The sequence below is a fragment of the Sphingomonas sp. R-74633 genome, assembly GCF_013416555.1.
In the GTDB taxonomy this organism is placed as follows: domain Bacteria; phylum Pseudomonadota; class Alphaproteobacteria; order Sphingomonadales; family Sphingomonadaceae; genus Sphingomonas.
Map to the genome: position 1 here is coordinate 671701 of NZ_JACCFG010000002.1, position 55453 is coordinate 727153.

General features: G+C 66.1%; 59 protein-coding genes and 1 pseudogene (2 of these 60 running past the window's edge). 40 read left to right on the forward strand and 20 right to left on the reverse strand.

Going from position 1 to position 55453, the window contains the following annotated elements:
• The 5 genes from HZY97_RS09370 to copC all read right to left on the reverse strand — a co-directional run.
• Positions 1-149: the start of a hypothetical protein gene (locus tag HZY97_RS09370; protein WP_180142834.1), read on the reverse strand. It extends 277 nt beyond the left edge of the window; only the first 149 of its 426 coding nucleotides appear in the window; its start codon is at positions 147-149; its stop codon lies beyond the left edge, outside the window.
• A 2-nt stretch (positions 150-151) separates the two neighbouring features.
• Positions 152-541: a Cu(I)-responsive transcriptional regulator gene (gene cueR, locus HZY97_RS09375; protein WP_180142836.1), complete on the reverse strand. Its 390-nt coding sequence runs from the start codon at positions 539-541 to the stop codon at positions 152-154.
• A complete protein-coding gene (locus HZY97_RS09380) occupies positions 538-2883 on the reverse strand; it encodes a heavy metal translocating P-type ATPase (protein WP_180142838.1) in 2346 nt (781 codons plus the stop codon). Before HZY97_RS09380 ends, cueR begins: the two co-directional genes overlap by 4 nt.
• A gap of 81 nt (positions 2884-2964) precedes the next feature.
• Positions 2965-3891 carry a copper homeostasis membrane protein CopD gene (gene copD, locus HZY97_RS09385; RefSeq protein WP_180142839.1) on the reverse strand — a complete coding sequence of 309 codons (927 nt, stop codon included), beginning with the start codon at positions 3889-3891 and terminating at the stop codon, positions 2965-2967.
• 3 nt (positions 3892-3894) lie between these two features.
• On the reverse strand, positions 3895-4281 hold the full coding sequence (gene copC / locus HZY97_RS09390; RefSeq protein WP_180142841.1) for a copper homeostasis periplasmic binding protein CopC: 387 nt from the start codon (positions 4279-4281) through the stop codon (positions 3895-3897).
• 133 nt (positions 4282-4414) lie between these two features.
• Here copC and HZY97_RS09395 point away from each other — a divergent pair, with 133 nt between their 5' ends.
• Genes HZY97_RS09395 through HZY97_RS09425 form a run of 7 tightly spaced genes read left to right on the forward strand, consistent with a single transcriptional unit; the run spans position 4415 to position 9825 of the window.
• On the forward strand, positions 4415-4690 hold the full coding sequence (locus tag HZY97_RS09395; RefSeq protein ID WP_180142843.1) for a hypothetical protein: 276 nt from the start codon (positions 4415-4417) through the stop codon (positions 4688-4690).
• Complete coding sequence (locus HZY97_RS09400) at positions 4687-5127, forward strand: periplasmic heavy metal sensor (RefSeq protein ID WP_180142845.1); 441 nt, start codon at positions 4687-4689, stop codon at positions 5125-5127. Before HZY97_RS09395 ends, HZY97_RS09400 begins: the two co-directional genes overlap by 4 nt.
• On the forward strand, positions 5124-5687 hold the full coding sequence (locus HZY97_RS09405; protein ID WP_180142847.1) for a sigma-70 family RNA polymerase sigma factor: 564 nt from the start codon (positions 5124-5126) through the stop codon (positions 5685-5687). Before HZY97_RS09400 ends, HZY97_RS09405 begins: the two co-directional genes overlap by 4 nt.
• Before the next feature lie 52 nt (positions 5688-5739).
• Positions 5740-7599, forward strand: a complete 1860-nt coding sequence (locus HZY97_RS09410) for a copper resistance system multicopper oxidase (RefSeq protein WP_180142849.1) — start codon at positions 5740-5742, stop codon at positions 7597-7599.
• Entirely contained in the window at positions 7596-8615 is a 1020-nt protein-coding gene (locus HZY97_RS09415; RefSeq protein ID WP_180142851.1) for a copper resistance protein B, read from the forward strand. Before HZY97_RS09410 ends, HZY97_RS09415 begins: the two co-directional genes overlap by 4 nt.
• 5 nt (positions 8616-8620) lie before the next feature.
• Positions 8621-9349: a PepSY domain-containing protein gene (locus tag HZY97_RS09420; RefSeq protein ID WP_373684327.1), complete on the forward strand. Its 729-nt coding sequence runs from the start codon at positions 8621-8623 to the stop codon at positions 9347-9349.
• Between the two features lie 29 nt (positions 9350-9378).
• Entirely contained in the window at positions 9379-9825 is a 447-nt protein-coding gene (locus tag HZY97_RS09425) for a DUF305 domain-containing protein (protein WP_180142853.1), read from the forward strand.
• 281 nt (positions 9826-10106) lie between these two features.
• Here HZY97_RS09425 and HZY97_RS21075 read toward each other — a convergent pair whose 3' ends face one another.
• Entirely contained in the window at positions 10107-10334 is a 228-nt protein-coding gene (locus HZY97_RS21075; protein WP_306670052.1) for a GDCCVxC domain-containing (seleno)protein, read from the reverse strand.
• Positions 10327-10689: a mercuric reductase gene (locus tag HZY97_RS09430; protein ID WP_180142855.1), complete on the reverse strand. Its 363-nt coding sequence runs from the start codon at positions 10687-10689 to the stop codon at positions 10327-10329. Before HZY97_RS09430 ends, HZY97_RS21075 begins: the two co-directional genes overlap by 8 nt.
• A gap of 74 nt (positions 10690-10763) precedes the next feature.
• Between HZY97_RS09430 and HZY97_RS09435 the strand changes: the two genes are divergently transcribed.
• Entirely contained in the window at positions 10764-11171 is a 408-nt protein-coding gene (locus tag HZY97_RS09435) for a helix-turn-helix domain-containing protein (protein ID WP_180143193.1), read from the forward strand.
• Between the two features lie 15 nt (positions 11172-11186).
• On the opposite strand, the gene arsB is transcribed toward HZY97_RS09435, so the two are convergent.
• The 6 genes from arsB to HZY97_RS09465 form a co-directional block, all read right to left on the reverse strand.
• Positions 11187-12248 carry an ACR3 family arsenite efflux transporter gene (gene arsB, locus HZY97_RS09440; protein WP_180142857.1) on the reverse strand — a complete coding sequence of 354 codons (1062 nt, stop codon included), beginning with the start codon at positions 12246-12248 and terminating at the stop codon, positions 11187-11189.
• Positions 12245-12700 carry an arsenate reductase (glutaredoxin) gene (gene arsC, locus HZY97_RS09445; protein ID WP_180142859.1) on the reverse strand — a complete coding sequence of 152 codons (456 nt, stop codon included), beginning with the start codon at positions 12698-12700 and terminating at the stop codon, positions 12245-12247. The genes arsB and arsC overlap by 4 nt, the downstream gene beginning before the upstream one ends.
• Complete coding sequence (locus tag HZY97_RS09450) at positions 12670-13038, reverse strand: helix-turn-helix transcriptional regulator (RefSeq protein WP_306670053.1); 369 nt, start codon at positions 13036-13038, stop codon at positions 12670-12672. The genes arsC and HZY97_RS09450 overlap by 31 nt, the downstream gene beginning before the upstream one ends.
• Positions 13029-13484 (reverse strand): ArsI/CadI family heavy metal resistance metalloenzyme, encoded by a 456-nt coding sequence (locus HZY97_RS09455; protein WP_180142861.1) that lies wholly within the window; start codon positions 13482-13484, stop codon positions 13029-13031. Before HZY97_RS09455 ends, HZY97_RS09450 begins: the two co-directional genes overlap by 10 nt.
• Positions 13485-13795: 311 nt before the next feature.
• Positions 13796-14200: a hypothetical protein gene (locus HZY97_RS09460; protein WP_180142863.1), complete on the reverse strand. Its 405-nt coding sequence runs from the start codon at positions 14198-14200 to the stop codon at positions 13796-13798.
• Positions 14201-14211: 11 nt separating this feature from the next.
• Positions 14212-14736 (reverse strand): SOS response-associated peptidase family protein, encoded by a 525-nt coding sequence (locus HZY97_RS09465; RefSeq protein ID WP_180142865.1) that lies wholly within the window; start codon positions 14734-14736, stop codon positions 14212-14214.
• Positions 14737-14785: 49 nt separating this feature from the next.
• On the opposite strand from HZY97_RS09465, the gene HZY97_RS09470 reads away from it, so the two are divergent.
• From HZY97_RS09470 to HZY97_RS09490, 5 genes are all read left to right on the forward strand, one after another.
• Positions 14786-15403: an SOS response-associated peptidase gene (locus HZY97_RS09470; RefSeq protein ID WP_180142867.1), complete on the forward strand. Its 618-nt coding sequence runs from the start codon at positions 14786-14788 to the stop codon at positions 15401-15403.
• Entirely contained in the window at positions 15400-15825 is a 426-nt protein-coding gene (locus HZY97_RS09475) for a DUF1810 domain-containing protein (protein WP_180142869.1), read from the forward strand. The genes HZY97_RS09470 and HZY97_RS09475 overlap by 4 nt, the downstream gene beginning before the upstream one ends.
• Before the next feature lie 248 nt (positions 15826-16073).
• Entirely contained in the window at positions 16074-16307 is a 234-nt protein-coding gene (locus HZY97_RS09480) for a hypothetical protein (protein ID WP_180142871.1), read from the forward strand.
• 98 nt (positions 16308-16405) lie between these two features.
• Positions 16406-17182, forward strand: coding sequence for an ImuA family protein (locus tag HZY97_RS09485; RefSeq protein WP_180142873.1), 777 nt, complete (start codon positions 16406-16408; stop codon positions 17180-17182).
• On the forward strand, positions 17100-18917 hold the full coding sequence (locus HZY97_RS09490) for a DUF6504 family protein (protein ID WP_306670054.1): 1818 nt from the start codon (positions 17100-17102) through the stop codon (positions 18915-18917). Before HZY97_RS09485 ends, HZY97_RS09490 begins: the two co-directional genes overlap by 83 nt.
• 25 nt (positions 18918-18942) lie before the next feature.
• On the opposite strand, the gene HZY97_RS09495 is transcribed toward HZY97_RS09490, so the two are convergent.
• A complete protein-coding gene (locus tag HZY97_RS09495) occupies positions 18943-19110 on the reverse strand; it encodes a hypothetical protein (RefSeq protein ID WP_180142875.1) in 168 nt (55 codons plus the stop codon).
• A gap of 87 nt (positions 19111-19197) precedes the next feature.
• On the opposite strand from HZY97_RS09495, the gene HZY97_RS09500 reads away from it, so the two are divergent.
• The 10 genes from HZY97_RS09500 to HZY97_RS09545 all read left to right on the forward strand — a co-directional run bounded on the left by HZY97_RS09500 (position 19198) and on the right by HZY97_RS09545 (position 35851).
• Positions 19198-22488 carry an error-prone DNA polymerase gene (locus tag HZY97_RS09500; protein WP_180142877.1) on the forward strand — a complete coding sequence of 1097 codons (3291 nt, stop codon included), beginning with the start codon at positions 19198-19200 and terminating at the stop codon, positions 22486-22488.
• A gap of 96 nt (positions 22489-22584) precedes the next feature.
• Positions 22585-22773: a hypothetical protein gene (locus HZY97_RS09505; protein WP_180142879.1), complete on the forward strand. Its 189-nt coding sequence runs from the start codon at positions 22585-22587 to the stop codon at positions 22771-22773.
• A gap of 204 nt (positions 22774-22977) precedes the next feature.
• A complete protein-coding gene (locus tag HZY97_RS09510; RefSeq protein WP_180142881.1) occupies positions 22978-24177 on the forward strand; it encodes a DUF932 domain-containing protein in 1200 nt (399 codons plus the stop codon).
• A 121-nt stretch (positions 24178-24298) separates the two neighbouring features.
• Positions 24299-26410: a ParB/RepB/Spo0J family partition protein gene (locus tag HZY97_RS09515; protein WP_180142883.1), complete on the forward strand. Its 2112-nt coding sequence runs from the start codon at positions 24299-24301 to the stop codon at positions 26408-26410.
• Between the two features lie 64 nt (positions 26411-26474).
• The gene (locus HZY97_RS09520; protein WP_180142885.1) at positions 26475-30821 is read left to right on the forward strand and encodes a strawberry notch-like NTP hydrolase domain-containing protein; all 4347 of its coding nucleotides are present in this window, start codon (positions 26475-26477) and stop codon (positions 30819-30821) included.
• Positions 30822-30835: 14 nt separating this feature from the next.
• Entirely contained in the window at positions 30836-31867 is a 1032-nt protein-coding gene (locus HZY97_RS09525; protein WP_180142887.1) for a toprim domain-containing protein, read from the forward strand.
• Between the two features lie 302 nt (positions 31868-32169).
• The gene (locus HZY97_RS09530) at positions 32170-33093 is read left to right on the forward strand and encodes a DUF2493 domain-containing protein (RefSeq protein WP_180142889.1); all 924 of its coding nucleotides are present in this window, start codon (positions 32170-32172) and stop codon (positions 33091-33093) included.
• 183 nt (positions 33094-33276) lie between these two features.
• Positions 33277-33468: a sigma-70 family RNA polymerase sigma factor gene (locus tag HZY97_RS09535; protein WP_180142891.1), complete on the forward strand. Its 192-nt coding sequence runs from the start codon at positions 33277-33279 to the stop codon at positions 33466-33468.
• Between the two features lie 47 nt (positions 33469-33515).
• Positions 33516-34421, forward strand: coding sequence for a HEPN domain-containing protein (locus HZY97_RS09540; protein WP_180142893.1), 906 nt, complete (start codon positions 33516-33518; stop codon positions 34419-34421).
• 122 nt (positions 34422-34543) lie between these two features.
• Positions 34544-35851: a hypothetical protein gene (locus HZY97_RS09545; RefSeq protein ID WP_180142895.1), complete on the forward strand. Its 1308-nt coding sequence runs from the start codon at positions 34544-34546 to the stop codon at positions 35849-35851.
• Positions 35852-35855: 4 nt separating this feature from the next.
• On the opposite strand, the gene HZY97_RS09550 is transcribed toward HZY97_RS09545, so the two are convergent.
• Both HZY97_RS09550 and HZY97_RS09555 read right to left on the reverse strand, forming a co-directional pair.
• Entirely contained in the window at positions 35856-37394 is a 1539-nt protein-coding gene (locus HZY97_RS09550) for a hypothetical protein (RefSeq protein ID WP_180142897.1), read from the reverse strand.
• A gap of 14 nt (positions 37395-37408) precedes the next feature.
• The gene (locus tag HZY97_RS09555) at positions 37409-38233 is read right to left on the reverse strand and encodes a hypothetical protein (protein ID WP_180142899.1); all 825 of its coding nucleotides are present in this window, start codon (positions 38231-38233) and stop codon (positions 37409-37411) included.
• Between the two features lie 168 nt (positions 38234-38401).
• Between HZY97_RS09555 and HZY97_RS09560 the strand changes: the two genes are divergently transcribed.
• Complete coding sequence (locus tag HZY97_RS09560) at positions 38402-39040, forward strand: hypothetical protein (RefSeq protein ID WP_180142901.1); 639 nt, start codon at positions 38402-38404, stop codon at positions 39038-39040.
• A gap of 6 nt (positions 39041-39046) precedes the next feature.
• Here HZY97_RS09560 and HZY97_RS09565 read toward each other — a convergent pair whose 3' ends face one another.
• From HZY97_RS09565 to HZY97_RS09575, 3 genes are read right to left on the reverse strand one after another with little or no spacing between them, the layout of a single operon-like run.
• Positions 39047-39763 carry a hypothetical protein gene (locus HZY97_RS09565; protein WP_180142903.1) on the reverse strand — a complete coding sequence of 239 codons (717 nt, stop codon included), beginning with the start codon at positions 39761-39763 and terminating at the stop codon, positions 39047-39049.
• A 2-nt stretch (positions 39764-39765) separates the two neighbouring features.
• The gene (locus tag HZY97_RS09570; protein WP_180142905.1) at positions 39766-42639 is read right to left on the reverse strand and encodes a class I SAM-dependent DNA methyltransferase; all 2874 of its coding nucleotides are present in this window, start codon (positions 42637-42639) and stop codon (positions 39766-39768) included.
• A gap of 49 nt (positions 42640-42688) precedes the next feature.
• Positions 42689-42877, reverse strand: coding sequence for a hypothetical protein (locus HZY97_RS09575; RefSeq protein WP_180142907.1), 189 nt, complete (start codon positions 42875-42877; stop codon positions 42689-42691).
• A 40-nt stretch (positions 42878-42917) separates the two neighbouring features.
• Between HZY97_RS09575 and HZY97_RS09580 the strand changes: the two genes are divergently transcribed.
• From HZY97_RS09580 to HZY97_RS09590, 3 genes are all read left to right on the forward strand, one after another.
• Entirely contained in the window at positions 42918-43163 is a 246-nt protein-coding gene (locus HZY97_RS09580) for a hypothetical protein (protein WP_180142909.1), read from the forward strand.
• 492 nt (positions 43164-43655) lie between these two features.
• Positions 43656-44240, forward strand: a complete 585-nt coding sequence (locus HZY97_RS09585) for a DUF6088 family protein (RefSeq protein ID WP_180142911.1) — start codon at positions 43656-43658, stop codon at positions 44238-44240.
• Complete coding sequence (locus HZY97_RS09590) at positions 44233-45285, forward strand: nucleotidyl transferase AbiEii/AbiGii toxin family protein (RefSeq protein ID WP_180142912.1); 1053 nt, start codon at positions 44233-44235, stop codon at positions 45283-45285. Before HZY97_RS09585 ends, HZY97_RS09590 begins: the two co-directional genes overlap by 8 nt.
• On the opposite strand, the gene HZY97_RS09595 is transcribed toward HZY97_RS09590, so the two are convergent.
• Positions 45269-45715, reverse strand: a complete 447-nt coding sequence (locus HZY97_RS09595) for a hypothetical protein (RefSeq protein WP_180142914.1) — start codon at positions 45713-45715, stop codon at positions 45269-45271. The two genes, HZY97_RS09590 and HZY97_RS09595, sit on opposite strands and share 17 nt — an antisense overlap.
• 516 nt (positions 45716-46231) lie before the next feature.
• Between HZY97_RS09595 and HZY97_RS09600 the strand changes: the two genes are divergently transcribed.
• The 13 genes and pseudogenes from HZY97_RS09600 to HZY97_RS09655 form a co-directional block, all read left to right on the forward strand.
• Positions 46232-46399, forward strand: coding sequence for a hypothetical protein (locus HZY97_RS09600; protein WP_180142916.1), 168 nt, complete (start codon positions 46232-46234; stop codon positions 46397-46399).
• A 73-nt stretch (positions 46400-46472) separates the two neighbouring features.
• Positions 46473-46934: a hypothetical protein gene (locus HZY97_RS09605; RefSeq protein ID WP_218942976.1), complete on the forward strand. Its 462-nt coding sequence runs from the start codon at positions 46473-46475 to the stop codon at positions 46932-46934.
• Between the two features lie 571 nt (positions 46935-47505).
• Positions 47506-47829 carry a DUF736 domain-containing protein gene (locus tag HZY97_RS09610; protein WP_180142918.1) on the forward strand — a complete coding sequence of 108 codons (324 nt, stop codon included), beginning with the start codon at positions 47506-47508 and terminating at the stop codon, positions 47827-47829.
• A 191-nt stretch (positions 47830-48020) separates the two neighbouring features.
• A pseudogene (locus tag HZY97_RS20940) lies at positions 48021-48182 on the forward strand (transcriptional regulator domain-containing protein); the annotation flags it as partial.
• Between the two features lie 12 nt (positions 48183-48194).
• A complete protein-coding gene (locus tag HZY97_RS09615) occupies positions 48195-48770 on the forward strand; it encodes a DNA -binding domain-containing protein (RefSeq protein WP_180142920.1) in 576 nt (191 codons plus the stop codon).
• Positions 48771-48890: 120 nt separating this feature from the next.
• Positions 48891-49166: an AlpA family transcriptional regulator gene (locus HZY97_RS09620; RefSeq protein ID WP_180142922.1), complete on the forward strand. Its 276-nt coding sequence runs from the start codon at positions 48891-48893 to the stop codon at positions 49164-49166.
• On the forward strand, positions 49163-49693 hold the full coding sequence (locus tag HZY97_RS09625) for a DUF2840 domain-containing protein (RefSeq protein ID WP_180142924.1): 531 nt from the start codon (positions 49163-49165) through the stop codon (positions 49691-49693). The genes HZY97_RS09620 and HZY97_RS09625 overlap by 4 nt, the downstream gene beginning before the upstream one ends.
• Positions 49690-50286, forward strand: coding sequence for a S26 family signal peptidase (locus tag HZY97_RS09630; RefSeq protein ID WP_180142926.1), 597 nt, complete (start codon positions 49690-49692; stop codon positions 50284-50286). Before HZY97_RS09625 ends, HZY97_RS09630 begins: the two co-directional genes overlap by 4 nt.
• Positions 50270-50614, forward strand: coding sequence for a DUF736 domain-containing protein (locus tag HZY97_RS09635; RefSeq protein ID WP_180142928.1), 345 nt, complete (start codon positions 50270-50272; stop codon positions 50612-50614). Before HZY97_RS09630 ends, HZY97_RS09635 begins: the two co-directional genes overlap by 17 nt.
• On the forward strand, positions 50614-51318 hold the full coding sequence (locus HZY97_RS09640) for a lytic transglycosylase domain-containing protein (RefSeq protein ID WP_180142930.1): 705 nt from the start codon (positions 50614-50616) through the stop codon (positions 51316-51318). Before HZY97_RS09635 ends, HZY97_RS09640 begins: the two co-directional genes overlap by 1 nt.
• A gap of 244 nt (positions 51319-51562) precedes the next feature.
• Positions 51563-53305 (forward strand): VirD2 family relaxase/mobilization nuclease, encoded by a 1743-nt coding sequence (locus HZY97_RS09645; RefSeq protein WP_180143201.1) that lies wholly within the window; start codon positions 51563-51565, stop codon positions 53303-53305.
• A gap of 11 nt (positions 53306-53316) precedes the next feature.
• The gene (locus HZY97_RS09650; protein ID WP_180142932.1) at positions 53317-55290 is read left to right on the forward strand and encodes a conjugal transfer protein TraG; all 1974 of its coding nucleotides are present in this window, start codon (positions 53317-53319) and stop codon (positions 55288-55290) included.
• On the forward strand, positions 55287-55453 hold the 5' portion of the coding sequence (locus tag HZY97_RS09655; RefSeq protein ID WP_180142934.1) for a CopG family transcriptional regulator. The gene runs 265 nt beyond the window's last position; only the first 167 of its 432 coding nucleotides appear in the window; its start codon is at positions 55287-55289; its stop codon lies off the right edge, out of view. Before HZY97_RS09650 ends, HZY97_RS09655 begins: the two co-directional genes overlap by 4 nt.

The following is a 55453-nucleotide window of genomic DNA, read 5'->3' on the forward strand; positions in this document are numbered from 1 at the left end:
TTGGCCATGAAGAGGCACGGCGCTGCCATCGCAACGCCGTTTCCGGCGAGGCCGAACAGAATGCCCAGGCAGAGAAGGTAGCGAAGCAGCTTCAGCACGCGCATGGGGATGCGTGATGGCATGGCTTGAGTCAATTGATCGCGCGCCATCGCTATTCGCGCGCCAGGCCGTCCAGGATCGGGCAATCGGGACGCGCGTCGCCGTGGCAGCGCTCGGCGAGATCGACCAGCGTCCGGCGCATCGCATCGAGTGCCGCGGCTTTGCGCCTGAGTTCTTCCGCGCGCGCGGTCGCCAATGCCTTCACCTCTGCGCTTGATCGGTCACGGTCGGTCCACAGCTCGAGCAGCAGCCGGATCTCCTCGATGGGAAAGCCGAGGTCCCGCGCGTTGGCGATGAAATGCAGGCGATGCACGTCGGCAGGCGAATAGTCGCGGTAGCCGCTGTCGCGGCGCGGCGCGTGCGGAATCAGGCCGATCTTCTCATAGTGGCGGATCATCCGCTGCGAGACGCCGCTCGCCTCCGTGGCCTGGCCGATATTCATAGCTTCACTGTATTCAGGCGGAGCGCGTTGAGCACCACCGTGAAGCTCGAGAGCGCCATCGCGGCGCCCGCGAACATCGGCGACATGAGAATGCCGGTCACGGGATAGAGGACGCCAGCCGCAATCGGGATGCCGATGCCGTTGAACAGGAATGAGAAGAACAGGTTCTGGCGGATATTCGCCATCGTCGCGTGCGCGAGCCGTCGTGCCCGGACCATCGCCGAGAGGTCACCGCGCGTCAGCGTCAGTCCGGCACTTTCGATCGCAACGTCGGTCCCCGTGCCCATTGCAACGCCGACATCGGCGGCAGCGAGGGCCGGTGCGTCGTTGATGCCGTCTCCTGCCATCGCGACCGTCGCGCCACGCGCTTTCAGTTCGCCGACGATCCTCGCCTTGTCCTCCGGCTTCAAGTCGGCATGGACTTCGTCAATCCCGCCGATCTGGCGCGCGACTGCTTCCGCCGTACCGCGGCTGTCGCCTGTCAGCATGACGATTCTGAGACCACTGCGGTGCAGCTCGGCGATCGCGTCGCGCGCCGATTCCTTGAGCGGATCGGCAACCGCGAGCAGGCCGGCGAGACGCCCGTCGATCGCCACGAGCATGACGCCGGCACCGGCGCTCCGGTGACGCTCCGCCGCCGCGTCGAGCGGGCCTGGATCGACGCCAACGCGTTGCATCTGCGCGGCGTTGCCGACGACGACATCGCGTCCGTCGACTCGGCCGCTGATGCCCAGGCCCGTCTGCGATTCGAAATTCTCGACTGGCGCCGGCTTGTGCCCCGCGGCTTCGGCCGCCTCGACAATGGCGCGCGCAAGCGGGTGCTCCGACCGGCTTTCGACTGCCGCCGCCGCGGCAAGGAGTGCGCCTTCGGCTACTCCGTCGAGCGGCTCGGCGGAGATCAGCTTGGGCCGTCCTTCGGTCAGTGTGCCGGTCTTGTCGATGACGAGCGTATCGACCTTCTCAAGCGCCTGCAGCGCCTCGGCGTTCTTGACGAGCACGCCGGCAAGCGCTCCCCGTCCGGTGCCAACCATGATCGACATGGGTGTCGCCAGCCCGAGCGCGCAAGGGCAGGCGATGATCAGCACCGCGATCGCGTTCAGGAGCGCGTGGCCGAAGCGGGGTTCGGGTCCGGCGAGATTCCAGACCACGAATGTCGCGATTGCGATCAACACCACCAAGGGCACGAACCATCCCGAGATGCGGTCCGCCACGCCCTGGATAGGGGCCCGGCTCCGCTGCGCCTCGGCAACCATCTTGACGATTCGCGCCAGCATAGTGTCGGAGCCGACCGCGCGCGCCTCGATGACCAGGCTCCCGATGCCGTTGACCGTACCGCCCGTGACCGCCGCTTGCGCTTCCTTGAGCACCGGTTCCGGCTCGCCGGTGAGCATCGCTTCATCGACCGACGATCGCCCGTCGATCACGATTCCGTCTACGGGGATGGCCTCGCCCGGCCGCACGCGCAACTGGTCGCCGACGACGATGTCGGCCAGCGGCACTTCACTTTCCGCGCCGTCAGGTGCGAGGCGACGTGCCGTCTTGGGCGCGAGATTGAGCAGCGCGCGAATGGCCCGCCCGGTGGCGGCGCGGGCGCGCAGCTCGAGCACCTGCCCGAGGAGAACGAGCGTCACCACCACGCCTGCAGCCTCGTAATAGACCGGCACCATCGCGTCATGTTCGCGAAAGCTGACGGGGAACAGGCCGGGTGCGACCGTCGCGACCAGACTGTAGAGGAATGCCGCGCCCACGCCGATCGCGATCAGCGTGAACATATTGTAGCGGCGGGTCCTGAGCGACGCCCAGCCGCGCTCGAAGAAGGGAAGCCCGCCCCACAAGACGATCGGCGCCGTCAGCAGCAGCTGGATCCAGGACGAGTGCATCGGATCGACGATGTGGATACCTAGCATCTCCGCGCCCATCGATATCGCCAGCAGCGGCACCGTGAGCACGCCAGACACCCACAGGCGGCGCGTGAAATCGACCAGCTCTGGATTGGGGGCATCGTCGAGCGACGGCTGCTCGGGTTCGAGCGCCATCCCGCAGATCGGGCAGGTGCCGGGCCCCGCTTGCCGGACTTCGGGATGCATCGGGCAGGTCCAGATTGCTCCGGGTGCCCCCTTCGGCTCCGGTCGCTCGCGGCCGAGATAGGCTTTCGGGTCCGCGATGAACTTGGTCCGGCAGCCGGCGCTGCAGAAATGATAGTCTTTGCCATCATATGAAGCGTGATGCGGCGAGGTTTCAGGATCGACGGACATGCCGCAGACCGGGTCCGTCAGTTTCCCCTTCGCTTGGCCAGCGCAGCAATCGCTGCCGGAATTCGCATGGTGGTCGGCATGATTCATCTGACGGTCCTCCGATGCTGCCTCATGTGGGGTTTGACATCATGTCAGGGTCAAGGCCCAAATTGATTCGTCTGCATTTGCTCACGTTGCCGACATGGGTGGCTCGAGCGTTCCCAGCCACGCGACCAGTGCCAGAACGGCGATGGCGCAGCCGGTTTCGAACGCCAGGCTGCGCCGGAGCGCGCGCAACGCCACGACTGGTTCGGCCGCGTCTAGCGATCGTTCCAGATCGGGCGCCAGCCTGAAGCGATTGGACGCAGCCAGCGCGACCATTGCGCTAAACAGGAGCAACTTCGCGATCATCAACTGGCCGTAGAGCGATGACCCGAGGGACCCGAGGTTCTCCAAGCCGATCAGGAACAGGCCGTTCACTACGCCCGTGAGCACGATCAGGCCGACAAAGATGGATCCGACCGTGGCGAAACCCGCCAAGGCGCGATGGACGATGCGGACATGCTCGATTTGCGCCGCGCGTCCGGGCAGCAGCATCAGCCCCAACATCGCAAGCGCTCCGAGCCAGGCGGAAGCGGCAAGAAGGTGCGCTATGTCGCTGGTGAGATGGAAAATGCCGAGGCCACCTTCGCTTGCTGCACCGTGGCCAGCCCAGGCGAGTGTCGCGACTGCGATTGCGCCCAACACCGATGCCAGAATGAATAAGGTCGGACCCCGCCGCCGCAGCAAGATCGCGACCGCGAGAGCGAGGACCAGCGCCACCTCGCGTGCGATGAACGCCCAGCCAACCGACGTCTCGCCAAGCAGCATCGTCAGCGTTGCGCTTTCGATGCCCGTGAGATCGGTTCCGGACATGGCCGCGGCGAGCAGAGCAAAGCCGAACAGGCTCGATACGATGCCGAAGCCCGCGAGGACGGCGACGAGCCGCCGGAACGGAACAACGTCCGACCTCTCGTCCCCTTTCAGCGCGTACAGGCCGAAGAGCGGCACCCCGAAGAGCAGGCCGAGGTCAATATATAGCGCCAGCCTGATCGCGATGAGGAGCGCGTCGCCCACCTGCTATTTGACGGTAAAGGAGATCGTTCCGGTGACCCGATGCGTATCCGCCGACACAGCGTGCCAGGTCAGGAGATAGGCCCCAGCCGGCAGCTTGCGGGGAAGCGATGCCACCAGGGTTTTTCCGTCTGCGCCCACTGATATCGCGAAGCCTGTCACCTTCATCGGATTGTGGTTCGCCATGCCCGGCATGCCGGTCATCACAAGATCGATGCCGGACAATGTGGGGATGAGACGCTCGCTGAACGTCAACGCCACCTGCCGGACGTTACTGACCACCGACTTCGCTGCCGGCGTCGAGGACACGAGCTTGGGGTGCGCAAAGGCTGGGGTTGCGATGGCGACGATCGCAACAGCGGCGGCGACGCCGAGCGTACGGGTGAAATTCATGTCCAGCTCCGATTGTGGGTTCACCGGTAATACGCGGGCCGAAACCCAACCCCTCACCCGGGAGCCCTGACGCTGCTATGAGGGATCACGGACGCCGACGCGTACTGCTCTTGGAAGGCGTGGAGACGAATGAATGACCGACATTGATTCAGCAATTGCCCGCGTTCGCGCGCTGTCCGTCGATCCGCGGCTAGCCTCGATCGATGCAGCCGTCCTCGACGAGGTGGCCCGGGCTGCACAATCGCATCCGCTTTCCGCCTCGGTGTTCGGTTTCGCTGCAGTAGCCGCCCTCGTCACGGGCATCGCCAGCACGGCTCTGCCCAGCACCGTTGCCAGCGCGGCCCCGGTGGCACCGTTCGGGACGTCGTCGACGCTCGCGCCTTCGGCCTTGCTGAGCGCCGGCGAATGACCGACCGCCGTCGCCTCCTGATGGTCGCGCTGATCGCCTTTGCCGCTGCGCTGGCGGGGGTATTCATTGGACGCGCCTATGTCGCACAGCAGGGGCCGGTCGAAACCGAACTCCACGTCCTCCTTCACCATCAGCTAGATCTGGACGATGCGCAAAAGTCCAGGATCGAGGCGATCGAAGCCCGTTTCGCGGTTCGCAAGCAAGCGCTCGAGCTCGAGCTTCGCGCGGACAATATCCGGCTCGCGGAGGCCATCGAGGCCGAGCATGGCTACGGGCCCCGTGTGGCAGCGGCGGTCGATCGCTCGCATCAGGCGATGGGACAGCTCCAGAAGGAAACGCTCGAACATATCTTCGCCATGCGCAGCGTACTGCGTCCCGATCAGGCTGCCAGATTCGACGCAGCGGTAGTGAAAGCGCTGACGGCCAAAGGGCAGTGACGCTCGATCTTGCGGACTGCTCGGACGGCGAGCTGGCCGCGCTGGCGCAGGCGGGGCGCCAGACTGCCTATCGCGAACTCATGAATCGCCATCGCGAGGCGGTGTATCGCGTCGCCCGCAGTCACACCGGAGATGCCGAAGCCGCGCTCGACATCACACAGCAGAGTTTCGTCGCCGCCTTTGCGGCGCTCGCGCGTTACGACGGTGCCCGACCGTTCAAGTTCTGGATCTCTCGCATCGCGATCAACAAGTGCCGGGATTGGGCCCGCCGCCGCGCGGTTCGCCGCCTCCTGTCCTTTTCGCTTCCGATCGACGAGGCACATGATCTCGCCGATGAGGCACCCTCTCCGGAGACGATCCTTTCAGATCGCGAGGAGCTTCGCAGAACCATGGCGGCGATTGCCGCGCTGCCTGCTTCGCTCAAGGACACGCTTATCCTGCGGACGGTCGAAGGGATGTCGCAAGCCGAAACCGCAGGGGTGCTCGGCATCAGCGAGAAGGCTGTCGAGACGCGCCTCTATCGGGCGCGCTCGAAACTTGAGGAGAAACTGAGGGATTGAGGCGATCGGCGCGTATTCCCTGCAAAAGCTTGGTGACAGGGGCCTCTAGTCAATGCGCGTATCGAATCTCGACCGTCGGACGCTTTTGCGTGGCGCGGCCATCGGCGGCGGAGGCGCCGCACTCGCGAGCTGGTTTCCGGCCTGGGCGCAACCTGTGTCGCGCGGCATCGTCCGGCCCCTGCCGACCGTAAGCGGCACCGATATCGCGCTTCGCATCGCGCATCAGATGATGATGGTCGATGGCCGCGAAAGCCACGCGATCGGCATCAACGGCACGGTGCCTGCACCGTTGATCCGCTTGCGGCAGGGTCAGACGGTACGGTTGTCGGTCACGAACGACCTTCATGACGAAGACAGCTCGATCCATTGGCACGGCCTGCTCGTGCCCTTTCAGTTCGACGGCGTTCCTGGAATCAGCTTTCCGGGCGTCAAGCCGAAATCAACCTTCGTCTATGAGTTCCCGATCGTCCAGTCGGGCACCTATTGGTATCACAGCCATTCGGGCCTGCAGGAGCAGATGGGGCATTACGGCCCGATCGTGATCGATCCGGAAGGGGAAGATCCGATCCGGTCGGAGCGCGAGCACGTCATCGTGCTCTCGGATCATAGCCAGATGCATCCGCATGCGATCTTCCGGAAGCTGAAGCAGCAGGCGGGCTATTTCAACTACCAGAAGCAGACGCTTGCGAGCCTGCTCGCCGGAAAGGACCAGCCTCAAAAGGACAGGCTCGAATGGGGCCGGATGCGCATGGACCCCAGCGACGTCTCCGACGTGACGGGGGCTACGTACACCTATCTCGTCAACGGCCACGGGCCGAAGGACAATTGGACGGCGCTGTTCCGGCCGGGCGAGCGGGTGCGGCTGCGCATCATCAATGCGTCGGCGATGACCAACTTCAATGTGCGCATCCCCGGCTTGCCGATGACCGTCGTCCAGGCCGATGGCCAGCATGTCCGGCCCGTGACCGTCGATGAGTTTCAGATCGCGGTGGCGGAGACCTATGACGTCATCGTCACGCCCCCCGACGAGCGCGCCTACACCTTTGTCGGCGAGGCGGTCGACCGCTCCGGGCTTGCCCGCGCCACGCTCGCGCCGCGTGAAGGAATGTCGGCACAAGTACCACCGCTGCGAGAGCGCCCGCTCGCGACGATGAAGGACATGGGAATGGATATGGCGGGCATGGACATGCCCGGCATGGACATGAGCGGTTCAACCGGCGGGACCATAGACCTCAGCAAGCCCGAAGGCGCTGTTCCCGCCGGGGGGGCGAGCGAACCAAGTGGCGGCACGATCGACCTCAGCAAACCCGACAGCGCCATGCCCGGGATGGATCATTCAGCGATGGGCGGGATGAGCATGAACATGCGGGCCCCGAGCAATGCGCCCCAGGTGAAGATGGGTCCCGGCGTCCAGACCATATCGCCGATGCCGGCGGATCGCACCGGCGAGCCGGGCCAGGGCCTCGAGAATGCCGGGCACAAGGTGCTCGTCTATCGCGACCTGATGGCGCTGACACGAAACCCCGACGTCCGCGCGCCAGATCGCGCCATGGAGATCCACCTGACCGGGAACATGGAACGGTTCATGTGGTCGTTCGACGGGCAGAAGTTCAACGAAGTGACGGCGCCGATCCCGTTCGTCGAGAATGAACGAGTCCGCGTCACGCTCGTCAACGACTCGATGATGTCGCACCCGATTCACCTGCACGGGCATTTCTTCGAGCTGGTGACCGGGCACGGTGAATACGCGCCGCGCAAGCACACGGTGAACGTGCCGCCTGGCGGCAAGGTGAGCTTCGACGTGACCGCGGACGCGATCGGCGACTGGGCGTTCCACTGCCACATGCTCTACCATATGCACGCCGGAATGATGCGGGTCGTCTCGGTGCGCCCACGCGGAGAAGCGGCATGAGAGCGCTTCCCGTGATCGCGGTTTTCGCGCCCATGATGTTCGCCATGCCCGCTGCGGCACAGCAAGGCGGCTCCCCCCAGCAGCAGACGCCCGCTAGCGATCCACATGCCGGACACGACATGTCGACGATGGAAGGCATGAGACCGCCCCCCGAGCAACCGGTCCCGCCCGCAGCGGCGCCGGACCCGCATGCCGGGCACAATATGTCCGCGATGCCCGGCATGGCGGCCGACGAGGCGGCGGGCCAGCATGGTACCGGCGGCACGAGCCTTCCCCCCGGGAACGCGCCCGCGCCGGTGCCTCCCACCGATCATTACGCCGACCGCATCTATCCGCCCGATCAGATGGCGCCGTCACGCGCGATGCTGACTCGCGAACACGGGGGAAGCGTCGTTTCTCAGGTCATTTTCAACGTCGCCGAATTTCAGATTCGTGACGGCCGGAACGGCTATCGCTGGGACGGTGAGGCGTGGATCGGGAGCGACGCCAGCCGGTTCGTCCTCAAGAGCGAAGGCGAAGGGACGGCGGGTGACGGTGTCGAGCATGCCGAAGTGCAGGGTCTCTACAGCCGCCCGCTCGATCCATACTGGAACCTGCAGGCCGGCGTCCGCCAGGACTTCGGTTCGGGTCCCTCGCGGACCTACGCGACGATCGCGATCGAAGGCCTCGCGCCTTATTGGTTCGACGTCGATGGCGCGGTGTTCCTGTCCACGAAGGGGGACCTGTATGCCCGGGCGGGTGCATATTATGACCAGCGCATTACCCAGCGGCTGATCCTCCAGCCGCGTGTCGAATTCAACTTCGCAGCCCAGGACGTGCCGGAGAGCCGGATCGGTTCGGGGCTGTCAAACGCAGAGCTGGGACTGCGCCTTCGCTATGAGATCAGGCGCGAGTTCGCCCCCTATATCGGCATTTCTTATGACCGTAAGATTGGCGACACGGCCAGATATGCGCGGATCGATGGCAAGGATGTCGAAAACACCAGCCTCGTCGTGGGCTTGAGGTTCTGGTTTTGAGCGGGGTGCGGACCCGCCTCCACCTGCTTGCAAGCCGCGTTCACAAATGGCTGGCGATCATCATAGGGATCCAGCTTCTGCTATGGTTCGCGAGCGGCACGCTGATGAGCGTGCTTCCGATCGAGCGCGTCCGGGGCGAGCATCTTGTCGATCGCTCGCCGGCGACGCTTCCCGCCGACACGGTTTTGCCCGATCCGGCCCGGCTTGCGCGGGCGGCGGGCGCGCCCGTCCAGTCGCTGACGCATCGAATGCTATTGGGGCGCCCGGTCGTCGAGATCGTGACCGCGCGTGGAACCAGATTGTTCGATGCCGCCACGGGTGCGCCGCTGGCGCCGCCGGGTGCGGCCGAGGCCGAGCGGATCGTGCGAAGCGCCTGGCGTGGCGAGGGCCGGCCCGCCGCGAAGATTGACAGGATCGAGACGGAAAGCACGGAATACCGTGGTCCGCTGCCCGCATGGCAGGTTGAACTGGCGGACAAGGACGCGACGCGGGTCTTTGTAGCCGCCGACACTGGCAAGATCACGGCGGTGCGTACCAGCACGTGGCGACTCTACGACTTCTTCTGGGGCCTCCACATCATGGACTGGAAGAACCACGAGAACTTCAACACGCCGTGGCTGCTCGCTTTCGCAATTGGCGGGCTGGTGTTTTGGCTGGGCGGAGCCATCCTGCTCTACATGCGGTGGCCGATCCGCCGGCGGGCGCGGCGCAAGCTGGCCGAAAGCTCAAGTTAGGATCCCTGGGGGGCGACCGGAGAAGGACGATGACGAAGAATCCCTATGCCAGCCTTGCGCTGCAAACGATCGTCGGCGCCGTCGTCATGTACCTGGTGATGTTCGTGATGATCGACAGTCTCGGCAGCTTCTACAACAATCTCAACATGGTCTACATGACGCTGATGATGGTCGCGCCGATGGTGGTGCTGATGGTCCTCGCCATGCGCCACATGTTCCCGTCAAGATCGCTCAATGCCGCGCTGCTCGCAGGGTCGGTCATCGTCTTTGTGGGGTGCTTTGCGATGATCCGCACCCAAACGACGATCGGCGACCGGCAATTTCTGAGGTCGATGATCCCGCACCATTCGGGCGCGATCCTGATGTGCAGGGAAGCATCGCTGCGCGATCCCGAGATCGTCGCGCTGTGCGCCCGGATCATCCAGTCGCAGCGCCAGGAGATTGACCAGATGAAGGCTATCTTGCAGCGCCGCTGAGCCGTCGCGAAAGCGATGTGCCAGTCCGTAGCCGTATCGACCCACCGATACTCGAACCGTTGCTGCGCCGCACCGCTGTTAGCAGCTTTTTGGGGCAGGCGATCGCGATCTGCCGGTGGCTTCCTGCGCAGCGGAGATAAGTGGGCCTTGGCGCAGCCGTGATCCAATGGCTGCATGGGCGTTCGGGGTCGTGACGGCGCTCCAGCCTGGAACCACGGAGCGGCATGGAAATCGGATCATGGCTGCGGCGCTTCCAGCCGTTGTTTGCGCCTTCGATCCCTTCAGCCGCAGCAGCCTCCATCCTTGCCGTCGATCTGGATGGGCGGGCATGGCACGGTTCCGTAGGAACAATAGACGCAGCAGTGGCCCGGCAGCGGCCTGAGAAGCACGCCGCAACCTAGGCAATCGTAGAAGAACTGGCAGGAGTCGGTCGGCATTGTCTCGGTCGCCTCGTGGCCGCACTGCGGACAGGTCAGCGTCGAGAGGAGCTCTGGGACGACGTCAGACATAACGCCAGCCCCCCCAGAGCAGCGCGGCGCCGATCAGCAACCCGACCAGGGTCAGAACGCGCACCCAGCGCGGGGTGCAGGTGCCACCGGGGCCGCACCGCGTTGCCGCAATCTGCTGTCGCAGCAGCAGCGCCGCTCCGGCGAGCAGACACAGCGCGCCGAGCGCGAGCAGCAGCGTGCGGTACGGCGCGGTCGTTATCGCGATGCCGCCGAGCCAGGCCGCGCCGATCCCGGCCGAGGCCAACAGGATCGGCAGCGCGCAGCATGCGGCGACCCCGAATGCCGCCGCGATGCCAGCCAGGGTAAGCGTGGCGGCGCCAATACCTGTGGGCGGCGGCGCGGATTGCTGGGTCATGTTCGGTTCCTTGCGGTCGGTCGATTCATGTCCTAGCGTCTGTAGCCACTACAGACTCAAGCGGTATTTTGACGATGACCCCTCTCCACGGTGCCATCCCGATCGGCGAACTGTCGCGGCTGACGCGCTGCAACATCGAGACGATCCGCTATTATGAGCGAATCGGCCTCCTGCCGCAGGCGCTGCGGCGGGGTCGGTATCGCAGCTATCGCCAGCCAGACGTGCGGCGGCTCGCGTTCGTGCGACGCGCGCGCGAGCTCGGCTTCCCGATCGATGCGATCCGGACACTGCTCGCGCTCGCCGATGGCGGCGCGGCGTCCTGCGCGCAGGCGCGCGACCTGGCTGAGGCGCAACTGGGGGACGTGCGCTCCAAGATCGCCGATCTCGCGCGCATGGAGCGGGTCCTCGATGAGGCGGTCAGCGCATGCGAGGCAGGGGATGATGCGGGCTGCCCCTTGCTCGAAACACTATGCGCCGATTGAAGACATTCGCAGCGCTCAGGCGTCAAGGCGCCCTTCATACCAGGGGCGTGTGCGCTTCACGATCGACACCACCGACAGCATGACCGGCACCTCGACGAGCACGCCGACTACCGTCGCCAGCGCGGCACCGGAGGTCAGGCCGAACAGGCTGATCGCCGCGGCGACCGCCAGCTCGAAGAAATTGGAGGCGCCGATCAACGCGGCGGGCGCGGCCACGCACCATGCCACGCCGAACCGGCGGCTCAGCCAGTAAGCCAGGCCGGCATTGAAATATACCTGGATCAGGATCGGCACGGCGATGAGCGCGATCACCAGCGGATGGGCGATGATCGCCTCGCCCTGGAATCCGAACAGCAGCACCAGCGTGCTGAGCAGCGCGATCAGCGACACCGGCCCGAGCCGGCCGAGCAGCCGGTCGAGCGCGGCTTGCCCGCCGCTGGCGATGACGGCGCGCCGCAGGATCTGCGCCACGATCACGGGCACGACGATATAGAGGACGACCGAGATCAGCAGCGTGTCCCATGGCACGGTGATCGAGGCGACCCCGAGCAGCAAAGCGACCAGCGGCGCGAACGCGAACACCATGATGATGTCGTTCAGCGCGACCTGGCTCAGAGTATAGGCGGGATCGCCGTCGCACAGGTTGGACCAGACGAACACCATCGCGGTGCAGGGTGCGGCGGCGAGCAGGATCAGCCCGGCGATATACGAGCTGATCTCGGCTTCGGGCAGCAGCGGCCGGAACAGCCATCCCAGGAACAAGGTGCCGAGCAATGCCATCGAGAAGGGCTTGACCGCCCAGTTGATGAACAGTGTGACGCCGACACCCTTCCAGTGCTGCCGGACCGACCCGAGCGCGCCGATGTCGATCTTGAGCAGCATGGGGATGATCATCAGCCAGATCAGCACCGCGACCACGAAGTTGACCCGTGCCACTTCCGCCCCGGCGATGATCGCGAACACGCCCGGCAGCGCATAGCCGAGCGCGATTCCCGCGACGATGCAGAGCGCCACCCACAGGCTCAGATAGCGTTCGAACGTGCTGATCGCGGGCTTGGCCGGCGCAGCGGCGCTCACGCGCCGACCCGATCGCCGGCGGCGTCGATCACTTGTTCGCCGTCCTCCTTGGCGAACGCGCCAAGCTGCGCGGCTGGCAGCAGGTCGAGCACGACTTCCGATGGGCGGCACAGCTTCACGCCCAGCGGCGAGACGACGATCGGCCGGTTGATCAGGATCGGATGCTCCATCATCGCATCGAGCAACTGCGCGTCGCCGAGCGACGGATCGCCGAGGCCCAGTTCGGCGAACGGCGTGCCCTTCTCGCGGAGCAGATCGCGCGGCGTGAGCCCCATGCGCTCGATCAGCGAGACCAGCATCGGCCGCGAGGGTGGGGTCTTCAGATACTCGACGACATGCGGCTCGATGCCGGCATTGCGGATCATCGCGAGCGTGTTGCGCGAAGTGCCGCAGTCCGGGTTGTGATAGATGACGATATCGCTCACTGCACCGCGCCTTGCGGCGGACAGCATGCCGCGCGGGTGGCGATATCGACCAGCGGCGCACAGATCTCCGACGAGCCCGCGCAGCAATCCTCCATCAGAAATCCGAGCAGGCCGCTCATCCGCGCATAGTCGGCGGTGTAGATGATCGAGCGGCCCTCGCGGCGCGACGCGACCAGCCCGGCGTGCCCCAGGATGTTGAGGTTGCCCGACAGGGTCTGGGGGACATGGCCGGTCGCCTGCGCGATCTCGCCCGCGGCCATGCCGTCCTTGCCGGCACGGACCAGCAGCCGGAAGACCTCGAGTCTTCCGGCGTGCGCCAGCGCCGACAATGCGGCGATCGCGGCGTTCGCTTCCATCAGCCGCATGCCTGCTTCGGCGCCGAACCATCGGCAGGACCGCAGCAAGCGGCGGCGGACGCCTCGGGCAGCACTTCGTCCTCGCCGTAGCTGGTCGCTTCGCCGAAAGTGAAGAAGGTCTCCCAGCGCACGCCCGCCGGATCGCGCACCCAGCTCTTGTCCGACTTGGCATAGCAGCAGGTCGTCGCTTCCTGGTCGAACGTATCGGCGCCGGCGGCCTTGAGCCGATCCGCCAGCTCGCCAAGCTCCTCGGCGCTGTCGACCTGGATGCCGATGTGATCGACGCCCGCCGAGCGGACCCGCTCCGAGATCGCGAAGTTGACCTTGGGATCGTCGAGCATCCACTTGGCATAGTCGTCCTTCACCACGACGGGCGCCGCGCCGAACAGCGTCTCGTAGAACTGGATCGACTGGGTGAGATCGGGCACGCTGACGTGCAGATGCATGCGCTTCATGGACTGTCTCCTGACGACTCGATGATAGTACGGATATATCCGTACTATCGAACCGTCAAGCGGTCGGGGGGATGCCGGGCGTGTTGCCGATGGGGCGATCGACCGGGAACGGATACGGGCATCATATCGGCTGCGCAGACCTCCAACTGCCAGGTCTCGTTTTTGGATCTTCCTGCGTTTGCCGGCGGGACAGCCGCATGGAGGGGAAAGTCTTCCCCTGAGCGCGAGCCCGACGGTCTCGCGCTACCCCTTCTGCGGGGGAAAGCCCCCGCAACGCCCCCTTTTCCGGCAAGAGGGAAGGTGTCGGCCGGCTACCAGGGCAGGTCGTCGATGAACAGGATGAGCTCCTGGAATCCGCCAGGCTCGAACCCTATCCCCGCCTCGGTCTCGCCCAGCGGAAAGCGCGCGGCGGCCTCCAGCACCGACCGGGCATCGGACTGCCGTTCGGGATCGTGCGCCGCGGTCCATTTCGCCAGCGCGGTGACGCGGGCATGGAGCGCCGCCGACGCCGCCTCTTCCTCGAACCCGGCTTCGCTGGCATAGGCCTGGAGCGCGAGCGCCTGGGCGACGGGCCGCGCACGAAGATGTGCCGGCAGCGCCGTAAGGATCTCGAGCGCCGCTTCGAGCTGCGGTCCGCTGACGGGCACGGCGTTGAGCCGGTCGGCCGCGCTCGGTTCTGTAGAGTGGGGCATCGCCGCCTGCTGCATCGGGAGCATGTCGTTCTTCCTCAGAGTGCCAATTCGGTCTGGCGCAGCTGCGGCTCGCGCGGGGCGATCTCTTCGATCGCGAAGCTGCGGGCCGGCAAGGGCTGGAGCAGTTCTTCCTGCGGAACCGTCAGATCGAGCCAGGCCATGCGCTGGCGCCTGAGCAGCACCGCGCCTTGCCGCTCCTGATAGAAGAACACCTCCGGATTGGCGGGAACCGTCACCACCGCGAAGCTGAGCGGCCAGTCGGGATTGGCGGGGCGCCACACCCCGGCGAGGTAGAAGAAATTGCCGTCCTCGAGGCTGACCCGGAACCGCCGGTCGCCATTCTTGATTTGGAACTCGCTTGCCGGGACGAGGCAGCGATGGGTGGGGAAAATCTTGTCTTCCGAACGGATGAACTTGAACGGCTTGGCCGGCCCGTCGAACGGCTGGAGACCCCAGCCTGCCTCGACCATCTCCACCTCTTGCACATTGGCCGGGTTCCGCCGGATGATGGGCCGGCGGCTGCCAAGCGGGGATTCCGACTCGAAGGGACTCGCTTTCATGGTGAGAACATAATGCGAACGAACGTGCGGTGCAAATCGGAGACTGTCGATGTGCAATGACTATAGGCTCGAGGTCGACATCGCCTCGATCATGGAGGACTTCGAGGATCTAAAGATCAAGATCGACCTTCCCGAAGGCACTCCCAACATCGCCGCGCGCGAAGACATCAAGATCACCGATATCGCGCCGATCGTGCGCACAGCCTCAGGCGGCGCAAGGGGCGGCGAACTGGTCAACCGGCGCTGGAGCTGGCCGGGCGCCAAGGGCAAGCCGGTCTATAACTTCCGCGCCGAGGGCCGGGCGTTCGAATCCAACCGCTGCCTGATCCTCGCCGACGGCTTCTACGAATTCACCGACCCCGAGGCGCCCAGGCAGAAGCGGCTCGATAAATGGCTGTTCACGATGGCGGACCACCGCTGGTTCTGCATCGCCGGTATCTGGCGCGAGAGTCCGCTCGGCGAGGCGTTCACCATGCTCACCCTCGATGCCGGGGATGACGTCGCACCCTATCATCACCGCCAGATCATCCCGTTGCCGCGCGACCGCTGGGCGGCCTGGCTCGACCCGCAGGTGCCGGCCGAGGATGTGCTCGGCACCCTGCCCAAGGGCAGCCTCCTGCCGGTGCGGGTCTATCCGCCGGAGCCTGCCCAGGCGGCGTTGCTGTGACCGCGGCGGCGGATTCGCTCGAGCGCTTCGTCGAGGCGCAGGCACCGGTCTATGCCGCGGCGCTCGCGGAGATCCGGCGCGGCGCCAAGCGCTCGCACTGGATGTGGTTCGTCTTTCCTCAGCTGGCCGGCCTCGGGCGCAGCGAAACCGCCCGTTTCTTCGGTGTCCGCTCGATCGAGGAAGCGCGGGCCTATCTGGCGCACCCTCTGCTCGGGAAGCGCTATTTCGAATGCGTTGCGGCGTTGCAGGATCTCGTCACCAGCGATTCGGTCGCGGTGTTCGGCGAGGTCGATGCGGTGAAGCTGCGATCGTCGCTGACCTTGTTCGAGGCGGTCGAGCCGAGCCCGTTGCTCGCCGCGGCGTTGGATCGCTGGTTCGCAGGAGCGCGTGACATGGCCACCCTCGCACTGCTGGAGGACTGACGCCCGGCTGGGCATCATGGCCGCGGCCGGATCGGAGCGCTCCCGGTATTGCACGAAAACGCCCCGCCGGCGGGGGGAGCCGGACGGGGCGCGTGACGAATTTCGAGACCGCGAAGGGGGGAATCGTGTCTCGCATGTTCAACCGGGACCGGCTGGATTGGTTCCCGATTGCTTACCCGCCGCGTCGGCGTAAGAGGGAACGCATCGGGAACACGCTTTGTGCTTCTCGATTGGACGAGGTGCGGGCGATGACCGACGAGATGGACTCCGAAGCTGCGGGCATGCCGTTCGGGCGCTGGCTTCTAGCGCAGCGCGACCGCGGCGACTGGATCGACGGCATCGCCGATGCGGCGCGTGCGGACCGCACCTTCCCCAAGGATGGCGATCCCGAGGCGGTGCGCGCGCATCTGCGCAAGCAGCAGGCCGATGGCGACGCGTTCCAGGCGCTCGAGGATGCCGAGAGCGACTGGCAAAACGCCTGACGATGCGATCCGCGACACGGAGCCTCGCCGATTCGGCGGGTTGACGAAAAGCCGGGAGAGGCGGAACATTAAGGGAACGTGCGAGTCGTGATTCCCTTATGCAAACCGTTGCCGCCCTTGCCGAGACCGATCGGGCACGCCTGCTCGCCGAGCTCAAGGCGCGCATCGCCATGCCCGTGGCGAGCAGCGCGCCGCTGCTGCCGTTCGGCGTCGAGGCGATCGACGCGCGGCTGGGCGGCGGCGGACTTGATGGCGGTGGCCTGCACGAGGTCGCGGCGGCGTCCCCCACGCTAGGCGACGATGCCGCCGCGACATTGTTCGCGGCTGGCGCGGCGGCCCGTTTCGCCGGCGATCCCAATGCGAGCGTCGCCTGGACGCTGACGCGCTTCGATCTCTATGCGCCCGGGCTCGAGCAGGCCGGGCTGCCTCCGGCAAAGCTCCTTTACTGCGAAGGGCGCGACGAGGTGATGGCGCTGGCGCTTGCCGAGGATTGCCTGCGCGACGGCAGTTTCGCCGCGGTCGTGGCCGAGGTGAAGCATGCCGATCAGACCGCGATGCGCCGCCTGCAACTCGCCGCGGCCGACGGGCACACGCCGATGCTGTTGCTGCGGCGCTGGGCGCGGGCGGCAAGCGATCCACTGGAAAAGCCTTCCGCCGCCTGCACCCGCTGGCGGATCGGCTGCGCGCCGTCGGTGCCGTTGCCGCACCCCGGGGTCGGCCGCAGCTGCTGGTCGGTCGAACTTGTTCGCCAGCGCGGCGGCAATCCCTTTTCTCTCATTGTCGAGGCTTGCGATGGCAAGGGTCGCCTCGCTCTACCTGCCCCAGCTCGCGATCGAGCGGCTGCGGCGGGCAGCGCGTCCCGCCGCGCCGCCTGAGCGGCCCTGGTCCTTTGCACCGGTGCTGCCACCGGCCGTTGACCGGGCGGAGCCGCCTGGTGCCTGCTCGGTCCCGCGCGGCGGCGGCTGGCGCCCCGGCGCGCGCTGGGCACAGGGGAGTGCGCTCGGCCGGGAAGGGGAAGCGGAGCATATCGCCGGGCTCCCGGCGCACCAGCGGCCGCCGATGCGCGAGCTGGGCCGGCGTTCCGAGGCAGCCGAGCAGCCGTTTCGGGCAATGCCGCGCGATGAAGGCGGCCGGGCATCGCTGCACGGCCTGGCGCCCGCGCAGCCCTTATGGGGACGGCCGACGATCCTGATCGAGCGGGTCGGCCAGCGTGAGGTCGTGACCGCGGCGTGCCCCGTCGCACTGTCGCTGGAGCTGGTGCCGGGCATGGCCGCCGCGCACGCGCGGGCGCTGGTTAGCGATCTCGACGTCCAGGATGCCGATCCCGCGCGTGACGCTGCCTGGCTTGACCGGCTCGCACTCCACGCGGTCGCGCGCTGGACGCCGATCGCCAGTCCCTCGGGAGCCGACGGCATCTGGCTCGACCTGACTGGTGCCAGCCATTTGTTCGGTGGCGAGAAGCACTTCTGCCGGCGCGTCCTGCATTTTCTGGGAAAGCTCGGCTTCACCGCGCGCATTGCCGTCGCCGGGACGCCGGGCGCGGCGCATGCGCTCGCCCGCTATGGTGGCGAGGCATTATCGATCCTGCCACCCGGGCAGGAAGCGGCCGCGCTCGCCGGGCTACCGATTGCGGCGCTCCGGCTTGAGCCTTCGGCATTGGCGGCGGCGGCAAGGTTCGGGCTCGAACGCGTCGGTGATCTGTATCCGATGCCACGCGGGCCGCTGGCCAAGCGGCTCGGGCTGGCGAGCGTCAACCGGCTCGACCAGGCGCTCGGCCGCGCCGCCGAGCCGATCGTGCCGGTGGTCCCGTTCGAGGCGCCCAGCGTCACGCGGCGGCTGCTCGAGCCGATCACCACGCCCGAGTCGATCGCAAAGGTGATCGCCGACCTGGTCGATGATCTGGTGCGGGTGCTGCAGGAGCGCGGTCTCGGGGTGCGCACCGCGCGGATCATCGCCGAGCGTGTCGATGGCGCCGACCAGCATCTCGGGATCGGCGCGTCGCGCGCTACCCGCGATCCCGGGCATCTGGTGCGGATGTTCGGGCTCAGGATCGACCGGCTCGAGCCCGGGCTCGGCATCGAGGCCATGCATTTGGTCGTGCCCCACAGCGAGCCGCTCGGCGCGCGTCTCGCCGGGGCGCTGATCCCCGATGGCAATGCGCCGCCGGACCTCGCGCCCGCGATCGACCAGCTTGCCGGGCGCGCCGGCGAGGATGCGGTGTTCCGCATGGGGCTGGAGCCGAGCGATGTGCCCGAACGCGCGGTGCGGCGCCTGGCACCGCTGGTGGACCCGATCGGATGGCCTGCCTGGAAGCGGCCGGTGCGGATTCTGTCCCGGCCCGAAATCCTAACCCATGTTGTAGCGCTGCTGCCCGACCATCCGCCGCGCCGCTTCACCTGGCGCGGGCGTGTCTACCCCGTCGTCGCGGGTGACGGGCCCGAGCGCATCCATGGCGAATGGTGGCGGACCGATCGCGAGCTCTGGGCGGTGCGCGACTATTTCCGGGTCGAGGTCGAGGGCGGCCAACGCTTCTGGCTGTTCCGCCGCGGCGACGGCGTCGTTCCCGAAACCGGCGATCTCAGCTGGCACATGCACGGCTTTTTCGGCTGATGCATCGCGGGCAACGGGAGCCGGTTCAGTCCTTGTCGCCGGCCGGCCAGTCGATGGCTTCCAGCTTGGCGAGGATGTCGCCGAAGCTGCGTGCGACCTCGACCGGATACGCCCGGGTGAAGCCGCTCCCCAGGCGTTCCAGGTCGCGCGCGCTCAGCAGCCCAACTGCGACAATGTCATCCCGGCCATCCATTCCGCCCCAACGAAGGGCGATCGTTATCGGTCCGCCTTTGCGAAATAGGATCGCGGTCAGGCCGGACCTGCATCGCGAGGCCCGGGGATGACGACCTATGTCGAGCTGCAGGTCACCAGCCATTTCTCGTTCCTGCGCGGCAGCAGCGCACCGGAAGAATTGTTCGCGGCGGCCGGCCTGCTCGGACACATAGCGCTGGGCTTGGCCGACTGGAGCAGCGTCGCCGGCGTCGTTCGCGGCTGGGACGGGCAGAAGGCGACCGGCGTCCGGATGATCCCCGGCGCGCGCGTCGACCTGACCGACGGGCGGGCGCTGTTGCTATATCCCACCGACCGCGCGGCCTGGTCGCAGCTCACCCGGTTGCTGACGACCGGCAAAGCGCGCGGCGGCAAGGGCCGCTGCATCCTCGGCTGGAGCGATGTGCTCCATTATGCCGAGGGACTTGTCGCTATCCTCGTTCCCGATCTGCCAGACACGGTGACCGAAGGACATTTAACCGAGCTGGCCGCCGCCTTTGGCGCGCGCGCCTATCTCGCTCTGTCCTTCCGGCGCCGGCCCGACGATCTCGAGCGGCTCCACGGGCTCGACGCGCTGGCGCGCGCGGCAGGAGTCCGTGCGGTAGCGACCGGCGACATTCTCTACCATTCGCCCGAGGCACGTCCGCTGCAGGACGTGGTGACCGCGATTCGGCTGAAGGCCACGGTCGATGCGCTCGGCTATCGGCGCGAGCGCTTCATGGACCGGCACCTGAAATCGCCCGAGGAAATGGAGCGCCGCTTCGCCGCCTTTCCGGATGCGATCGCCGCCAGCGCCGACATCGCCGCGACATGCACCTTCGACCTCGGCGAGATCCGCTACCAATATCCCTATGAGCAGGTGATCGCCGGCAAGACCGCCCAGGAAGCGCTGACCCTGCTGACCGAGGACGCGGCCGCGGCGAAGTTTCCGGACGGGGTGCCGAAGCCCTATGCCGACCAGATCGCGCATGAGCTGCGGCTGATCGGAGAGCTTGGCTATGCGCCTTACTTCCTGACCGTCCGCTCGATCGTCGAAGAGAGCAGGCGCCGCGGCATCCTCTGCCAAGGGCGCGGATCCGCCGCGAACAGCTGCGTCTGTTATCTGCTCGGCATTACCTCGATCGATCCGATCCAGCACGAATTGCTGTTCGAGCGTTTCGTCTCGGGCGAGCGCAAGGAGCCGCCCGACATCGATGTCGATTTCGAGCATGAGCGCCGCGAGGAGATCATCCAGTGGATCTATGAAACCTATGGGCGCCAGCATAGCGCGCTGACCGCGGTGGTGACGCGTTACCGCACCCGCGGCGCGGTCGCCGAGGTCGGCAAGGCGCTGGGCCTGCCGCGCGACCTGACCAAGATGCTGACCGGGCTCGTCTGGGGCTGGTCGATGGACGGCATCTCGGATGAGCAGATCGCCAGCCTCAACCTCAATTCGAACGACCATCGCCTGAAGCTGACGCTGCGGCTTGCCCGGCAATTGATCGGCACGCCGCGCCATCTCTCCCAGCACCCCGGCGGCTTCGTGCTGACCCAGGACCGGCTCGACGATCTGGTGCCGATCGAGCCGGCGCGGATGGACGACCGCCAGATCATCGAATGGGACAAGGACGATATCGACGCGCTGCGTTTCATGAAGGTCGACATCCTGGGTCTCGGCATGCTCGGCTGCATGAACCGCGCCTTCAACCTGCTCGAATGCGAGAAGGGCATCCGCATCGGCATGGCCGACCTCCAGGACGACGATCCCGAGGTCTACAAGATGATCCAGAAGGCCGACACGCTGGGCGTTTTCCAGATCGAGAGCCGCGCCCAGATGTCGATGCTGCCGCGCATGAAGCCGACCCGCTTCTACGATCTCGTCATCGAGGTCGCGATCGTCCGGCCCGGGCCTATCCAGGGCGACATGGTCCATCCCTATCTGCGTAGACGCGAAGGCAAGGAGAAGCCCGAATATCCCAAGCCCGAGCTGCGCGCCGTGCTCGAGAAGACCTTGGGCGTGCCGCTGTTCCAGGAGCAGGCGATGAAGGTCGCGATCGTCGGCGCAGGGTTCACGCCCGCCGAGGCCGACCAGCTTCGCCGCGCGATGGCGACGTTCAAGCTGACCGGCGGGGTCAGCCATTTCTACGACAAGCTGGTCGGGGGCATGATCGCGCGCGGCTATCCCAAGGACTTTGCCGAGCGCACCTTCAAGCAGATCGAGGGATTTGGCTCCTACGGCTTCCCTGAGAGCCACGCCGCCTCGTTCGCCAAGATCGCCTATGCGTCCTGCTGGGTGAAGCATCATCACCCCGACGTGTTTTGCGCAGCCTTGCTCAACGCCCAGCCGATGGGCTTCTATGCGCCCGCCCAGATCGTCCAGGACGCGCAGCGCCACGGCGTCGAAATCCGGCCGGTCTCGATCAACGACAGCCATTGGGACTGCACGCTTGAGCCGCCTGAGAATCCTGGCACCGGGCGCTATCTCGCCGTCCGGCTCGGCTTCCGGCAGGTGCGCGGACTCGCCAATGTCCATGGCGCGGCGATCGCCGGGGCGCGCGGGCCGCGTGGCGAGGGCGGCCTGCCCTATGAAAGTATCGAGGAGGTGTGGCGTCGTGCCGGCACCCCGCGCGCCGCGATCGAGCGGCTCGCCGAGGCCGATGCCTTCCACTGCATCGCCGAGGATCGCCGGCAGGGGCTGTGGAAGGTCAAGGGCCTCGGAGAGGCGCCTTTGCCTTTGTTCGCGGCGGCCGATGCGCGAGAGGGCGGCTTCTCGCCCGAAGGGGTGGAGCCCAGCGTCATGCTCCAGCCGCTCACCGATGGGCGCGAGGTGGTCGAGGATTATCGCACGCTGGCGCTGTCGCTACGCGCCCACCCGCTGCAGTTTCTGCGCGAGCAGCTCGCGGACGAAGGCGTCGTGCGCTGCGGCGATCTCGCCGGCATCCGCGACGGGCGGCATGTAGAGGTCGCCGGTGTGATCCTGGTGCGTCAGCGTCCGGGCTCGGCGCGCGGGGTGCTGTTCATCACGATCGAGGACGAGACCGGCGTCGCCAACGGCATCCTCTGGCCAGACCGATTCGAGAAGCAGCGTCGCGTCGTGATGTCGGCCTCAATGGTCTCCTTGCGCGGGCGGCTCCAGAAGGAGGGGGCGGTGATCCATGTCATCGTCGACCGTGTGGTGCCCCGCGACGACATGCTGCGCTCGGTCGGGCGCATGGACTTGGCGGTAACGTTCGGCCGGGGAGACGGTGCTACCCATGCCGGCAGTCCCGACCGCGGCGAGGCTGGCTGGCGACCGGGGCCGCGCGATCTCTACTCGCCGCCTTTCCCGAACGGCGTGGATCCCGAGAATCTGATCAAGGTGCGCAGCCACGATTTTCATTGAGGAAAGGACTTCCCCTGACGGCAAGCCAGATTCCGAGGCGGTTCAAACTGCCAATATGTTGCGGTACCCTCCGATCAGCCGCAACGGGAGCGTCCGATGACCGAAGTCAAACTGTCTGCCACGCCCAAGGGCAACGGCTACCAAGCTACCGTCACTTTCCCCGCAGGCGTGTCGGTGAGCTCGGCCGAATCCTACCCCACCATTGCAGAGGCGATCACGGCAGCGGCGTTGAAGCTGTTGGAGATGCCCGAACGGATTGAAGCGCTGGCACCCAGCTCGCTTTGACGTTGCAACCTAGCCACCCGAGTTTCCACCCATAGAAGCGGGAAGTGGAAAGTCTTCCCCTGACGGCCAGCCTGGGTCTGACGGTACCCCTTCTGCGGGCGCTCCGCCCCGCAACGCCCCGGTGAGAGGAAGAGCGCGGCCGGTTCGGCCGTGACGGGTCAGGGCTGAGAGAGAGTCTCTCGGCGCCCGTCGCGGAGAATTTCCATGGCGACTGTCCTCAATCACGCATCCGCGCCGCCCCGGCGTCCGGGTCCCTACAAAGTCGATATATCGCGTGGGTCCCGGATAAGGCGTGTCTCGTCCGAATGGTTCTCGCGGCCCGACGACGAGCGATACCTCTCACTGCGCGAGCTTCATGCCGCGACCCTGGCGCGGGCACAGCGCGCCACCTCGCACACCGTCGAGACCCGGGCGGTCCGGGTGGAGGCGAGCCGCGACGATGCAGAACGGCTCGCCCTCATCGTTCCCGGCCGGGACGAACCGGTCGCGCCTACCCACTGGTCGTTCGGGCAGCTGGCCAGCCTGGTCGGCGCGCCTTCGGGCTATCTGCGCCAGCTTCCCGCGCCGCTCGCCGGCATCAATCTCCAGCACGGGCTGCTCACGCATCGCGGCGAGCTGATGAAGACGCTGGAGACCGAGGACGGGCGAACCGAGCTGCGCGCCGTCACGGGTCCCGACTATGGCCGGATCTGGGATCACGAGCTGGTCGAGGCGGTGATGAAGATCGCCGGCAACGGCACGGGCGACACGCGCTGGAAGGTGCCCGGCCTGCTCGACTGGTCGACGATGATGCACAATCCGCATGTCGAGATCACCAAGGACACCACCACGCTCTATGCGAGCGACCGCGACGTGTTCCTGTTCCTCGTCGATGACGCCCATCCGATCGAGGCCGGCCGGCTGCCCAATGGCGACCCCGACCTGTTCTTCCGCGGCTTCTATTGCTGGAACAGCGAGGTCGGCGCGAAGGCGCTCGGCATGGCCAGCTTCTATCTCCGCGCGGTCTGCATGAACCGCAACATCTGGGGCGCCGAGGGCTTCGAGGAGATCAGCATCCGGCACAGCAAGTTCGCCGCGAACCGCTTCGCGCACGAGGCGGCGCCGGCGCTGGAGAATTTCGCGACCTCCTCGCCCCAGCCGTTCATGTCCGGGATCATGGCCGCGCGGCAGCGCATCGTCGCCCGCACCGACGAGGACCGGCAGGATTTCCTGCGCAAGCGCGGTTTCTCCAAGGCGGAGACCGGCCGGATCATCGCGACCGTGCTTGACGAGGAGGGGCATCCGCCCGCCTCGATCTTCGATTTCGTCCAGGGGATCACTGCGCTCGCCCGCGACAAGCCGCACCAGGATGCGCGGCTCGATCTCGAAGGCAAGGCCTCGAAGCTACTCTGGGCGGTCCACTGATCCACGTCCGTATCGCCAGGCGGCGCAGTCCTCCTCCTAGAGGTAGAGGGCTGCGCCGTTCCCATGGCGGGATGAAGGTCGGGAGAGAGTCTCCCGGTCACCCGCCATGTGGAGAACCGACATGGCAAAGCGCCAACCCAAGCTTGTCCTCGCGCCCGCGCAGGGGATTCCCTTCAACCTCCTGGTCCTGTCCCAGTCGAACGTCCGCCGCGTGAAGAACGGCGTCACGATCGATGACCTGGCCGTCGATATCGAACGTCGCGGCCTGCTTCAGGGCCTCAGCGTCCGGCCGCTGCTCGACGCGGGGGGCCAGGATACCGGCACGTTCCACGTGCCCGCCGGTGGCCGGCGCTTCCGGGCGCTCGAGATCCTCGTCAAGCGCAATCGTCTCGCTCCCGACGCGGTCATTCCCTGTGTGGTCAAGCCCGCCGACGGTGACGTCTCCGCCGAGGAAGACAGCTATGCCGAGAACGCGTTCCGCGAGCCGCTTCATCCCCTTGACGAATTTCGCGGCATGCAGCAGCTGGTCGATCAGGGCGGCAAGATCGAGGATGTCGCGGCGCGTTTCCACGTCACGCCCGCGGTCGTGCGCCAGCGGCTCAAGCTCGCTTGCGTGTCGCCGGTGCTGCACGAAATCTATGCCGCCGACGGCATGACGCTTGAGCAGCTGATGGCGTTCACCGTCTCCGACGACCATGCTCGCCAGGAGCAGGTCTGGGAGCTGATCCAGAGTCATCATAACCAGTCGGCACACTTCATCCGTGCGCGTCTGAACGAATCCACGGTCCCTGCGCGCGATCCGCGAGCGCTGTTCGTCGGCATCGACACCTATGTCGCGGGCGGTGGTTGCGTGGTCCGCGACCTGTTCGAGGAAGATCGCGGCGGCTGGCTGCAGGATGCCGCTTTGCTCGACCGGCTCGTGCTCGAAAAGCTCGGCGCCGAGGCCGATCGCATCCGGGCCGAGGGATGGAAGTGGGTCGAGGCGGCGATCGACCTGCCCTATGGCTATCACCATGGCCTGCGCCCGATCGAGGCGACGCACACCCCGCCGACCGAGGCGAAGCTGGCCGAAGTGGCAACGCTCCAGGCTGAGGCCGAGGCGCTCGAGAATGAATGGAGCGGTGCCGACGAGATCCCGGACGAAATCGATGCCCGGGTGAATGCGCTCGACGAGCGGATCGCGGAGCTCGCCGGTGGCAGCTGGAATTATGATCCCGCCGAGATGGCGATGGCGGGCGTCTTCGTCACGATCGAGCGGAACGGTGAATTGTCGGTCGATCCCGGCTGGGTTCGCGCCGAGGACGAGCCGGTCGTCGAGTCCGAGCCTCATGGTGAGGGCGAGGGCGCGCAGCGGGAAGACGGTGTCGATGGCGATCACCGTCAGCCGGGCCTCGCTCCCGAATCCGGCGAGGACGAGGTGCAGACCGAAGAGGAGGACGAGGGGATCAAGCCGCTGCCTGACCGCCTCATCTCCGAACTGACGGCCGAGCGCACGCTTGCGCTCCAGGATGCGATTGCCGGCAATCCCCAAGTGGCTTTCGCGGCGGTGCTGCACAATCTCGTGCTTGCCACATTCTATTACGGTCGCGCCGAAAGCTGCCTGATGGTCACCCTGACCAAGGTCGGATTTGGCTTCCAGCCCAGCGGCATGAAGGACAGTCCCGCCGCCGTCGCGATCGAGGCCCGGCATGCGATGTGGAAGGAGCGCTTGCCCGAATCCGACCGCGATCTGTGGGACGCGCTTCAAATGCTCGACGCCAACGAGCAGGCCGAGCTCTTCGCGCACTGCGCCGCTTACTCGGTGAACGCGCTCTACGAAGTGGCGCCGAAGTACGACAATGGGCGCATCTCGGCGCACACCGTCGAGCGCCGGCTGGTGCACAGCCATGTCCTTGCCCGCGCGGTCGGGCTCGACATGGTCGCATCTGGCTGGAAGCCCACTGCCGACAATTTCTTCGGCAAGGTGACCAAGGCCCGCATCATTGCCGCGGTGACCGAAGGCAAGGGCGGCGAGACGGCGGCGCTGATCGACCATCTGAAGAAGCCGGACATGGCCCGCGAGGCCGAGCGGCTGATGGACGGCGCGGGCTGGTTGCCCGAGCCGCTGCGCACGCCCGAGCTGCCTGCCCAGGCCGACCTGCTCGAGGCCCCGGCGACGAGCGAGCTGCCTGCCTTCCTCGCCGAGCCGGATGTGTCCGGCGACGAAGAGCCGATGGCGATTGCGGCCGAGTGACCGATTGGGGCGGGGCGCCCACGGCGTCCCGCTCCTCTTCCCTTCGATCTTCTGGAGACTTGCCATGAACCTGCCGATCCTCGGCGGGGCGTCGCTCGGCGCGCCCGCTTCCTCGACTTGCCCTGATCCCGCCAATGCGGTTGCCGATGGCCTTCATCGTACCGCGCTCGACCTGTTGCCGATCCTTGAACGCGGCGCCCGGATCGACGCGGCGACCCTTCGCGCGGCGATGGTGACCGCGTTTGGCGCGAGCGATGCCGATGGTGGCTGGGACTGGAAGCAGGCCTATGACGCCTGCGAGGCAGCCGAAATCCTGTTCCTCCGCCGGCACGGACCAGCCATCGTTCGGTCGTCGTCCGACCCTCAAGCCTGGCTACGCCTCGTCGAACGCATCGCCGCGCTCGCGCCGACGCACACGCGCCGGTCGGGGGCGGGGCAGGCGATGCAGCAATTCTCGACCCCGCTCGCCTTCGCGCTGGTGGCGGCGATCGCCGGGCAGATCGGCGCGGGCGAGACCGTTCTCGAACCGTCTGCCGGGACCGGCATGCTCGCGGTGGCAGCGCAGCTGTTCGCAGGGCAGGTGATGCTAAACGAACTTGCCCCGGCACGGGCGGCCCTTCTCGAACGGCTCTTCGCTGGCGCCAGCGTCACTCGCCACGATGCCGCGCAGATCGACGATCGGCTGGCGCCCGATCTCGTCCCCGACATCGTGCTCATGAACCCGCCTTTCTCGGCAATGGCCGGCATCGACCGGCGCATGCCCGGGACGGCGCTTCGGCATATCGCCTCGGCGCTTGCCCGGCTGCGCCCGGGCGGGCGGCTGGTCGCGGTCACCGGCGCGGGCTGCGCGCCCGAGGCGCCGGCATGGCGCGACGCGTTCATCGCGCTCCAGGAGCGCGGCCGAGTCGTGTTCACTGCGTCGGTCGATGGCCGCGTCTATGCGCGCCATGGCACGACCACCGAGACACGGCTGACCGTCATCGACCGCGTGCCCGCCGATCGGCAGGATGCATTCTCCCCCGATCACGGGAAGGCGGCGGACCTCGCCACCTTGCTCGAATGGGTGCAAGCCTCGGTTCCGCCCCGCGCGCCCATGCCGTCGGCACCGCCGCCGCCTTCGGTGAATGCGGCCGTGATGCGACGCGCCACCGTTTCCGTCGCGACCGACGGAGTCGATCCTGCGCCGACGGACGCCGCGCCGCTCGACTACGCGGCGATCGACTGGAAGCCAGCCGAAGGTGCGCGACTCTCGACTTCGATCTATGAGCCGTTCGAGCTTCAATCGATCCGCATTCCCGGCGCACGCCCGCATCCGACGACGCTGGTCCAGTCGGCCGCGATGGCCTCGGTCGCACCACCCCGGCCCGACTATCGCCCGGTGTTGCCGCGGCGGTTGATTGATCAGGGCATACTCTCCGATGCCCAGCTCGAATCGATCATCTATGCAGGCCAGGCGCATGCCGGCTTCCTCGCCGGGTCATGGACCGTCGATCCCGGTTTTGACGCGCTGAGTGCGGTCGCCGAAGGCAACGAGGCCGCCATCCGCTTTCGCCGCGGCTGGTTCTGCGGCGATGGCACCGGCGCGGGAAAGGGCCGCGAGGTCGCGGGCATCATCCTCGACAATTGGCTGCAGGGCCGTCGGCGCGCGCTGTGGATCTCGCTCTCGGACAAGCTGCTCGAGGATGCTCAGCGCGACTGGCGTGCACTTGGCCAGGAGCCGCTTCGGGTGTCGCCGCTCTCGCGCTTTCGTCAGGGCATGCCGATCCACCTGGGCGAGGGCATCTTGTTCACGACCTATGCGACTTTGCGCAGTGAAGAGCGGGGCGGCAAGGCCAGCCGCGTCCAGCAGATCGTCGATTTTCTCGGGAGCGATTTCGACGGCGTGATCGTGTTTGATGAGGCGCATGCCATGGCCAATGCGGCCGGCGGCAAGACCGAGCGTGGCGAGCAGGCCGCCTCGCAACAGGGCCGCGCGGGGCTGCGCCTGCAACATGCGCTGCCCAATGCCCGCATCATCTACGTCTCGGCGACGGGGGCCACTACCGTCCAGAACCTGGCCTATGCCGAGCGGCTCGGCCTGTGGCTGGGCGAGGATTTCCCGTTCGCGACGCGGGCCGACTTCGTGTCCGCGATCGAAGAGGGCGGGGTCGCGGCGATGGAGGTCGTGGCGCGCGACCTGAAGGCGCTCGGCCTCTATTCGGCACGCTCGCTGTCGTTCGACGGGGTCGAATATGAGTTGCTGGAGCACGCGCTGACGCCGGAGCAGAAGCGCATCTACGATGCCTATGCCGGGGCATTCCAGGTCATCCACAACAATCTCGACGCAGCGCTGAGGGCCGCGAACGTCATCGGCATCGAAGGCACGCTCAACCGTCAGGCCAAGTCCGCGGCGCGCTCTGCGTTCGAGAGCGCCAAGCAGCGCTTCTTCAATCATCTGATCACTGCGATGCAGACGCCGAGCGTCATCGCCAGCATGGAGCGCGACCTCGCGGTGGGCGCGAGCCCCGTCGTGCAGATCGTCTCGACCGGCGAAGCGCTGATGGAGCGTCGGCTGGCCGAGATCCCGACCGAGCAATGGGCCGATGTCGATGTCGACATCACACCGCGCGAATATGTGCTCGACTATCTCGCCAACAGTTTCCCGGTCCAGCTCTACGAGCCATTCACCGACAGCTCGGGCAACCTCTGCTCGCGCCCAGTCATGCACGATGGCAATATCGTCGAGTCCCGCGACGCGGTCGCCCGGCGCCAGGCCATGATCGAGCGGCTCGCAGCCTTGCCCGCGGTTCCCGGAGCGCTCGATCAGATCGTCCAGCATTTCGGGCCCGACCGCGTGGCCGAGGTCACCGGTCGCGGGCGCCGCGTCGTTCCCCGGCTGCGCGCCGACGGTTCAACTCGCTTCGCCGTCGAGACCCGGCCCGGCGCTTCCAACCTCGCCGAGGCGCAGGCATTCATGGACGACCGCAAGCCCATCCTCGTCTTCTCCGAGGCGGGCGGCACTGGCCGCTCCTACCATGCCGATCTGGGCGCCGCGAACCAGCGGCTGCGCGTCCACTATCTGCTGGAGGCGGGCTGGAAGGCAGACACCGCGATCCAAGGGTTCGGGCGGACCAATCGCACCAACCAGAAGCAACCGCCGCGCTTCCGGCCAGTGACCACCGATGTCCGCGCGCAGAAGCGCTTCATCTCAACCATCGCCCGCCGCCTCGACACGCTCGGCGCAATCACGCGCGGGCAGCGCCAGACCGGCGGGCAGAACATGTTCCGGCCCGAGGACAATCTAGAATCCGCTTATGCCCGCGATGCGCTTCGCCAGCTCTATGGGCTGATCTTCCGCGGCAAGATCGACGGATCCTCGCTCGACGATTTCGAGGCGGCGACCGGTCTTGAGCTCGGCGATGACAATGGCCTGCGCGACGAGCTGCCGCCGATCACCACCTTCCTCAACCGCATGCTCGCGCTCACAATCGCGATGCAGCGGACCGTGTTCGATGCGTTCGAAGCTTTGCTCGAACGGCGGATCGAGGGCGCGGTGGCGTCGGGCACCTATGAGACCGGACTCGAGACCCTGACCGCCGAAAGCTTCACTGTCACCGGTCGCCGGACGATCTATGTGCATCCCGGCACCGGCGCGGAAACGGTACTCATCACCATCGCGCGCAAGGACCGCAATCGTCCGCTTGGCCTGGAGCAAGCGCTGGCGATGGGGCGCGAGCCCGACGCGGTGCTGCTGGTCAACGAACGCTCCGGGCGCGCCGCGGTCCGCATGCGCGCACGCAGCATGATGCTCGAGGATGGCGGGGTTGAAGAGCGCATCCGCCTGATCAAGCCGATGGAAAGCCCGGCGATGCCGCTGGACGCGCTGGCCGAGACCTTCTGGCGAGCCGCCGACCGCGCGCGGTTCAGTGCCGCCTGGGAAGCCGAATGCGCCGAGGTTCCCGAGTTCGAAACCACCGAAATGCATGTCGTCGCGGGGCTGCTCCTCCCGATCTGGCGGCGGCTACCCGGCGAATCCACGCGGGTCTATCGGCTCCAGACCGATGCCGGTGAGCGGATCGTCGGCCGCCGCGTGCCGCCGGCATGGGTCGCCGCCACGCTCGGCGCTGACGCGCCGGCCATCACGCCTGACCAGGCTTGGCAGATGCTCATGGCAGGCGAGGCCGCGCTGCACCTCGCCGAAGGTCAGCGGCTCCAGCGCGTGCTCGCGATGCACCTGCACCGCATCGAGCTGACGGGCTTCAACGACCTCGGCGTCGAGCGCCTCAAGGCGATGGGCCTGATGTCCGAGATCGTGTCGTGGAAGCTTCGGCTGTTCGTGCCGACCGGCGGCGACGGCCCGGCGATCCTGGCCCGGCTGCTGGAACGCTTTCCAGTCTCGCGGGTCGAGGCGCGCACGGCTGGCGTGGCCTGAGCGGGAGACGGGCGATGGAGCATCCTGCGAGCGCGATCGCACGCGATCTGGCCGGCCAAGCCGAACGGTTATGCCGGCGCTATCTCTCCAACGGGCGCCGCGAAGGCAATTATTGGCTGGTCGGTGATGTTCGCAACACGCCGGGCCGCAGCCTCTATGTCCGCCTCCGCGACAGTCCCAACGGAACCGGCCGGGCGGGCAAATGGACCGACGCGGAGTCGGGCGAACATGGCGACCTGCTCGACATCATCCGCGCATCGACGCTGACCGGCACGCTCGCTGAAGCCCTTGCCGAAGCGCGGCGCCTTCTAAGCCTGCCCGACCCTCCAGTCTCGGCAGACACTCGGGCGACCCGCAATGAGCCGACGGGCTCGCCTGGAGCAGCTCGGCGCCTGTTGGCGATTTGCAAGTCCATCGCCGGCACGCAGGTCGAAACCTATCTGCGCGGCCGCGGCATTCCGCCGATGCCCGGACTGGACGCCCTGCATTTCCACCCACGATGCTGGTACCGTCGCTCGATCGACGACCAAGGTGAGGTTCCGTCGGCCATGCCAGCGATGATCGCCGCGGTGACCGACATCGTCGGCAATGTCACCGGTGCGCATCGCACCTGGTTGACCCCGCACGGATCGGACAAGGCGCCCGTCGCCTATCCGCGTCGAGCCATGGGCCATCTCCTCGGCCATGGCGTCCGTTTCGGGATTTCCGCTCCGATCATGGCCGCCGGCGAGGGTATCGAATCGACTCTATCGCTTTACGCCGCAGTCCCAACACTGCCGGCGATTGCAGCGCTGTCGTCGGCGCATCTCGCTGCCCTGGAATTTCCGCCGATTCTTCGACGGCTCTATGTCGCCCGCGAGGCCGACCCCGCCGGGCGCAACGCATTTGCCACGCTGACGGGTCGCGCCAGACTGCACGGGGTCCATGTCTGCCCACTCGATTCCGAACTAGGCGATCTCAACTCGGATCTTCGCGCGTTGGGTCTGGACGCGGTGCGCGCGCGGCTCCTCGCACAGATATTGCCCGAAGATCGTCCCCGATCCTGAAATCGCGGTTCGTCGCTGCCTTAACTCCGCTGACGAGAGTCCGCGCCATGCGCCTTCCCAGAGGGCGACGGGTCGGCAGCGTCCGCGCCAGCGCAACCCGTCCGCGCGGCTATTTTCCGCCGCGGGCTGAGCGCCCGCTTTGCATCGCGAAGCAAAATAGCCGCGCTCCCGGGTCCTCCGCTGCGCTTCGGCCGCCGCCGGCGTTGCCGGTCGCTGCGCTCGGCGATGCGCGGGCGCGGGCGCCGCCGCCTCTTGTCGCCAGGAAGGCCGCAAGGACGCGGCCGCAGCTTGGAGCAACTCGGATGGACGACGTACACGACGTGACAGGCGAGGGCGGATCGCAATTCGCCCATTTGCTGGAGGAACTGGAGCTCTTTGGCCGGCGGCCATTCGACGATGATCTCGATCCGAGGCCGCTCCCCGAGGGTCGCCTGGTCGAGGCAGCGGCAGCCGACACCTTCGATGCGATGGGCGCCAGCCTGGCAGATACCCGCCTTGAGCCCGAACTCGAGGAACTCCTTTGGGGTTTTACCAATGTCTTTCACCGCGCGACCGAGCGGGCCGACCGCCAGCTGGACTCCAACGAACTGGCGCAGAAGCGGCTGCAGCGCGAGCAGGACGGCTCCGAGGTCAAGTCGGTCGAGCTGGAAACGCTGATCGCCGAGGGCCGATCGATGATCGAACGCCGCGACGCGATGGAGGCGTACCGCGAAGCATTCGCCGAGCAGTTTCGCCACTATTTCCGCAAACCCTGGCTTCCCAAGAGCGGGTCGGTGATCAACCGGACCGCGATGACCGCGGCGGTGATCGAGAGCCGCGAGTTCGTGAACGATCGGCGCTGGACCGATGCCCAACTCCTCGTGCCCCCGGGTGAGCGCATCTATGTGAGCGGCGGCACCGATTATATGGATCATCGCACGATCTGGCAGGTGCTCGACAATGTCCATACCCGCCATCCGGCGATGGTCCTGATCCACGGGGGATCGACCAGGGGCGCCGAGCACATCGCTGCACTCTGGGCGAGTGAGCGCAAGGTCCCGCAGGTTCCTTTCAAGCCCGACTTCGCGAGGCACAATCGTGCATCGGCTCCGTTCAAGCGCAACGACCGCGTGATCGCCTGCATGCCCCGGGGCATCATCATCTTCCCGGGCGGCGGCATCCAGGACAATTTGTTCGACAAGGCTCGCAGCGCCGGCATCGCGATCATCGACCACAGGCAACGATGATCGCCGCCTCCCACGAAGCCGAAGCCGGGCGAGCCGGGCCTGGGCCCGCGCCGGCGGGCTGCAACGCGGGCCTCGGCCCACGTACTCCACTTCGTTCCGGCCCTGCGGGTGCACCCCGCCTCCCGTCGCGGGCCCGCACCGTCTCTCCCCCCGGCTTCGGCCGATATGCGATGGAGAATGATCATGAACCGCGAACTTCGTAGGCTTCGCCGAGCGATCGCCGCCATGCCCGACTCTGAATGGCAGGTGTTCGATGGGGCGCGCTACCGGGACCTCGACTTTTTTCGGATCGCGGCGGAGCTCGACATCGCGGTTCCCGAGGTCGAGCGCCTTCTCGCCTCCGCGATGCTGCATCTCATGCAATTTCCGAAATGACGGGCAGGAACATTGAGGAAACGGCCAGCCACAGCTAGGAAATGATCATGCGCGTCGATCTCGACCACCTTCCCGATGTCCAGCAGGCCGAGCTGGCGCGCGTGCGCGACACGCTGATGGCGGAATTTGCGCAGGCGATCTCCACCTCGACGCAGCCGTGGAAGAAGAACGGCAAGATCCTCAAGATCATCCTGTTCGGCAGTTACGCGCGTGACGACTGGGTCGATGAGCCGGACAACGGCTATCAGTCCGACTTTGACCTCTTGGTGATCGTCAGCCACGAAGACCTGACCGATATCGCTGCCTACTGGTATATCGCCGAGGACAAGATCCTCCACGATCCTGCCGTGCAGCGTCCAGTCAACATCATCGTCCACACACTCAACGAAGTAAATCAGGCGCTGCAGCGCGGCGAGTATTTCTGGGTCGATATCGTGCGCGACGGCGTGGTACTGTACGAGTTGCCCCAGCACTCGCTCGCCGCCCCGAAGCCGTTGACCACGGTTGATGCGCTAACGATGGCGCGGGAGTATTTCGACCATTGGCTTCCGAGCGTTGATGCATTCGTCAGAGGTGCGGGCTATGCTATGGCCGACGGCGATCTGAACAAGGCGGCATTTGATCTCCACCAAGCGACAGAACGGCTATACATTTGCTTCTTGTTGGTTCGCACGCTTTACTTCCCGCGCTCCCACAACATCAAATTTTTGCGGTCGCTGTCCGAGGACAAGGAGCCCCGGTTGGTAGACGCGTGGCCGCGGGCGACGCGTCTCGATCGACGCCGTTTCGAACTGTTGAAGCGCGCCTATGTCGAGGCACGGTATTCACCCAGCTATGTGATCAGGACTGACGATCTCGCCGTGCTGGCGGCGTCGGTGAGCCGGTTGCGCAACATCGTGGAAGCGTTAAGCCTAGAGCAGTTGGAGATACTGCGTTCGGGAGCGAATGCCTGACGGACGTCAGCTTTTTCCTCAATAATTTTCCAATGCGGTCTCGAGAATGGGTCGGTGTTCGGCCGCGACGGTCGGTGACGTGCCTGATATGGCTATGCGGCGATTGAGGAGGGGCTTGCAGTTTGATCTATGCGCGGCGGGCATTGCAACAAAGGCTCGATGCGCTTCGCCCGATATTAGGCGAGGCGGCGGTCACTGCGCTTGCGGCTCGTCTTAATCGGTCGGGGCGCGACCGCATGGCCGCGATGTGGGAAGTGGCCGTCCTGCACGCACTGTCGGGACTTGGATCGGTGCAAAACGAAGTGCCCTTATCGTCCGGGCGCCGTCCCGATATCGCATTCGCCTCGGCGGAGCTGGGCTTCGTCGCCGATATCACCTCGGTCTCCGACGACGGTCTCGATAGCCGTAATCCCTTCTCGACCCTGATGCACGAAATCGAATTGTCCAAGACCCGGCTCGGTCTGGCGACCGGCGGCCTGCATCTCGATGTCCAGTCGGTCCGCGAGCAGCGCCGGCGCGGCACGGTGACGACCTTGCGCTTGCCCGAACGGGCGCGCATCCCCGATTTCGTCCGCGAGGATGTATTGCCCCGGCTGCGCGAGCAGATCGCGGCGAAGGAGCCTATCCTGCGAATCTCGCTTGAGGATGAGAATGTCGGGCTGAGCATCACCATCGACCCGAAGAAGTCGCCCTATAATAGCGGCCATTACGCGGCCTATGACATCCCGACGATCCGCGACAAGAATCCGCTCTATTCGGCGATGAAGGCCAAGGCCGATCAGCTCCGTGCCGCAGAGGGCCTCAAGGGGATCATTGTCGGCGACGCTGGCTGCCGAGCGCTCGCCGACCGCGGCCCAGGCGGCGACGGGCTGAGCGCACGGCAGATCGCCGCCGAGCTGCTGCGCCAATATAGCTCGATCGACTTTGTCCTGCTGCTGTCGGTGCGCGAGGCGCCGAACGATTGGGCGCGGCCGGGCCGGCCCGAACGCGGTAATTGGGCGCTGCTGGAAATGCGCGGGCGACACGCCCAGGCGGCAGCCTTCGACGCCCTGTTTCGCAGGATGATGGCGGCTCTGCCACCGCCCGTAATGATGCCGACGAACGGTGCGCTGCGTGCACAGGAACCGGGCTATGATCTCGGACACCATGGAGGATATCAATTGGGCGGACGCAAGGTGCGCATCGGCGCGCGCGAATTGATTGAGGTGTTGGCGGGCCAGCGCACCCTTGCCGACGATGGCGCCAAATTTCCCGGCCGAGGATCCGCGCCCGCGCGGCCGAACATCGTCCAAGCCGCGTTCGCGCGGAATCTCGCCGAGGGGCGGCTGCCCGCCGCGGTCACGGTGATACCGACCGACGAGGATGATTCCGACGACTGGATCGAATTCGAGTTCGGCGACGTCGATCCCGCGATTGCGCCGCTGAAATAGCAGGCTAGTCTTCGGGGCCCTGGGGCACGAGAATGAGGTTCTTGGGATCGATCAAAATGCTGACCGCATTGGCGGTGGCGAGCTCCGCGCCATATGCGTCGAGATCGGTGACCCCCGGGCGGATATCGAGCAGTTCGAACCGCGTCGAGGCAAACCTCGGGTGCTCGGGCGCCTCGCGCGTCAGGATCACCTTCACCGCGAAGCTGACGGCGGCTCCGGCAAACGCGATACTGTCGAAATAGAGCGCTTCGACCGGGTCTTCGCCCTCCGCTCCTTCCAGGATATCGAATTCGATACGAGCGAGCGGCGCCGGGTTAAGCAGGATGTCGGTCGCCATCTGTACTGCATCCGCCTCCCAGATTTCGCCGATTGCGAAATCGGCACGCGCCGTGGTGCCGGCCAGCGCCAGCACGCTTTGCCAGCGCTCTACGAACTCCAGCAAGCGGGGCAGCTGCTCGAGATAGGGGCCATCGAGACCGCCGGCCGGCACGGTCATCGGCGGCAGCCGCAGCTCCCGGAATTCAAGCTCCATCGTGCCCGTTCCGCTGGCCAGATAGGTGAGGCCGCGAAGCAGCAGGACCCATTCGTCCAAGCCGCGGCCCTCTTCCGTGAAGGTGCCGTTGGTCTGGACGTCGAGCCCGTCTTCCCTGAACCAGGCGGTCAGCACCCGATGCTTGATCACCAGGATCGGACCGCCCTCCAGCGGCGGCGAGGCGAACGCCTCGCAGCGGAACAGCGCCGCCGGCCGACGCGGACCGTTGCGCATCACGATGTCGCACGCGCCCACCGTCGGTAGCTGGATCGCGAATTCCTCGACACCATCCAGCAGCGAACCCTGATAGGGAACCCTTATGTCGAAGCGGCGGTCATAGGCCTGCATCTGCAAGGGCTTCAGCGGCTCCAGCCCGGACAGCATCTTGATGAGCTGGTCCTTGCTCTCCACCCAGATCAGCGCATCCGCCTCGATGCCGCCCCCCTCATAGCCCAGATGCGCCAGCTGGCTTTGCTTGCGGTCCGAATAGGCGCCCGGCTGCTCGGCGACCAGCGCTGCGAGCGCGTCGCGAAGTCCCTCGGGCGTCGGCTTGAAACGGATGCCTTTGTGGTAGTCGAACGACATCGTCATGTGATTGACGTCTGTGCGTCCTGCCGCCTCCACCCGCCGCAGCCGGTGCAGGACGCGGCCAAGCTCGTCGTCGATGAGATGGATCAAATATCCCATCAGCGCCGTGCCGTCGGGACGCATTCGGAAGATCACCACCGCCGCGGGCGCCACATCCTTGGCGAGGCGTTCGATCGACGATAGCCGTGCGCTGATCCGCGTGCCGCTCTCGCCGGCGGTGGACTTTACCTGGATCTGGCATGCCTTTGGCGCGCGTTGGTCGAGCAGCTCGCCCGTGCCCGCAGCCATCGGGAATTCGACCCGAAAATCCCATCCGGTGCGGTCCCGGTCGCTCTTGTTGCACACCAGCTTCGCCTGGCCACACAAGGTGCGGAACAGGCTTTCGCCGACATCACCCAGTTCGTCCGGTGTCAGAGGCTCCATTATCACAGGTGTCCTCAGGGGGCGGCCGTCGGGCCGCGATCGAAGCGCCGCAGCAGCAAGGTGGTCGCGAGCAGAACCGTGTGCAGCCGGAACGTGCTGTCATCCTCGTCCGACAGGCCGGGATGCGGCCCCGCCGGGTGGAGTCGTTTGACCAGCCCGTTGATATAGCCCTTGCCGTCATCGGCCCATTCGTTGAGCGCGACACTCAGGAACCCGTGCGAGGCCAATTTGGACCGGCGCGGCTGGCCGGTCGGCAGTGCTTTCGCGCTTGGATCGATCCGCTCGGCGATCGCGTCGAGGAGGGCGTCGAAAAAGGTCCGGATCTGGCCATTTGCGCCCGCCCAATTGCCGCGAGCATGCGCATCCATCGCCTGCTGCAAATGGCCCTTGGGCGTCTCAAGGCCGTGTTTGCCAAGCAGGCGCATTAGCTCCGACTCGGTTTCCGGCAGCCCGATATCGGCGGGAAGGATTCGCCGAAGCGCACCGTCTGCGACCGTATATCCATCCATCTCGAGCGTGCGCTTGAAGGTCTCTATCTCCGGGGTGAGCCGGGCCGGCCTGGACCATTCATATTCCGGCTCAGGGGGCAGCAGCTGGACCGCGCGCTCGACCAACACCGATGCCAGCGGTTCGCCATCGACCAGCATCGTTGGATTGAGATCGAACAGCCGCTTCAGGTCGCTTGCCCGGTTCTTGAGGCTGATCGGCTCGCTGCGGATCCGGGTATAGATTTCCGGACCCAGCTCAACGAGGAACGCGGTGAAGTCCTTGTGATACCAGGCCGCTTCCATCGTATCGATTGAGGCGATGACGCAGCGGCGGGAGAATATAGCGGTCATGTTTTACGTGCCTGCGAGCTGAGACGATAGCATGCCGCGCACCCGGGTAAAGATCGCGCGTACGCACACCGGCGGGACGACAAGTGCCACTAGCTATCCTATAGAGTAATGCGAGCTCGCGTCATACCGTCCTGCGCGCCGGAATTCGAACCATGACCGCACCGATACTTGCAGTATTTCCGCGCGGCCGCCGACCGAAAGGGCGCAACCATGGGTGAGGCAACGCAGCGTGCCCGCGCCTATGGAGAGGCCAAGGCCGGGCTTTTCGCAGGTTTGGCCGATCCGCAATCGCATGCGGTCGCCACCGCGGCGATCCAGCTGTTCGAGCGGTTCGTTTTGCCAAACCGCTATACAGGCGGCTGCTACCTCACCACCATGTTCCTCCACCGATATCTGGCCGATGAGCGCGGCATCATCACGGTTCCGGTCGTTGGCTATGTGAACGACGGCACCGACGATATCATGATCTCGCATGCCTGGAACGAGTATCAGGGCCGCAAGGTCGACATCACCTTGAACCTGGTCGACCCGCAGATCAGTCTTTCGGGCGACCTGCTCGTGCTCGACCATGCCTTGCGTCCCGGCCGCGCAGTCTATTCCTACCACGCTGCACTGAACGCGGCCGGCGAGGCTGCGAATGCCGCGATCGAGAGCGGCGGCGGCTTTCCGGCCCAGCTGCTTCGCCACAAGCAGGCAGAGCATGAGGGGATTGTGGCGAAGATGGCGCAGCCCGCGCTCATGGTTCAGCACCAGGCGCTGGCGCCGCCGGGCTTGCGCTACGCGGACATGCGCGCACATCTCGACTGAATCAGCTCAGAGCTCGATCCACAGATGATCGATGTCGATGGGCGGAGATCCGTTGATCCTCGCATGGCTCGATCGCAGCGCCGCCGTGCGGGAGACCCCGTCATGCGCCACGAGCTCCAGCCTGTCCCGGATCGACCAGCCCGGCACCGAAGCGGCGACGACCCCGTCGATCCAGCCGTCGATTTGCGCCTGCCAATGGGTGACATCGCGTTCCTGGATATAGCCGATCATCGCAGCGCGCGCGTGCACCGCAGCATGATGTCCGGCCTTGAAGCGTTGCACGCCGCCCGTGGAGCTGAAGCGGCTGATCAGATATTCGCGTTCATCGCGGTTGCTTCCTGTGGGCGTCGGCAGCCGCTTGCACTCGATCGGCAGCATCGTGCGATACTCATTATATTCGCGGCCCTCGATCCAGATCACTTGGCCGCTGGGCGCAACCGCGAGATCGATCGAACGGTTACCGTTGGCCTCATCGGGCTCCTCCCGCTTGAATTGCAGGAAATCCCAGCCGGGCGTGTGACGCGTCACGCTGTTGAGGCGCGAGCAAAGCTGCGCTGTCAGCTTAGTCTCGCCGGCGGCCACATCGCGCGCCGGATCGTCGCGCCACGCCGGCAAGGCGCCTGCAATGAAGCCGACCAGCGCCGATAGCCATTCGCCGGGCAAGTGCAGGCTGATGTCGAGCGCACCCGTTGCCGCCTGACCGTCGCCCTGGTCGGCCAGCACCGCTAGAAGCCCTGCGCCCGCAAGTCGGCCAGAATATCGTCCGCATCGCGAAGTGCGATCGATCGTGTCCAGAACCGGTGCCGGTCGGGCTTGAGCAGGAAAACGAAGTCGCGGTCATATAACCGCGTGATGCGCGTAATTGTGAGGCTCGAACCGCGACGCTCGCGCAGCAGGGTATCGAGCTTGGTGCGCAGTTCCTCTGCGTTCGACCAATCGACCTTGCCGTCGCCGAACGCATAGGCCTGGCAGATTGCGCCAGGCCATTGAAAGCCCACGACGGCGCGCAGCGGCTTTCGCGAATACACGGCGCTGATCTGGCTGATCAGCGTGGCGTCGAAGAGCTTGAGTGCGGCGTCGGGCGCTACCTTCATCAAGGGAGAGGCCGTGCCGCGTCGGATGAATTCGCGCTGATATTCGACGATGTCCGCCGCGATGATCCGCTCATTGGGGCTCAGATCGAGATCGTCGCCATTCGCATACGGCAGCGCCAGAATGTCGGCGCCCAGAATTGCGGTAGCACGCTGCACGAACAGGCTCGCACTGATACCAGCCACATAGGCCTTGAGGACCATGGCTTCGCGCTGGAGCCACGCCTCGATGGCCTGGAGCTGCGCAATGTCGGTCCTGGCGGCAGCGAGACCGACGATGCGATGCTTGTAGGTCAGATAATGCCCGTCCCACAGCCCGTGATGCAGATCCTCATTCTCTTTCACCAACAGGAACGGCGGCGTGAAGCGCCGCTCGCTCTTGGTATCCTTGATGGGCAGGTCCGGCACGGTCTCCAGATCGCTGGAATCGATGCCGGACGCCGACAGCGCCTCGGTCGGCAGCAGAGGCTTTCCGATCAAATGGTCGGCCGGGCGTCCAATACCCTTCTTGCCGGCAATATATCCCTCGCCGCAATCCCAGCCGCGGCCCCGCGCGAAATCGCGCAGCGTCGGATAGGCACGAAGTCGTTCGATAAGGTCGCGCACGCGCGCGCCGCCCAGAAGGTTGGCGCGCCATACCGACGGCGCCTTCTCGGCATGCCGGTTCTCGATCCAGTGCAGATCATAATAGTCGATGTCGAAGCCCTGCTCGGCCGTGGCACGTCCATTGCGGCGGAAGACGGCGTGCAGCAGGCGACCCTCGGGCGCGGGCTTTGCCGCTTCCGCCAGAACCACGACAACCTTCGGATCCGCATTGCCCTTCTTGAACAGCCCGCGGACCGAGACAAAGTCCAATATCTCGCGAACCGCCCAACGCTCGAAAAAGCGCCGCCGAAACGCATCGGCATTCTGATTGTACAGGAAACCTGCCGGCTCGACCAAGGCGAGCACACCGCCCGGCTCCAACAGCTCCATCGCCTCGTGCAAGAACAGATAGGCGAGCTGGGTATCCGCCAGCAGGCCATGTGCCTTTTGATAGGCGGCGTAGCTCTTCTTCGCGCCTTCGGTAGTCAGGGCGGATTCAAACGGCGGGTTGCCTACAATCACCGCGACCGGCGCGTCCACCAGCAAATCCGCCTTGGCCTGGAAGAAGCAGCTCCAGCGCAGCGTCACCCCGGCAAGCGGCGGAAACAGCTTCACGCTGGCACGAATGTCCTCCGGCTGCAGCGCATCGCACAGGCTCAGGCACAGGCTGAACGCAGCCAGCTCGATTGCACCTTCCTCGACGTCGATGCCGTGCACGCGCCGAAGCAGCGGCCGCAGCTGGTCGATCTCCGGCCGTGCCCAATCGTTGCGCATGCGCCAGTGGAGGACGAGTCGCTTATACGCCTCGACCAGGAACACGCCCGAGCCGCAAGCTGGGTCCAGGATCACGCCGTCGCCCGCCATTAATGCGTCGAGCCGCTCCCAGCTCAATGTTTCCTCGAGCATGAGGCGGACCAGCGCCGGCGGCGTGTATATCGAGCTCGAGGCGTCCTTGACGAAAAGCTGATAGATGTTGCTGATCAACTCGACGGGCAGATCCCGGAACGAGTAGAGCCGCCACAGGCTGAGCTGCCCTGTCGAGTCCGCCCGGCCCTCCACAAGTCGCGCGTAATTGGCGAGTTCGCAGCTTTCCGCCAGCGTGGCACGCTCGGTGTCGGTCAGCCGGAATACGTGACCGTTGAATCGATCTTCCAGTGCCTCCAGCAATTGGACCAGGGCCGGTCCATCGCCGAGCACTTCGAAGAACTTCACCGCGCCCGGCTTGGCGCGCGAGAAGTCGTCGGGCCTGAGCACAGAACGCTCTTCCAAATATGCGATCAACAGCGAAAGGATCAGCAGCCGCCGCCTCAGCCGCGGCTCGAGTAGCGCGCTTTCGGTCAGTTGTTTGGCGAGCGCGCGCACCTCTTCGACCAGCGTGCGATGCGCCGCTTTCTGGGCGGAGAGCATGAGATCGCAGGCGAAGGGATCGTCCCAGATGGTGCCGTTGCGGATTTGATCGGCATTCCACCACGCATCGAGGCCATCGGCGATGTCGGCAGCCAGGGACAATGTTCGAATGGGCCGGCACACCGGAACATCGTCCGGCCCCAGGAAGTCCGGCTCATGCGCGCAGCGGAACAGCTGGATGCGGCCGGGGGAGGCGCGATATACCAGCGGAACCCCGCCCCAGCTCCACAGCCGCTTGTGCAGCTCGGCGAAGCCGGCGTCGTCCAGTCCTTCGCCTGAATCGAAGATCAGCGCTTGCGCCACTGGAGCCCGGCCGTGCCGGCCGGCCTCGAAGAAGACCGCGCGCGCGCCATAGCCCTGCGCCTTCTCCATTACGGCGACTTCCTCGGGTGGGCGATCCTGGGGCGCGTAGCCGTCGACCGCGACAAGGCCGTCCACGGCCGGTACCCCGGCGCCATCACCGATGGCGAACAACCAGTCGGCCGCCACGAACGCGTCGCGCCGCTCGTACGTCATGCCGACCGCCGCGCGAAGCGAGCAGACAGCCGATGGGCCACGCTCATCCTCACTTCTGCCGCCGTTTCTTCGACAAGGCGAAGCCCTCCTTGAGGAGGTCCGTCATCGTGATTCCCTGCGAGCCGGCGAAGCCCTTGAACTCCTTCTTGAAGTCCGGGCTGACCTTGAAATTGAGTGTCTTGTTTTCGCCCTCGACGGCGGTGTCGTCCGCGGGACCATCGTCTCGGCTGTTTGCCAACTCGCATCCCCTTACCGAACGATCGCCCCCCACAGGCCGCATGGGCTGTGCTGAAAATACAGATTTCCGTCTTTCTGGCAATCCCGAAAGCCAGAAAACCAGAAAGACCGAAATAACGAAAGCAAGAAATAACGAAATCTGTCTTTCTGGCTTTCTGCATGGAGTTGCGGTCATTTCGAGTCTTTATGGTGCTGGAGCGGCACGCTTGGTAGAACAAACAAAGAACATAAATGCGAATAAGTACAGCGCCGAGGCGTCAGATTGCTTTGGGCGCGCGACGTTTTGAAAGCTGTAGGTCGGCTAGCGGGCCATTCTTGGTGGGGAATCTGTGGAACGCGGGCTTAATTGGTGCGCACTCTGGCGGCACCTGCGGAGCCACCAGGGGTCGCGCGTCTTTGCTTGCCGCGTGGCACGCTCGCGCGGCCGGAGGTCAGGGCGGCGGCTGGCCCACAGGCCCGCGCGCACGCCGCCCTGCCGGCCGGCCTTTCGCGAGGGTGCGCTTTTGTCGGCCTGCGGCGGGGATCAGGCGATGTTGGCGCCTGATTCGCGATTACTAGACACCTGGTCCCGTGGGCATTCGCTTCCTCAAAGCGATCGTCGAACAACCGAGGTTGTCGATACCCTTAGACATTAGGGCACTTAGGGTATGGTCTAGCACACATGATAGCTGAATTCCGTCCGTTAGCGCTAATTTCGCCGTGGGTAGCTTGTTAGAAATAACTGCGCTATTATCTAACAAGAAAGGAGCTAACCCGTGTCTGCTATGGCCGATAGAATCATGAAGCGTATCCGCGGCAAGGGACGCGGTTGGGTGTTCACGCCCAAGCACTTTCTCGACTTCGGCAGCCGGGGGGCGGTGGATATGGCTATCTCACGCTTGGCCCAGTCCAATGCAATACGGCGCATCGGAAGGGGCATCTACGACTATCCCCGCCTGCACGACACGCTTGGCGCTTTGAGCCCCGACCCTGCGGTCCTGGCCGATGCGCTCGCGGTGCAGACCGGCGACAAGCTCGCACCCTCGGGTGCCACTGCCGCGAACCAGCTCGGCCTTTCGACCCAGGTGCCGGCAAGGGCGAGCTATGCGACCAGCGGCCGTACGCGCGTTGGAAAGGCGGCGGGGCGCAGCCTGACGCTGCGCCACAGCCGCGCGCCGGTCCTAGACCAAGCATCCGACACCGCCAATGCGGTGCTGCAGGCACTGGCCCAGCTTGGCCGGAAGGATGTCGATGCCGACGTCATTCAGCGACTGGCGGCACGTGTCGATGATGCCGACATGAAGCAACTGCTCCAGGCGCGCCCTGCCATGCCCGGCTGGATGGGGGACGTCATCCTCAAGATCGGCAGCCTCCATAATGGATGACTTCGCAAGGCTGGGCACCGCTGATCGCCGCGCCTTTATCACCGAGGCCGCCAGTCGCAGGAACCTCACCCCAGTCATCATCGAAAAGGACTTCTGGGTGTGCTGGACCCTCCGGCGCCTGACCCGCTCGGAAGACCTTGCCGGCCATATGACCTTCAAGGGCGGGACCTCGCTCTCCAAGGCCTATGGGATCATCCAGCGCTTCTCCGAAGATATCGACCTGACGATCCGGCGAACCGCGCCCTTGCTGGACAAGGTCGCCTCCCCGATGGAGACGGGCATCAGCAGCAACGAGCGCCAGCGCCGCACCAAGGCGCTCGCGGCCGCTGCCCAAGCCTATGTCGAGACCATCGCCTTGCCGGCACTGGGGCGCGCCGTTGAAGCGGCGCTAGGCACCACCGACGGCTGGACGATCGAGCCCGATCCCGAGGACCCTGGTCGCCAGACATTGCTGTTCAACTATCCGCGCACCTCTGGCTATGGCCTGAACTATGGCGGCGCTTATGGAGGCGACGCCGGTACCGACTATATCAAACCGCGCATCAAGCTCGAATTCGGCGCGCGCGGCGATCCCGACCCTCACGACGCGCGCGCGATCCGGCCCTATGTCGCCGAAGAGTTCCCCGACGCGCTGCCCGATGCCGAGACCCTGGTCGACACGCTGAGCGTAGAGCGCACCTTCTGGGAGAAGGCGACGATCCTCCACGCGCTGCACCATAACGGCAAACTGCGCGACGGCCTTTCGCGGCATTATTACGACCTGCTGATGCTCGACCGCGCCGACGTTACCGCAGCCGCGCTCGCAGAGCCCGAACTGCTCGAGCAGGTCGTGCGTAACAAGAGCCTGATGTTCGCCGATGCCTCGGCATCCTATGCGACTGCGGTACTGGCGACGCTACGCCTGTCGCCATCGGATGCGATCCGCGAGGCGCTCGCGCGAGATTACGAAGCCATGGCCGACATGTTCATGGAGGACCCGCCAGCATTCAAGGAATTGCTGGCGGGCCTCGCCGACCTCGAGAAGCGGATCAACGACGCAGCTTAAGCCTCCGCTCGCGCTTATGAACCACACTGCGCTCTGCTGGCTTGATCGCCCTGGCGACGGAACGTCGCACGGCTACGGCACGCGGGCGCGAAGGTTCCGGCGTCAACCCGACCGAGCGCCCATCGACCTTTAGATCAATCAGGCCCGCCCGGAGGAGGGGAGCCATTGCCGTTAGAAAGCCGCGCACTTTCGGCCGCCCGAGCACCTCGAAGCCGTGCCAGTCCCCTCGGATGGCGGCTTTGTCGGTAAACCCGGCCAGACCTCCGAATCCGAGCACGCTGGCTCTTATGAGCGGCAGCTCCGCCGTCCAGCGCGTGCCTTTCGGATCGACTTCGTCAAGCACGCGGATACGCAGTTTGTGACGCCGCTTCCGTCTCAGCCAGATCTCGCCAAAGTCCTCGGGGAGCCGTTTGAGCAAACTTCTTTTCATGTTTCATTCCTCGCGCCCCAACTTTTTTGCGAGGTTTCTGGCGGAGGGGCATACCGAGACCTCGCCCGCGGCCATATGGTCGCGGGTTCGGTCACCGGCGGCTCGTTTCGAGCCTTTGCGGCGCCGGCATTGCTGCCGGGCGACACTTTGGTCCGCGCTATCGCGCAGTGTGTCCTGACGTGCTGATGATATGCCACGCGGAGCGTGAAAAGTCCATTTCGATCCCCTCGCGACCCAGTCGCGAAGCCGGGGAACTGCTCACTCTCAGCAGCAATTGCCGTTTTCCGGATTAGGCTGTTCACCACATCGGCCCGCTGCCCGCGTCGGACGCGTCTCCGCTCTTGGAGGCACTTCCTTGGACCGGCGCACGGCCTGACGCCATCAACCCGTAAAGGGTCCGCTATGCTGTGCATGCGGCCGCTTGCCTGCGGCTGCGCGGTGATTGCGGCCGTGCGCCGGACACTTCGGGCGCCTGTCGAGCGGGGACGGTCCTCGCTCCGAGACAGGAGCTTCGAAATGCCGCTGAACCTCGCCCAGAAAAACGCCTGGAGCCTCGCCCGCACGCTGATGACCATCGTCGTGGTGTTCCGGATCAACGGCAGCAAGTTCGGCGTCGCCGAGGCCAAGGAATATGACGGCGATCCTTCGTCGATCGTCCGCGAATACGATCCCTTTCTTCGATAGGCTGGTCGCTTCGCCGTGCTGCGACGGGACCCATTAGGGAAGTGTTTGCCGGTCCCTGCTTAAGCTGACCGGGATGTCGATCGAGGGGCAGACGATATACCCGGGGGACACGGCGAGTCCGTGCGATGTGCTGGCGCTCGCCGATGAATATCGGCGCGCCGCCGAAGCCTTGCTCCCTATCGGTCGCCGGCGCGCGCCGCTGTCGCGCGCGCCCTATCGGCTTCTCGCCATCCACGCGATCGAGCTCTACTTGAATGCCTATCTGCTCGCGACCGGTCATTCCCCCCTCGCGGTCCGGCGCCTCCAGCACGATTTCGCCTCGCGTTCGAGGTGCGCCGTGGGCGCAAAGCTGGTGCTTAAGCAGCGCACGCTCAGCCATCTCGCGCGACTTTCCGAGCGCCGCGAATATCTGACGACGCGCTATGATTGCGCGCCGACCGACAGCTCCGAGCTGAACCGGCTCGCCGCGTCGCTCGCAGAGATCTCCGAGAAGGTTTCCTCATCCGTTCGCGCGCCGAAAGCCGGCTCGGCCTGACGATAGTACTCCCCGTCTCGGCGGGGGCCCGCTCTCGAACTGCCATGGACGGATCCCGGGGACGCACCGATGGCAGAGGTCCCGCCACGTCGTCGGAAGCGCAATAGTCGGCAGGTTGGCGGGTCGCGGCTGACGCTTGAATGAGCCGTTCGGGGCTGGACTGGCCTTGGCGACGCCGATCAGCGCGTGGGGCGTTAGCCGGGGAGAGTGCATTCGTTGCGAGTGCATTTCCGGAGATCCAGGATGCCCTGCCAGGAGGCGGGTCACCGGCTCCACGTGCCACGCCGATACCTGTGACGCAGATGGTTCGCCGTTTTCGTCCCGTACCCCGGCCGCCACTTAGGCCTCTCATATGGCTATCTGGCCGGGCGACGGCTGCGCCTCGCCTGACTAGCCGCAACTGCGTCGCCAGGACTTTCTTCCCCTGGGCTGCGCCCATTCCTCGCGAGGCAAGAAAGTCCGCTCCTGCAGTCCTCCGCTTCGCTGCGGGCAAAGCTGCGGCGTCATGCGCACCCGGCCTTCGAACGCCATCGAGGCCGCATGGGGCGGCCCGAGAATGAGGACTAATACAATGGCGAACATCGGCAGCTTCAAGAAGGTCGGCGACGAATATCAGGGCTCGATCGTGACCCTCAGCGTCCAGGCCAAGGGCGTCCGGATCGTTCCGGAGGAAAACCGCCCGAACGACAACGCACCCACCCATCGGATCTATGTCGGCCGCGCGGAAATCGGCGCCGCCTGGACCAAGAAGTCCGCGGAACAGCGCGACTATCTCTCGGTCAAGCTCGACGATCCCAGCTTCAACCAGCCCATCTTCGCGAACCTCTTCGACGACGAGGGCGGTGAAACCTACAGCCTGATCTGGTCGCGCCCGCGGCGCTCCGCCAACGACTGATCGAGGCCAAGGCGCCCCGCCGGAAGGCGGGGCGCCTTTCGCATTGGGGCCTCGCGAACGCCGTGAAGGCGCCGCTCTCCTCGCGACGGGAGAATGCTCCGCAATCCGCGGGTCTTCGAGCAACGCGCAAGGCTCGCGAGCGTGGCGGCCGGGAATAGTCCCGAGCCGGAGCGCCCGCAGTCGCTACCCGTCTGCCTCTTGCCGCAACCGGTTCCTCCGCTTTTGCCAAGCACGACCGGGCCGATTTCGCGCAGGAATTCCTGCGGCGAAATGCCGGCTATCGCGCAGCCTGGGCCGCGCGCGACGCATCGGCGGCGGCTGAATCCTTATCGCTTGCGGACGACGAAGCCGGCCGCTGGGGTCTGGTGCGGCTGTTCGATCCGGATCGTTCGGTGAGATCCGCACCCGCTATCTGGCGCGCCGAGTGCGCATCGACAATCGTATCGCTGGTGGCTGCGCCTGGCGGCTTCGCCGACGCGGCGCGGCTTCCCGATATCGCCCCGGCCGCCGATCATCGCGCGGCCGATGGACGCCACCTCGTCTTCGACATCGCCGGCGTCCGGCATCGTTGGCGCGTCCTCGCTGCCTCGCCGAGCGAGCCGCTCGCGATCCTGTTGCCGCCGCTCGGCGATGCGCTCCGCGCCGCCGCGTGGGATGCCGCGCGCCGTCTATTTGCGGGTCTGAGCATGGCCGAGCCGGCTTCCGTGATGCGGCCAAGCGCCTTGCAGCGGCAACGCCTGACGCTGCTCCTGCACGTCCTCGACGGGTCGCTGGCCGGCGCCAGCAACCGCGAGATCGGCCTTCGCCTCGTCTATCCCTGGCTCGCCGGAACCGATGCGCTGGCATGGAAGGCGACGAGCGAGCGCAGGCGGGTCCAGCGGCTCGTCGCGGAGGCCCGCGACCTTGCCGCATCGGGCTATCGCGACCTGCTGCGGGCCTAGGGGCGACATTTCCCGGGTGGCGGTTTTGCCCGCTCCTCCGGTCCCGCCATCTGCCGCCATTGGAAGCCCGTGATTGGAACGGACCCGCCGCGCTTGCCGGGTCAACGCCCGGAGACGCAGATGCCCAGTGAGACGACGCAGCCCCTGCTGCGCACACCCGATGCCGCGATCCTGCTCGGCCTGTCGGCGCGCACGCTGGAGAAGCATCGCTGCTATGGCACGGGGCCCGCCTACCGCAAGCTTGGCGGGCGCGTCGTCTACGCGGTCGAGGACCTGCTGACCTGGGCCGACCAAGGCGTTCGGCGCTCGACCTCGGACGCCACCGCGAACATCGTGCATCCAGCCAAACCCATCGACACCAGCGTCCTGGAGAAGAAAGGCGCGGTGCGGCGATGAGAGCCGCCATCGCCTCCGCACAAGCGCCAGGCGCTCTCCCGCCGAGCGGACAAGGCTCTGCCGGCGCGGGGATAACCACGGTCGAACTGACCTGGGTCGAGCAGGCCACCGAACGCTGGATACGCTTCGGCGCACCGATCCTCGACCAGGTCCTGGATCGCCGGCGCCGCCTGCTTTCCTTCGCCGCAGGCAGCGTCTTTGCGTTCGTCCGCTGGGCGTCCAACGACTATGGCACGCTGTTGTCGCGGCTCGATATCGTTCGCGCTGTCGCCCCCAGCGAGGCCTATTCGACCTTGCCTTGCGTCTCGCCCGGCGGCGAGTTGCTCCTGCATCTCGGCGGATGGCCGAAGGTTCGCACATGCCTGCTCCTGATCGACGCCATCGAGGATCTCGGCGTCGATCCGTGCGCGGTCGCACCCGATTATTGGCGCCACGCACACAACAGGCTGATCGCCGGCTGCACGCCGCGCGCATATTCGCTGGCGCGCCATCGCGCGTGGCTGCTGCGCCGGAGCCTGAAGGCATGAAGCGCTTCCATATCCTGCTCACCGGTTATTGCGCGATCGGCGCCGTTGTCCTTCCGGTGTTCATCCGCCCGGCGCCGCGTCTGGTCTGGAACGCGAGCGCCAGCGTGCCGGTCGGTCTCTATTCAGCGCGCCCGGCGCGCACCGCGAAACTCGGCGATCTCGTCGCGGCGCATGCGCCTGCGCCGGTCGCCCTGCTGATGGCCGAACGCCATTACCTGCCGCTCCGCGTGCCCATGCTGAAGCATGTGGCCGGCGTGGCCGGACAGACAGTTTGCCGCACCGGCCTGACGATCCTGATCGATGGAAAGCGCGTAGCCGAGGCACGGCCGCGCGACCGGATCGGCCGTCCGCTGCCGATCTGGAGCGGTTGCCGCACGCTGCGCGGCGGCGAGGTCTTCCTGCTCAATCCCGCATCCGCCGAAAGCTTCGACGGCCGCTATTTCGGGCCGGTACCAGCTCGCGGAATCATCGCGGTGCTCGATCCGCTCTGGCTTCCCGGCGGCGGTGAAACCGCACCGGCAAGCGCGCCCACGGGCGCGAAATCTCCCCTGAACCCGACGCACAATGGAGCAAGAGATGATCAATATCGGTGAGTTCAACGCGCGCGACGACGGCTTTACCGGGCGCCTCGAGACCCTCGCGATCGGCGCCGCGCTGACGATCGTGCCCGCGACGCGGAGTGATATCAGGAACGCGCCCGACTACCGCGTCCATGTCGGCGAGACCGGTGACGGGCCCGAGGTCGGCGCCGGCTGGAAGCGCACCGGTGAGAAGGCCGGTGCCTATGTCGCGATCGTCATCGACGATCCCATTCTTCCCCGGCCGATCCGCGCGAACCTGTTCCGGCCGACGATAGAGGGGCAGCCGCATCTGCTTTTCTGGCAGCGCAATCAGCGCCGCCGCGAAACCGAGCAGCAGTAATGCTTGGGGCGATCGGCCGTCGATCGAAGGGTATCGCCGTGCTGGCATGCCTGTGCGCTGCCATGGCGAGCGCGCAGGCACGGCCCGCCACATCGGCATGCTCGCCGGCCATCAACCTCGACGCGCCGATCGCACACGCAGCCCGGCGCTTTGCCCTGCCGGACACGCTCATTCGCGCGGTGATCGCGGTCGAAAGCGGCGGTGTGGTCTTTGCGGTATCGCCCAAGGGAGCGATGGGGTTGATGCAGCTTATGCCCGGAACCTGGGCCGAACTGCGCCAGCGTTATGGCCTCGGGGTCGATCCATTCGACCCGTGCGACAACATCCTCGCCGGCGCCGCATATCTTCGCGAGTTGCTGGATCGCTACGGCGATCCTGGCTTTCTCGCAGCCTATAATGCGGGTCCGAGCCGCTACGAAGCCTATCTGGCCGGCCGTCCGCTTCCTTCCGAAACCATTGCCTATGTCGCCAAATTGTCTGGCCGGATGATGGGCGGCGATGCCCGAATTCGGGACCGGGAACTGCCCGATCCCGGGGCCTGGCGGCGCGGTGACCTGTTCGTCCGCACACCCCAGTTGGCGGAGAATGAAGCATCTCAACCACGCGATTCTTCGTCTCCCGAACTCACATCGATGCCCCAATCAAAGTCGTCCGCTCCGCCACGCGACTCTGTCTTCGTACCTCGGACTGGGGTTCCGAAATGACTGGCTGGTTTGCCGCGGTGGATCTCCTTTGCCCGGTCAATGGAGAGGGCTGTGAGGACTTAAGGGTAGCGGCAGGGAGGGGTAGCAGGGGATGGCGAGATAAAAGCACCGCCGTCTGCGGGGGTGCATGTGGTTGTTCTGATTGCCGAAATAGCGCCGTCGCCGTCATGCCCCTGCCGTCGCCTCCCCGATTTTATCTTGGAAAATCAACACTCGAAGCGCTGGCAGCCTCGCCGGGAGCACCATCGTGACCGACGAGGACGATTTTCGCATCAAGCCCGGAAAGGGACGAAGCCGGGGTTCCGGCAGCGTCAAACCGCTGAGCCTGGCCGCGCAGGTCAAACGTTCGGCCGCCCGCGCCGGCTTCGCACGGCGCGGGGCGCGCCGCGGAGGCGGTACCGGGCGGCTCGGTCGCGGCCGCGTCGCCGCGCTCGCGGGCCGGCGTTCGGCCATGTCGCGCCGGGTGGTGATCAAGGCACGGGTCGTCCGCCATTCGGGGCCACGCTTCACATCGGCGCCGCTTGGCCGGCATGTCGCCTATCTCGAGCGCGACGGCGTGACCCGCGACGGCCGTGACGCCTCGATGTTCGACGCGCGGTCCGATCAGGCAAGCGGCGACGCATTCGCCGGGCGCTGCGCCGACGATCGCCATCATTTCCGCTTCATCGTCTCGCCTGAAGACGGCGGCCAGCTTGCCGATCTGAAAGCGTTCACCCGTGAGCTGATGGACGACATGTCCAAGGATCTGGGCACGCGGCTCGACTGGGTCGCGGTCGACCATTGGAACACCGACAATCCGCACGTCCATATCCTGGTCCGCGGGGTCGCCGACGACGGCGCCGATCTCGTGATCGACCGCGACTATATTTCGCATGGCATGCGCAATCGCGCCGAGGCCCGGGCGACGCTCGAGCTTGGGCCGCGCAGCGCGCGCGAGATCGACCAGGCGCTGGGGCGAGAAGTCGAATCGGATCGATGGACCAGCCTCGACCGGGGATTGCGCGCGCGAGTAAGTGAGGATGGGATCATCGATCTGCGGCCCGAAGCAGGAGCCACCCCCGACCGCCGCAATCTGCTTCTGATCGGGCGGGCGCAGAAGCTCGAGCGGCTGGGTGTCGCCACGCCGGCAGGCCCCGCGCGCTGGATCCTCAAGCCCGATGTCGAAGCGCGGCTCCGCGAACTCGGCGATCGCGGCGACATCATCAAGACGATGCACCGCGCGATGCGTGATGCCGGGCGCGCCATCAATGAAAGTCGCCTCGCAATCCACCCGCCTGGCGAAGTCGCGCCGGTGATCGGCAGGCTGGTCGCTCGCGGGCATCAGGACGAGCTTGCCGGCACCGCTTATGCGATCGTCGACGGGATCGATGGCCGTCACCACCATCTGCGCCTTCGCGATCTGGAGTTCACGAGCGATGCCGCCCCGGGCGCGATCGTTGAACTGCGCACCTGGCAGGACCGGGGCGGCACGACCCGCAGCGCGCTTGCTGTGCGCAGCGATCTGCCGATCGGCCAGCAGGTCACGGCGCTTGGGGCGACCTGGCTCGATCGCCAGTTGCTCGCCCGCGACTTCGCGCCTGGCAATCAGGGCTTTGGCGCCGAGGTCAGAGACGCGATGGCGGCGCGCGAGGAGCATTTGATCGCGGAGGGTCTGGCATCCCGGCGCGGCGGCCGCGCCGCCCTTGCACCTAACCTTATCGAGACGCTCCGCGCTGCCGACCTGCGCGAGGCGGCGGCACGGATCGCGCAGCGCACCGGACTGACGCCCTATGAGCCCAGGCCGGGATCGACGATCGCCGGCACCTATCGCGAGCGCGTGACGCTCGCATCCGGCCGCTTCGCGATGATCGACGATGGTCTCGGCTTCCAGCTCGTGCCTTGGCGCCCCGCGCTCGACCGCCAGCTTGGGGCAAGCGTGACCGGCACCATGGCCGCAGGTGGCGGCATCGACTGGACCATCGGCCGCAGCCGCGGCCTCGGCATTTAGGAGACCGGCAAGTGCAATCGACCAAGATCCTCTGGGGCCAGGTGATCATCGTTCTGCTGATCGTGACCGGCGCGGTGTGGGGCGCGACGCAATGGACCGCCGATGCGCTCGGATATCAGGCGGCGCTTGGCCCGCCCTGGTTCTGGCTGGCGGACTATCCGGTCTACCCGCCGCCTGCGTTCTTCTGGTGGTGGTTCAGCTACGACGCTTATGCGCCCGCCATCTTCGTGACGGGTGCCTATATCGCTGCGTCGGGTGGGGTCGCGGCGGTGGTCGTGGCGATCGCAATGTCGGTGTGGCGCGCGCGCGAGCTCAAGGTCGCCCAAACTTACGGCTCGGCGCGCTGGGCGACGACACGCGAGGTCGAACAAGCCGGCCTGCTCGGCGATGACGGCGTCGTGCTCGGCCGGCTCGACAGCGACTATCTTCGCCATGACGGGCCCGAACACGTGCTGTGCTTCGCGCCGACAAGGTCGGGCAAGGGCGTCGGCCTCGTCATCCCGTCGCTGCTGACCTGGGCCGGCTCGGCGATCGTCCATGACATCAAGGGCGAGAACTGGACGTTGACCGCGGGCTTTCGTGCACGGGTCGGCAAGGTGCTGCTGTTCGATCCGACCAACCCGGCCTCCGCCGCCTACAACCCGTTGCTCGAGGTGCGGAAAGGCGAATGGGAAGTCCGCGACGTTCAGAATGTCGCCGATGTGCTGGTGGATCCCGAAGGCTCGCTCGAGCGGCGAAACCATTGGGAAAAGACCAGTCACGCGCTGCTGGTGGGCGCCATCCTCCACGTCCTCTATGCCGAGCCCGACAAGACGCTTGCGGGAGTCGCGGCATTCCTCTCCGATCCTGGGCGCACGATCGAGGCGACGCTCGACGCGATGATGGCGACCCGGCATCTGGGCGAAGCCGGCGTGCACCCGGTGGTGGCATCCGCCGCGCGCGAGCTCCTCAACAAGTCCGAGAATGAGCGGTCGGGCGTGCTCTCGACCGCCATGTCGTTCTTGGGACTCTACCGCGATCCAATCATCGCGCGTGTCACCAGCAAATCCGAGTGGCGGATTGCCGATTTGGTCGAGGCCGACCGACCGGCCACGCTTTACCTGGTGGTACCGCCGTCGGACATCAGCCGCACCAAGCCGCTGATCCGTCTGCTGCTCAACCAGATCGGCAGGCGGCTGACCGAGGAACTGACGCCCAGCGCGAAGCGGCCCAAGGTGCTGTTGATGCTCGACGAGTTTCCGGCCCTGGGCCGGCTGGATTTCTTCGAGTCCGCGCTCGCCTTCATGGCCGGCTACGGGCTGAAAGCGTTCCTGATCGCCCAGTCGCTCAACCAGATCGAAAAGGCGTACGGACCCAACAACGCGATCCTCGACAATTGCCATGTCAGGGTAAGCTTTGCGACCAACGATGAGCGGACGGCGAAGCGGATCTCGGACGCGCTCGGCACGGCCACCGAGATGCGCGCGATGAAGAACTATGCGGGCCACCGGCTGTCACCCTGGCTCGGCCACCTGATGGTATCTCGCACCGAAACCGCGCGTGCGTTGCTCACCCCGGGCGAAGTCATGCAGCTGCCGCCCGATGACGAGATCGTGATGGTGGCAGGCATTCACCCGATCCGGGCGCTGAAGGTTCGATACTATACCGACCGCCGCCTGACCGCGCGGATTATGAACCCGCCAACGCCGGCCACGGCGCGCGGGTCGTGCGTGAGTGACTGGACCCTCCTGCCGGTCCCCGGACAGATTCGTTCTGCCCTTGACACGCAGGAAGGGGCGGACGACCAGGCCAATGGCGGCATCCGCCGCGAGCCCGAGCTGCCCGTGGAACAGGAGATCGTTCCGCCGCCGCCTGCGCCGCCCGGCGAGTTCGAATTCGATGATGGCACCAGCGAAGACGCGGTGGTCACGCGACGGCTCAACGACCGAATGCGCGGAAATGCCCGTCAGGCCTCGCTGGATCCGAAAGATGGGATCGACCTATGAGCGGCTTACGGATCAAGCACACGTTCCGCCTGCCACCCGACTTGTCCGCGCAGCTCGCCGACTACGCCGCGCGGAAACGGGTGACCCAAGCGCTGGTGATGGAGACAGCGCTCTCATCATTTCTATCCGGCGACAGTGGCGAACATCTCGAGGCCGTGCTCAG

Bases quoted from the DNA above. Each gene is read 5' to 3' on its own strand.
- cueR (WP_180142836.1), bottom strand. From the start codon at position 541: ATGAATATCGGCCAGGCCACGGAGGCGAGCGGCGTCTCGCAGCGGATG.
- HZY97_RS09380 (WP_180142838.1), bottom strand. From the start codon at position 2,883: ATGAATCATGCCGACCACCATGCGAATTCCGGCAGCGATTGCTGCGCT.
- copC (WP_180142841.1), bottom strand. From the start codon at position 4,281: ATGAATTTCACCCGTACGCTCGGCGTCGCCGCCGCTGTTGCGATCGTC.
- HZY97_RS09395 (WP_180142843.1), top strand. From the start codon at position 4,415: ATGACCGACATTGATTCAGCAATTGCCCGCGTTCGCGCGCTGTCCGTC.
- HZY97_RS09400 (WP_180142845.1), top strand. From the start codon at position 4,687: ATGACCGACCGCCGTCGCCTCCTGATGGTCGCGCTGATCGCCTTTGCC.
- HZY97_RS09410 (WP_180142849.1), top strand. From the start codon at position 5,740: ATGCGCGTATCGAATCTCGACCGTCGGACGCTTTTGCGTGGCGCGGCC.
- HZY97_RS09415 (WP_180142851.1), top strand. From the start codon at position 7,596: ATGAGAGCGCTTCCCGTGATCGCGGTTTTCGCGCCCATGATGTTCGCC.
- HZY97_RS09425 (WP_180142853.1), top strand. From the start codon at position 9,379: ATGACGAAGAATCCCTATGCCAGCCTTGCGCTGCAAACGATCGTCGGC.
- HZY97_RS21075 (WP_306670052.1), bottom strand. From the start codon at position 10,334: ATGTCTGACGTCGTCCCAGAGCTCCTCTCGACGCTGACCTGTCCGCAG.
- HZY97_RS09430 (WP_180142855.1), bottom strand. From the start codon at position 10,689: ATGACCCAGCAATCCGCGCCGCCGCCCACAGGTATTGGCGCCGCCACG.
- HZY97_RS09435 (WP_180143193.1), top strand. From the start codon at position 10,764: ATGACCCCTCTCCACGGTGCCATCCCGATCGGCGAACTGTCGCGGCTG.
- arsC (WP_180142859.1), bottom strand. From the start codon at position 12,700: ATGCTGTCCGCCGCAAGGCGCGGTGCAGTGAGCGATATCGTCATCTAT.
- HZY97_RS09450 (WP_306670053.1), bottom strand. From the start codon at position 13,038: ATGCGGCTGATGGAAGCGAACGCCGCGATCGCCGCATTGTCGGCGCTG.
- HZY97_RS09455 (WP_180142861.1), bottom strand. From the start codon at position 13,484: ATGAAGCGCATGCATCTGCACGTCAGCGTGCCCGATCTCACCCAGTCG.
- HZY97_RS09460 (WP_180142863.1), bottom strand. From the start codon at position 14,200: ATGCTCCCGATGCAGCAGGCGGCGATGCCCCACTCTACAGAACCGAGC.
- HZY97_RS09465 (WP_180142865.1), bottom strand. From the start codon at position 14,736: ATGAAAGCGAGTCCCTTCGAGTCGGAATCCCCGCTTGGCAGCCGCCGG.
- HZY97_RS09470 (WP_180142867.1), top strand. From the start codon at position 14,786: ATGTGCAATGACTATAGGCTCGAGGTCGACATCGCCTCGATCATGGAG.
- HZY97_RS09480 (WP_180142871.1), top strand. From the start codon at position 16,074: ATGACCGACGAGATGGACTCCGAAGCTGCGGGCATGCCGTTCGGGCGC.
- HZY97_RS09485 (WP_180142873.1), top strand. From the start codon at position 16,406: ATGCAAACCGTTGCCGCCCTTGCCGAGACCGATCGGGCACGCCTGCTC.
- HZY97_RS09490 (WP_306670054.1), top strand. From the start codon at position 17,100: ATGGCAAGGGTCGCCTCGCTCTACCTGCCCCAGCTCGCGATCGAGCGG.
- HZY97_RS09495 (WP_180142875.1), bottom strand. From the start codon at position 19,110: ATGGATGGCCGGGATGACATTGTCGCAGTTGGGCTGCTGAGCGCGCGC.
- HZY97_RS09500 (WP_180142877.1), top strand. From the start codon at position 19,198: ATGACGACCTATGTCGAGCTGCAGGTCACCAGCCATTTCTCGTTCCTG.
- HZY97_RS09505 (WP_180142879.1), top strand. From the start codon at position 22,585: ATGACCGAAGTCAAACTGTCTGCCACGCCCAAGGGCAACGGCTACCAA.
- HZY97_RS09510 (WP_180142881.1), top strand. From the start codon at position 22,978: ATGGCGACTGTCCTCAATCACGCATCCGCGCCGCCCCGGCGTCCGGGT.
- HZY97_RS09515 (WP_180142883.1), top strand. From the start codon at position 24,299: ATGGCAAAGCGCCAACCCAAGCTTGTCCTCGCGCCCGCGCAGGGGATT.
- HZY97_RS09520 (WP_180142885.1), top strand. From the start codon at position 26,475: ATGAACCTGCCGATCCTCGGCGGGGCGTCGCTCGGCGCGCCCGCTTCC.
- HZY97_RS09525 (WP_180142887.1), top strand. From the start codon at position 30,836: ATGGAGCATCCTGCGAGCGCGATCGCACGCGATCTGGCCGGCCAAGCC.
- HZY97_RS09530 (WP_180142889.1), top strand. From the start codon at position 32,170: ATGGACGACGTACACGACGTGACAGGCGAGGGCGGATCGCAATTCGCC.
- HZY97_RS09535 (WP_180142891.1), top strand. From the start codon at position 33,277: ATGAACCGCGAACTTCGTAGGCTTCGCCGAGCGATCGCCGCCATGCCC.
- HZY97_RS09540 (WP_180142893.1), top strand. From the start codon at position 33,516: ATGCGCGTCGATCTCGACCACCTTCCCGATGTCCAGCAGGCCGAGCTG.
- HZY97_RS09550 (WP_180142897.1), bottom strand. From the start codon at position 37,394: ATGGAGCCTCTGACACCGGACGAACTGGGTGATGTCGGCGAAAGCCTG.
- HZY97_RS09555 (WP_180142899.1), bottom strand. From the start codon at position 38,233: ATGACCGCTATATTCTCCCGCCGCTGCGTCATCGCCTCAATCGATACG.
- HZY97_RS09570 (WP_180142905.1), bottom strand. From the start codon at position 42,639: ATGACGTACGAGCGGCGCGACGCGTTCGTGGCGGCCGACTGGTTGTTC.
- HZY97_RS09580 (WP_180142909.1), top strand. From the start codon at position 42,918: ATGGGCTGTGCTGAAAATACAGATTTCCGTCTTTCTGGCAATCCCGAA.
- HZY97_RS09585 (WP_180142911.1), top strand. From the start codon at position 43,656: ATGAAGCGTATCCGCGGCAAGGGACGCGGTTGGGTGTTCACGCCCAAG.
- HZY97_RS09590 (WP_180142912.1), top strand. From the start codon at position 44,233: ATGGATGACTTCGCAAGGCTGGGCACCGCTGATCGCCGCGCCTTTATC.
- HZY97_RS09595 (WP_180142914.1), bottom strand. From the start codon at position 45,715: ATGAAAAGAAGTTTGCTCAAACGGCTCCCCGAGGACTTTGGCGAGATC.
- HZY97_RS09600 (WP_180142916.1), top strand. From the start codon at position 46,232: ATGCCGCTGAACCTCGCCCAGAAAAACGCCTGGAGCCTCGCCCGCACG.
- HZY97_RS09605 (WP_218942976.1), top strand. From the start codon at position 46,473: ATGTCGATCGAGGGGCAGACGATATACCCGGGGGACACGGCGAGTCCG.
- HZY97_RS09610 (WP_180142918.1), top strand. From the start codon at position 47,506: ATGGCGAACATCGGCAGCTTCAAGAAGGTCGGCGACGAATATCAGGGC.
- HZY97_RS09620 (WP_180142922.1), top strand. From the start codon at position 48,891: ATGCCCAGTGAGACGACGCAGCCCCTGCTGCGCACACCCGATGCCGCG.
- HZY97_RS09625 (WP_180142924.1), top strand. From the start codon at position 49,163: ATGAGAGCCGCCATCGCCTCCGCACAAGCGCCAGGCGCTCTCCCGCCG.
- HZY97_RS09630 (WP_180142926.1), top strand. From the start codon at position 49,690: ATGAAGCGCTTCCATATCCTGCTCACCGGTTATTGCGCGATCGGCGCC.
- HZY97_RS09635 (WP_180142928.1), top strand. From the start codon at position 50,270: ATGATCAATATCGGTGAGTTCAACGCGCGCGACGACGGCTTTACCGGG.
- HZY97_RS09640 (WP_180142930.1), top strand. From the start codon at position 50,614: ATGCTTGGGGCGATCGGCCGTCGATCGAAGGGTATCGCCGTGCTGGCA.